This is a genomic window from Pedobacter gandavensis (assembly GCF_032678745.1).
In the GTDB taxonomy this organism is placed as follows: domain Bacteria; phylum Bacteroidota; class Bacteroidia; order Sphingobacteriales; family Sphingobacteriaceae; genus Pedobacter; species Pedobacter gandavensis_C.
The window spans coordinates 57,672-115,342 of sequence record NZ_JAVTST010000001.1; the positions used below are offsets into that span (position 1 = coordinate 57,672).

The 57,671-nt window shown below is 39.8% G+C and carries 45 protein-coding genes and 1 riboswitch (1 of these 46 only partly in view); of the genes, 21 read left to right on the forward strand and 24 right to left on the reverse strand.

The window, feature by feature from the left end; translation table 11 throughout:
• Positions 1–151: 151 nt before the first annotated feature.
• The 3 genes from R2S10_RS00270 (at position 152) to R2S10_RS00280 (ending at position 5,301) form a co-directional block, all read left to right on the forward strand.
• Positions 152–811 carry a flavin reductase family protein gene (locus R2S10_RS00270; protein WP_316838413.1) on the forward strand — a complete coding sequence of 220 codons (660 nt, stop codon included), beginning with the start codon at positions 152–154 and terminating at the stop codon, positions 809–811.
• A 22-nt stretch (positions 812–833) separates the two neighbouring features.
• Entirely contained in the window at positions 834–3,236 is a 2,403-nt protein-coding gene (locus tag R2S10_RS00275) for a TonB-dependent receptor (RefSeq protein WP_316838414.1), read from the forward strand.
• 295 nt (positions 3,237–3,531) lie between these two features.
• Entirely contained in the window at positions 3,532–5,301 is a 1,770-nt protein-coding gene (locus R2S10_RS00280) for an ATP-binding protein (protein ID WP_316838415.1), read from the forward strand.
• Between the two features lie 155 nt (positions 5,302–5,456).
• Here the strand turns inward: R2S10_RS00280 and R2S10_RS00285 are convergent, their stop codons facing one another.
• From R2S10_RS00285 to R2S10_RS00340, 12 genes are all read right to left on the reverse strand, one after another.
• Positions 5,457–5,912: a hypothetical protein gene (locus tag R2S10_RS00285; protein WP_316838416.1), complete on the reverse strand. Its 456-nt coding sequence runs from the start codon at positions 5,910–5,912 to the stop codon at positions 5,457–5,459.
• Between the two features lie 13 nt (positions 5,913–5,925).
• Positions 5,926–7,284 carry a RagB/SusD family nutrient uptake outer membrane protein gene (locus R2S10_RS00290; RefSeq protein WP_316838417.1) on the reverse strand — a complete coding sequence of 453 codons (1,359 nt, stop codon included), beginning with the start codon at positions 7,282–7,284 and terminating at the stop codon, positions 5,926–5,928.
• Positions 7,285–7,365: 81 nt separating this feature from the next.
• Positions 7,366–10,698 (reverse strand): TonB-dependent receptor, encoded by a 3,333-nt coding sequence (locus R2S10_RS00295; RefSeq protein WP_316838418.1) that lies wholly within the window; start codon positions 10,696–10,698, stop codon positions 7,366–7,368.
• 226 nt (positions 10,699–10,924) lie between these two features.
• On the reverse strand, positions 10,925–12,115 hold the full coding sequence (locus R2S10_RS00300) for a FecR family protein (RefSeq protein ID WP_316838419.1): 1,191 nt from the start codon (positions 12,113–12,115) through the stop codon (positions 10,925–10,927).
• Between the two features lie 89 nt (positions 12,116–12,204).
• A complete protein-coding gene (locus R2S10_RS00305) occupies positions 12,205–12,807 on the reverse strand; it encodes an RNA polymerase sigma-70 factor (protein ID WP_316838420.1) in 603 nt (200 codons plus the stop codon).
• A gap of 224 nt (positions 12,808–13,031) precedes the next feature.
• Positions 13,032–13,700 carry a flavodoxin reductase gene (locus tag R2S10_RS00310; protein WP_316838421.1) on the reverse strand — a complete coding sequence of 223 codons (669 nt, stop codon included), beginning with the start codon at positions 13,698–13,700 and terminating at the stop codon, positions 13,032–13,034.
• A 99-nt stretch (positions 13,701–13,799) separates the two neighbouring features.
• Positions 13,800–15,002: a BamA/TamA family outer membrane protein gene (locus R2S10_RS00315; protein WP_316838422.1), complete on the reverse strand. Its 1,203-nt coding sequence runs from the start codon at positions 15,000–15,002 to the stop codon at positions 13,800–13,802.
• Between the two features lie 111 nt (positions 15,003–15,113).
• On the reverse strand, positions 15,114–15,749 hold the full coding sequence (locus R2S10_RS00320; RefSeq protein WP_316838423.1) for an MgtC/SapB family protein: 636 nt from the start codon (positions 15,747–15,749) through the stop codon (positions 15,114–15,116).
• Positions 15,750–16,028: 279 nt separating this feature from the next.
• Positions 16,029–17,060 (reverse strand): BtrH N-terminal domain-containing protein, encoded by a 1,032-nt coding sequence (locus tag R2S10_RS00325; protein WP_316838424.1) that lies wholly within the window; start codon positions 17,058–17,060, stop codon positions 16,029–16,031.
• A 536-nt stretch (positions 17,061–17,596) separates the two neighbouring features.
• Entirely contained in the window at positions 17,597–17,908 is a 312-nt protein-coding gene (locus R2S10_RS00330; protein WP_316838425.1) for an MgtC/SapB family protein, read from the reverse strand.
• A 139-nt stretch (positions 17,909–18,047) separates the two neighbouring features.
• Positions 18,048–18,365 carry a hypothetical protein gene (locus R2S10_RS00335; protein WP_316838426.1) on the reverse strand — a complete coding sequence of 106 codons (318 nt, stop codon included), beginning with the start codon at positions 18,363–18,365 and terminating at the stop codon, positions 18,048–18,050.
• Positions 18,366–18,694: 329 nt separating this feature from the next.
• A complete protein-coding gene (locus R2S10_RS00340) occupies positions 18,695–19,423 on the reverse strand; it encodes a hypothetical protein (RefSeq protein WP_316838427.1) in 729 nt (242 codons plus the stop codon).
• Between the two features lie 361 nt (positions 19,424–19,784).
• On the opposite strand from R2S10_RS00340, the gene R2S10_RS00345 reads away from it, so the two are divergent.
• The gene (locus R2S10_RS00345) at positions 19,785–20,417 is read left to right on the forward strand and encodes a hypothetical protein (protein WP_316838428.1); all 633 of its coding nucleotides are present in this window, start codon (positions 19,785–19,787) and stop codon (positions 20,415–20,417) included.
• 176 nt (positions 20,418–20,593) lie between these two features.
• Here the strand turns inward: R2S10_RS00345 and R2S10_RS00350 are convergent, their stop codons facing one another.
• The 5 genes from R2S10_RS00350 to R2S10_RS00370 form a co-directional block, all read right to left on the reverse strand.
• Positions 20,594–21,865 carry an ice-binding family protein gene (locus R2S10_RS00350; RefSeq protein ID WP_316838429.1) on the reverse strand — a complete coding sequence of 424 codons (1,272 nt, stop codon included), beginning with the start codon at positions 21,863–21,865 and terminating at the stop codon, positions 20,594–20,596.
• Between the two features lie 344 nt (positions 21,866–22,209).
• Complete coding sequence (locus tag R2S10_RS00355; protein ID WP_316838430.1) at positions 22,210–23,646, reverse strand: hypothetical protein; 1,437 nt, start codon at positions 23,644–23,646, stop codon at positions 22,210–22,212.
• An 11-nt stretch (positions 23,647–23,657) separates the two neighbouring features.
• Positions 23,658–24,965: a branched-chain amino acid transport system II carrier protein gene (gene brnQ, locus R2S10_RS00360; protein ID WP_316838431.1), complete on the reverse strand. Its 1,308-nt coding sequence runs from the start codon at positions 24,963–24,965 to the stop codon at positions 23,658–23,660.
• 47 nt (positions 24,966–25,012) lie between these two features.
• A complete protein-coding gene (locus tag R2S10_RS00365) occupies positions 25,013–26,227 on the reverse strand; it encodes an FAD-dependent monooxygenase (protein ID WP_316838432.1) in 1,215 nt (404 codons plus the stop codon).
• Between the two features lie 17 nt (positions 26,228–26,244).
• A complete protein-coding gene (locus R2S10_RS00370; RefSeq protein WP_316838433.1) occupies positions 26,245–26,913 on the reverse strand; it encodes a MarR family winged helix-turn-helix transcriptional regulator in 669 nt (222 codons plus the stop codon).
• A gap of 117 nt (positions 26,914–27,030) precedes the next feature.
• Here R2S10_RS00370 and R2S10_RS00375 point away from each other — a divergent pair, with 117 nt between their 5' ends.
• The 6 genes from R2S10_RS00375 to R2S10_RS00400 all read left to right on the forward strand — a co-directional run bounded on the left by R2S10_RS00375 (position 27,031) and on the right by R2S10_RS00400 (position 38,319).
• Positions 27,031–27,699 (forward strand): RNA polymerase sigma factor, encoded by a 669-nt coding sequence (locus R2S10_RS00375; RefSeq protein WP_316838434.1) that lies wholly within the window; start codon positions 27,031–27,033, stop codon positions 27,697–27,699.
• A gap of 59 nt (positions 27,700–27,758) precedes the next feature.
• On the forward strand, positions 27,759–28,949 hold the full coding sequence (locus R2S10_RS00380; RefSeq protein ID WP_316838435.1) for a FecR family protein: 1,191 nt from the start codon (positions 27,759–27,761) through the stop codon (positions 28,947–28,949).
• Positions 28,950–29,219: 270 nt separating this feature from the next.
• Positions 29,220–32,798, forward strand: a complete 3,579-nt coding sequence (locus R2S10_RS00385; RefSeq protein WP_316838436.1) for a SusC/RagA family TonB-linked outer membrane protein — start codon at positions 29,220–29,222, stop codon at positions 32,796–32,798.
• An 8-nt stretch (positions 32,799–32,806) separates the two neighbouring features.
• Positions 32,807–34,147 carry a RagB/SusD family nutrient uptake outer membrane protein gene (locus R2S10_RS00390; RefSeq protein ID WP_316838437.1) on the forward strand — a complete coding sequence of 447 codons (1,341 nt, stop codon included), beginning with the start codon at positions 32,807–32,809 and terminating at the stop codon, positions 34,145–34,147.
• Between the two features lie 4 nt (positions 34,148–34,151).
• A complete protein-coding gene (locus R2S10_RS00395) occupies positions 34,152–35,366 on the forward strand; it encodes a TlpA disulfide reductase family protein (protein ID WP_316838438.1) in 1,215 nt (404 codons plus the stop codon).
• A gap of 28 nt (positions 35,367–35,394) precedes the next feature.
• The gene (locus R2S10_RS00400) at positions 35,395–38,319 is read left to right on the forward strand and encodes a M16 family metallopeptidase (protein ID WP_316838439.1); all 2,925 of its coding nucleotides are present in this window, start codon (positions 35,395–35,397) and stop codon (positions 38,317–38,319) included.
• 35 nt (positions 38,320–38,354) lie between these two features.
• Here R2S10_RS00400 and R2S10_RS00405 read toward each other — a convergent pair whose 3' ends face one another.
• The 5 genes from R2S10_RS00405 to R2S10_RS00425 all read right to left on the reverse strand — a co-directional run bounded on the left by R2S10_RS00405 (position 38,355) and on the right by R2S10_RS00425 (position 42,091).
• Positions 38,355–39,734, reverse strand: coding sequence for an arginine decarboxylase (locus R2S10_RS00405; RefSeq protein ID WP_316838440.1), 1,380 nt, complete (start codon positions 39,732–39,734; stop codon positions 38,355–38,357).
• 84 nt (positions 39,735–39,818) lie between these two features.
• Complete coding sequence (locus R2S10_RS00410; RefSeq protein ID WP_316838441.1) at positions 39,819–40,280, reverse strand: VOC family protein; 462 nt, start codon at positions 40,278–40,280, stop codon at positions 39,819–39,821.
• Positions 40,281–40,297: 17 nt separating this feature from the next.
• The gene (locus R2S10_RS00415; protein WP_316838442.1) at positions 40,298–40,711 is read right to left on the reverse strand and encodes a VOC family protein; all 414 of its coding nucleotides are present in this window, start codon (positions 40,709–40,711) and stop codon (positions 40,298–40,300) included.
• Between the two features lie 91 nt (positions 40,712–40,802).
• Positions 40,803–41,384 (reverse strand): DUF4136 domain-containing protein, encoded by a 582-nt coding sequence (locus tag R2S10_RS00420; protein ID WP_316838443.1) that lies wholly within the window; start codon positions 41,382–41,384, stop codon positions 40,803–40,805.
• Positions 41,385–41,539: 155 nt separating this feature from the next.
• A complete protein-coding gene (locus R2S10_RS00425; protein WP_316838444.1) occupies positions 41,540–42,091 on the reverse strand; it encodes a dihydrofolate reductase family protein in 552 nt (183 codons plus the stop codon).
• A 97-nt stretch (positions 42,092–42,188) separates the two neighbouring features.
• On the opposite strand from R2S10_RS00425, the gene R2S10_RS00430 reads away from it, so the two are divergent.
• From R2S10_RS00430 to R2S10_RS00475, 10 genes are all read left to right on the forward strand, one after another.
• Positions 42,189–42,347, forward strand: coding sequence for a hypothetical protein (locus tag R2S10_RS00430; RefSeq protein ID WP_316838445.1), 159 nt, complete (start codon positions 42,189–42,191; stop codon positions 42,345–42,347).
• A 17-nt stretch (positions 42,348–42,364) separates the two neighbouring features.
• Positions 42,365–42,784 carry a hypothetical protein gene (locus tag R2S10_RS00435; RefSeq protein ID WP_316838446.1) on the forward strand — a complete coding sequence of 140 codons (420 nt, stop codon included), beginning with the start codon at positions 42,365–42,367 and terminating at the stop codon, positions 42,782–42,784.
• 29 nt (positions 42,785–42,813) lie between these two features.
• Positions 42,814–43,557 carry a PRC-barrel domain-containing protein gene (locus R2S10_RS00440; protein ID WP_316838447.1) on the forward strand — a complete coding sequence of 248 codons (744 nt, stop codon included), beginning with the start codon at positions 42,814–42,816 and terminating at the stop codon, positions 43,555–43,557.
• Between the two features lie 105 nt (positions 43,558–43,662).
• The gene (locus R2S10_RS00445) at positions 43,663–44,886 is read left to right on the forward strand and encodes a VCBS repeat-containing protein (RefSeq protein ID WP_316838448.1); all 1,224 of its coding nucleotides are present in this window, start codon (positions 43,663–43,665) and stop codon (positions 44,884–44,886) included.
• Between the two features lie 390 nt (positions 44,887–45,276).
• On the forward strand, positions 45,277–45,507 hold the full coding sequence (locus R2S10_RS00450) for a hypothetical protein (protein ID WP_316838449.1): 231 nt from the start codon (positions 45,277–45,279) through the stop codon (positions 45,505–45,507).
• A 74-nt stretch (positions 45,508–45,581) separates the two neighbouring features.
• A riboswitch (cobalamin riboswitch) is annotated at positions 45,582–45,785 on the forward strand.
• Positions 45,786–45,897: 112 nt separating this feature from the next.
• Positions 45,898–47,961, forward strand: coding sequence for a TonB-dependent receptor (locus R2S10_RS00455; protein WP_316838450.1), 2,064 nt, complete (start codon positions 45,898–45,900; stop codon positions 47,959–47,961).
• Positions 47,958–49,103: a DUF5074 domain-containing protein gene (locus R2S10_RS00460; RefSeq protein ID WP_316838451.1), complete on the forward strand. Its 1,146-nt coding sequence runs from the start codon at positions 47,958–47,960 to the stop codon at positions 49,101–49,103. Before R2S10_RS00455 ends, R2S10_RS00460 begins: the two co-directional genes overlap by 4 nt.
• A 12-nt stretch (positions 49,104–49,115) precedes the next feature.
• Positions 49,116–50,399, forward strand: a complete 1,284-nt coding sequence (locus tag R2S10_RS00465) for a hypothetical protein (protein WP_316838452.1) — start codon at positions 49,116–49,118, stop codon at positions 50,397–50,399.
• Positions 50,400–50,430: 31 nt separating this feature from the next.
• Complete coding sequence (locus R2S10_RS00470; protein ID WP_316838453.1) at positions 50,431–51,651, forward strand: hypothetical protein; 1,221 nt, start codon at positions 50,431–50,433, stop codon at positions 51,649–51,651.
• Positions 51,652–51,660: 9 nt separating this feature from the next.
• On the forward strand, positions 51,661–52,863 hold the full coding sequence (locus R2S10_RS00475) for a hypothetical protein (protein ID WP_316838454.1): 1,203 nt from the start codon (positions 51,661–51,663) through the stop codon (positions 52,861–52,863).
• A 128-nt stretch (positions 52,864–52,991) separates the two neighbouring features.
• Here the strand turns inward: R2S10_RS00475 and R2S10_RS00480 are convergent, their stop codons facing one another.
• Entirely contained in the window at positions 52,992–55,673 is a 2,682-nt protein-coding gene (locus R2S10_RS00480) for a glycoside hydrolase family 78 protein (RefSeq protein ID WP_316838455.1), read from the reverse strand.
• Between the two features lie 242 nt (positions 55,674–55,915).
• On the reverse strand, positions 55,916–56,341 hold the full coding sequence (locus R2S10_RS00485) for a DUF2846 domain-containing protein (RefSeq protein ID WP_316838456.1): 426 nt from the start codon (positions 56,339–56,341) through the stop codon (positions 55,916–55,918).
• Positions 56,342–56,473: 132 nt separating this feature from the next.
• Between R2S10_RS00485 and R2S10_RS00490 the strand changes: the two genes are divergently transcribed.
• Positions 56,474–57,671, forward strand: partial view of a hypothetical protein gene (locus R2S10_RS00490; RefSeq protein WP_316838457.1) — the 5' portion only. 677 nt of this gene lie beyond the right edge of the window; the window shows 1,198 of its 1,875 coding nt (coding positions 1–1,198); it begins with the start codon at positions 56,474–56,476; the stop codon falls past the right edge of the window.

Consider the following 57,671-nt stretch of genomic DNA (forward strand, 5'->3'; position numbering starts at 1 on the left):
ACGACTGCTTTGATATTTGAATTCTTTTTGTGATACCAAGTATTGATAGACTTGAGTGCAAAAACATGATTATTGGTCGCTTAATCGAGTTGGCTGACTGTAAAGGTCACTGCTATATGAGCTGAGATGGTCAAATTAAAGTTAAATTAAGATGGTAGCAATAAAAAGAAGTCAAATTTCTGAAATGGAGAAACACTATAGGATCAGCCTGATCAATAGTTTAGTGGGCTATAAATCGCTCAATTTATTGGGTACCATCAGTAGTGATGGCGTTACCAATCTGAGCTTAATCAGTTCGGCTTTTCACATTGGTGCGAATCCACCTCTTTTGGGTATAGTGATTAGACCGGAACGTGAACATAATGATACTTTAAGTAATATTAAATCTACGGGTCATTATACCTTAAATAACGTATTGCCTCAGTGGTATAAGCAGGCGCATCAAACCAGTGCAAGTTATCCTTCTGGTGTATCGGAGTTTGATCGCTGCGGGTTTAAAAAGCACTATGTAAGTGGTTTTAAAGCGCCTTTTGTAGCTGAGTCTACTGTCCGGATTGGCCTGGAACTTGCAGAAATCATTGACATTGAAATAAATGGTACAACGATTCTGATCGGTGAAATTGTTCAAATATTAGCTGATAATAACCTGATTGAAGAAAATGGCAATGTGGACCATATTAAGGCCGGAACAATGACCGTTTGCGGTTTGGATAGTTACTTCCTTCCACAGATGGTTGGCAGATTAGCCTATGCGAAACCAGGAATTGAACCTCAAGAATTAACGACTAAAAACTGTGAAACTAACCATTAAATCTCTCCTCATAATAGCCATTTTGTTTACTTTTAACCCGGTGTTTTCCCAGCAAAAGGGACTGATTACAGGTGTTGTACAAAATATAAATACGGGTAAAGTGCTTTCAGGAGTCACCATTACTATTGATGGAATATCAATTTCAACCCTAAGCGATACTTCTGGTCGTTTCCGTATGGATGTTCCTGTAGGAACTTATAAAATTTCTGCCAGTCTTGTTGGCTATTTAACGCAGCTGAAGTACAACATTGTGCTGGGCAGTGGCAATCCGCAATTGGTCAATTTTGAGCTTCAGCCTCAATCGAATAATTTAAATGAAGTTAACATCAGTTTTAGTAAAGGAAAGTCGGCGGTTGCCACTGATATGGTTACCCCTCTATCTGTGCAGCAATTGACAGCAGAAGAAATAAAAAGTAGTCCAGGGGGTAATTTTGATGTGTCTAAAGTGGTTCAGACACTTCCAGGAGTGGGCATCAGCAATGGCGTTGGTGAGCGGAATGATATTATAGTAAGGGGTGGAGCTCCAAACGAAAATGTCTATTATCTGGATGGTATAGAAATTCCGGTATTGAATCATTTTCAAACCCAGGGGAGTTCCGGAGGTGCTCAGGGTATACTCAATGTTTCTTTTATTGAGAGTTTAAAATTGAGCTCCTCAGCTTTTGATTCCAGATACGATAATCCTTTGGCATCGACTTTCGTGATCAGGCAACGAGAAGGGAATTCAGAGAGACTGGCTGGTAATGCCAGGATTAGTTTTACCGAAACGGCATTAACCTTAGAAGGACCGTTGTCGAGGAACACTACATTTCTGGCCTCTGCACGTAAATCTTACCTCAGTTTTTTATTTAAATTGATTGATTTGCCCATCAGGCCAGATTTTGATGATTTTCAATATAAGGTCACTCATAAATTTAATGCTAAAACCAAGCTTACGGCTATAGGTCTGGGGGCTATAGACCGTTTTAGTTTTGCCCCAACTAAAAAGTCCACCCTGGAAAATACCTATGTGCTGCGTTCTACACCCTATATCAACCAATGGAATTATACTGCAGGTTTTAACCTTAACCATCAGATTGAAAATGGCTATTTGAATTTTACGCTCAGCCGAAATGTATTTGACAACCGTCTGGATAAATTCGAGGATGAACTAAAAGAGGAAAGTAAAAGGAGTCTGAAAGTTCAATCTCGGGAAACCGAAAGTAAGTTTAGATTCGACATCAATAAATTCTTAGCTGGCTGGAAACTGTCTGCCGGATTGATGGCTCAACTGGTGGCCTACAAAGCAGATTTGTTTAATAAAATATCCAATGAAATCACCAATGCAGAGGGGGCAGTAGTTGTGCCGGAAAAGGTGGTCAGGTTCAATAATGACATTGAATTTTGGAAATATGGTGCGTTTTTTCAGGCTTCAAAAAACCTTTTTAATGAAAAGTTATTGTTTTCCGCAGGTATCCGTACTGACCTGAATAGTTTTACTGATAAGGGGAATGACCCCTTAAAAACACTTTCTCCGAGGTTGTCTTTAGCCTATCACCTCAGTTCAAAATGGGATGTAAGTGCTTCTGTAGGAACTTATTTCAAAATTCCCACTTATACCATGCTAGGTTATCTGGATAATAATGGCCTAGCCCTGAATAAAAATATGGATTACATCCAATCGACTCATTATGTGTTTGGAACCCAGTTTTTACCTAGAAATGATTTGAGGTTTACATTCGAGACTTTTTATAAGCGGTACCGCAATTATCCGGTGTCTGTAGCCAATGGCACTTCCCTTGCTAACCAAGGGGCAGAATATGCTTCTGTTGGCAGTGAGCAGGTACTCAGTATAGGAGATGGTGAAACTTATGGTATGGAACTGTTTGTGCAACAGAAGTTGGTTCGTAATTTTTTTTATGTGGCGAGTTACTCCTATGTGGTCAGTAAATTTTCTGGACTGAATCAGCAACTCATTTCCTCTTCATGGGATAACAGGCATTTACTTTCACTGACATTGGGCTATAAACTAAAACGTAACTGGGATCTGGGTTTGAAATACCGTTATGCGGGAGGCTCACCCTATACACCATTTGACTTGCAGGCATCCCAGCAAAACTATTTAACACTGGGCACAGGAATAGCAGATTACAGTCGGTTAAATACGGAAAGGTTGTCATCATTCAGTCAACTGGATTTTCGGGTTGATAAGCGTCTGAATTTTAGAAAAATAGCTTTGAGTTTTTATATAGATATACAAAATATCCTTAAAAATGAAAATGATAGTTTTCCAAAATATACGTTTAAAAGAACAGCAGACAATAGTGGTTTTTTAACTACTGATGGGCAGCCTATACAAACCAATGGTTCAAACGGGATCCCTTTTATCTTAAATACCAAATCGGGAAATCTGATACCTTCATTTGGCTGTATATTTGAGTTTTAAGCTCATTGCTCCTGTTTTTTTTCTTGACTCTTGTTTGCACCAATTGTGCCAGCTTTTTAATTTTTGAGAAAAAGCCGAAAATTTGAACTTAAATTCTCATTATTAATGCCCTGTCGTTCTGGGAGGGCCTAAATATATTTTTCGATGATTTTTAATAAAATTGCTTCTTTAGGATGGTATGTGGTTTGTATAGAGCTATGTAGAAAAGAAGGGGAGATACTGCTGTTGAGGTATGCTGACAGGTTTTCACTATGCCTGTTTTTTGAATAAATATCAATGATTTGTGGGAACCAATATGAGAAAATTTTTTGATGAATTTAAAGCAATCCGCAACAACGAAGTGGGCCTGCTCAACCGCGGAAGAATTGCCATTCTTGTCCAATTGCTGATTGCTTTTTCCCTGCAAAGCATCGTATTACTGATCATATATTGCTTTCATGAGCCCAATATCCTGGGATATAGAATCGGTTTATTATTGCTGCTTTTGATTCTGGGTTTGATCATGATTTTTAGGGGGGTATCCTGGAAAAAGGTGGGGCATTATTTTATATTTTGCCTGACTTGTTTTATTTGGTCAAACATGGTATTACTACAGGATGGAATAAATATAGTGACGGTGCAGTATGTATTGATCATTATATCAGGCGGCTATTATATCCTTGGATTTCGATGGGGACTGATTTACTCTCTAGTCAATTCCTTGTCTGTAGTGACCTTATTTTTTATTAAACACTTTACCCAAATAGACCTATGGATTGGCAACCTTTCCATAAATTTTTATGAATATAGTTTCGCTTTAGTGTTTAACTTTTTACTGCTGATTTTTATTCACTATTACTTTTTCCGGGCATTTAAGAAAACCAGCCGTAAAGAGCGGATACTAACTGCTCATCTTAAGAAATCGCTGCTTTCGGCTGAAAAAATGGCTGCAGCGAAAACTAATTTCCTGGCTACTATGTCTCATGAACTTCGTACTCCTTTAAATGCAGTGATCGGGATGACGAATATTTTATTAGAAGACCATCCAAGTGCTCGCCAAAAGGAAAATCTGGAGATCTTAAGTTTTTCAGCAGAAAATCTAATGTCGACTATTAATGATATCCTAAGTTTTAATCGTTTGGATGCTGGAATGGAACAGTTGGAAAATACAAGTTTTAGTCTGGATCGTTTACTTAGCAATGTGCATGGGGCACTAAAGCTGCGGATTTTGAATAATGATTTAGCGTTTGAACTGGAAATGGATGATCGGATTAAGGGGAAACTGGTAATGGGAGATCAGATCAGGCTGACCCAAATACTTTTTAACCTTGTGGGGAATGCCATTAAATTTACAGCTTCAGGATTTGTTAAAATGAGGGCGATTGTGGTTACGGCTGATTCAGCATTGCTAAGCATTCGATTTGAAATTGAAGATTCTGGGATCGGAATTCCTAAACTGCAGCAAGCTCGTGTTTTTGAGCCTTATTTTCGCGCTGATCATCACAGTCCCGATCATTATCAGGGAACTGGTCTTGGTTTAAGTATTGCCCGCAGACTAGTGGATCTTCATGGGGGTGTTTTGAACTTTAAATCTGAACATGGGCTAGGGACGTGCTTCAGTTTTGAATTGACCTTTCCTGAGCTCATTCATGAGGTTGTTAAAGACGATGTGCTGTCTGAGCAATTTAATACTAAAATTGGTCATCTGCGGATTTTGATTGCGGAGGATAATCCTGTAAATGTGATGGTGCTGCAGAAAACTTTGAGGAGATGGGGACTGGTTGCCGATGTGGCAGAAAATGGACAGCTCGCAGTGGATGCCGTTTTAGCAAAAACCTATGATTTAGTATTTATGGACATTAATATGCCTGTGATGAGTGGTTTTGAAGCCAGTAAACAGATCCGTGAGTTGGATGATCCAAATAAAAACAAAGTCTATATCATTGCGTTGACCGCTTCCATAGGAATGTCCTTAGAGGAACATCCCGAGCTCCGCTATCTTGATGATTTTTTACTGAAACCATTCTCTGTTGAACAGCTCAAAATTAAGCTGGAGCAGAGTGCCAGGATGGAGTACAGTAATTAATTCGCTGATCAAAAAACAAAAAATAGAAGCTGCCCCGGTAAGAGCAGCTGCATCACATAGCCAGTACTTTTATCATTTATTGGAAATTGTGATTGATCGTGAAAAAAAAAGAGGTTGAAAATCAATTCAACCTCTTTTTTTTAGTTATAACCTAGTTAGAAGGTGATCGTGAGTGTATATTTCTTATAGTTTACACTTGCGGGCACCTCCGTATTTCCGGTTAAATTGAGAACGAGCTTTTTCTGGCTTGCGGTCAAATTATTGGGAATACTGCCTGGTATCAGATTTACCCTAATATAACCAAAGCTACTGTTGGCAGGTAAAATAAACTTTCCCAGATTAGGAATATTATAATGTGTTCCAGCAATTGCTGTGCTAATCGGATCTACAGTATAACTTAATTCCAGATCAGCAGAGCGTTGAGGACCCACCAGCTGAACCTTAACGCTATCATAACCTGCAATGGTTACGGTTCCCTGTGATTTACTTTTTATGGCGGGCGAAAATTCCACAACCGTTGGGCCTTTATAAGTTTGACGTTCTTTTTTACAGGCCGTAAACATCAGCGAGACTAAGCCTATGACAAATGTGTATTTTAAAATATTTTTCATTTCTTTTTCTAATTTAGTAACCTGGGTTTTGGATCAGGTTCTGGTTTATATCTAATTGACCTTGTGGGATAAAAGACAGGATACGTACGTCTGTTGCAAAAAGGAGTGTTCCATTGTCTTTTACAATATTAGCACCACGTCTAACCAAATCAAACCAACGATCGCCTTCGTAAGCCAGCTCAATTCTTCTTTCATTTAGAATTACATTTAAAAGTGCAGGGCCTGTTGCAGTTGTTGGAAGGAGACCAGCTCTGACGCGAATCTTATTCACATCATCCTGTGCTTTTCCATCCTGTCCTAAACGTGAATATGCTTCTGCTCTGGTTAAGTACATTTCAGATACACGAATCATTCTAATGTTATCCAATCCATATGCACCACCGGATCCAGGATATTTCTGAACCCAGAATACTGATTCTCCCGATTTAGTTACTGGCACTAGAACGGCTGTTTTCCTGAGGTCACCTGCTTCATACGCATTTAAAAGACTGTTAGAAGGAACCACATCACCATAACCACTTGAACTGGTTGATGAATTTCCAAGACGCTGGTAAATACTTTGCAAACTGTTCGATCCTAGACTTTCTGAAACATCAAAGTTGAGTTCGAAAATCGATTCCGGGCTATTCTTTTGATTGAAAATAGAAGAATAACCTGCAACTGTTGCCGTAGAAACAAAAGTTCCCACATTAGCATTGATTGCTTCTGTCGTATTATTTATTGCAGTTTGCCATTCCTCATTATATAAAGCTACTCTGGATCTCAACGCTTGAGCTGCAGCTTTTCCAATAATTGTTTTAGCTGTTAAATCACCTGGATTAGTCAAAATAGCAATAGCTTCGTCAAGATCTTTCTCAATCTGAGTATAAACTTCGGAAACCTTATTTCTTGATGGATAAGTTACCTCAGTTACACTAGAAACACCTTTCAACATGATAGGCACAGCCAGGTCAAAGGTGCCGGGATTATGTTTAGGATTATATCCATATTCATTAACCAAGGTAAAATACAATAAAGCTCTGATAAATAAGGCCTGACCTTTAATCATCGCTTTCTGGGCTGGTGTACCATCACTAGTTAGGTCTACATTATCTAATATCAGATTACATTTATTAATGATAGGATAGAATGTATTATATTCTACAAAATGTGTACGTAAAGTATTGTTATAATCACCAATAAAACGGTTGGAGTTGGTGAGTGTAATTCTGCAATTATCTGACAGGACTTCGGACTTGATGATAATATCCCTTCCGAAATTTCCAGAAGCCTGTAAATTACTGTATACATTTGTTAATAAGCCCTGTATGCCCGTTATTGTACTCAGCGCCCCTTCGACAGAGATCGACTGTTTAGGCTCTGTATCCAACATTTTTTTACAGGATGAGCACGTCAGTACAACTCCTGTAACTAATAATAATATATAATTTTTCATTTTAGTTTTTATTTGAAATTAAAGACCTAATTGCACACCAAATGTGTAGTTCTTGTATTGTGGAACAATGCCTGAAGAGCTACCCTGAACTTCTGGGTCAATGCCTGTAAACTTAGTTAAAGTAACCAGGTTATAGGCTTGTGCATAGATCTGAAGGGATCTGATGCTTGTACCTAGCCATGACGCAGGAAGCCTATAAGAAAGGTTAACATTCTTTAACCTGACATAAGAACCATCTTCAATAAACCTGCTTGTAGCGCCATAAGGAGAAAGATAAGTGATTCCTCCAGATTGTGCTGCTGCTGGTACACCTGTATTGTAGTAAGGTCTTGGGGTATCAGTGATGTCACCTGGTCTTTGCCATCTGCGCAATTCACTTCTATCCTGGTTCCTGTCTATCGTACTACCCATACGTCGGTTAAACTGGCCATCTACGTTATTGATTTTACTGCCATATTGATATTGAATAAAGGTAGTAAGGGTAAACGCTTTATACTTGAACGTATTGGTTAGTCCTCCATATCCTTTAGGTAATTGACTACCTACAATTTTTCGGTCAGCCGCAGTAGGACTATAAGTGATGTTTCCATTGATATCATAATACATTGGATTACCATCAGCAGGGTTTACACCTGCATATTCGACTACAAAATACGATAACAATGGTTTTCCTACAAAATAAGTAAAGTTTAATTGCTGGAGACCATCATTAAGCTCCAAAAGTTTACTTCTAATGAAGGTCGCGTTTAACGTTGTTGACCATTCGAAATCTTTGGTTTTTAAATTAACCGTATTTAATTCAATTTCAATACCTTCGTTTTTCAATTTTCCTATATTCGTATTTATGCCTGCATAGCCGCTGGTAATAGGTAAGTTTCTTGCCAATAACAAATCAGTTGTTTTTTTACGAAAAGCACCTACACCTCCTGACAATCTTCCTTTAAAGAAAGAGAAATCAACACCTACATCGGTAGTTGCTGCCTGCTCCCATGACAAATCATTATTACCCAGGGAAGGGTTGATTCCAGGCTGGCCATTATAAGAGCCTAAACCCTGGTATAGCGATCTGGAAGCAAAATTTCCAATAGAAGAGTTTCCAAGAATACCATAACTACCTCTCAGTTTCAATTCATCGATCCAAGTCACCTGAGAAAGAAAATCTTCTTTGGATAATCTCCATCCCAATGATGCTGCAGGGAAGGTACCATATCGTTTATTTGACCCGAATCTTGATGATCCATCACGTCGTACGGTTGCTGATGCTAGATATTTTTCATTAAATGAATAATCTACCCTCGCAAAATATCCGGCAAGTTTGTAGGCTGTATAAAATGAGTTCGCGACTGTTTTTACAGCTGATGATTGAAGTGTTTTGAATTGATAGCTTGGGAAACCTGTTCCACTTGCATTATTTCCGTCATTAACCTCTTGTTTATAACTAAATCCAGCAACCGCATTCAAATTATGTTTCTGGTTAAAAACATGGGAATAATTAAGGGTTTGATCGGTATTGAAGTCAGCAAAAGTAGTATTTGCTACACTGGCACTTCCGTTAACAGATGCCCCATCAGGTGTTCTTGGATCAGTATAACTATTTTCTGCGATATAACTGTAATTCTCTGAGAAAGAAGAACGGAATTTCAAATCCTTAAGAATCTGATAGTTTAATACGATATTACCTACAACAGCTTTAGTATTGGCCCTTTGAATATTATAATCCGTGGTCTGTACTACGTTATTAGGATATGCTCCATATAATAGGGTATTGTAAGTTCCATCAGGGTTATAGATTGGATTGATTGGAGGCATCAGTATTGCTGTCCGGTTCGGACTTGAAAATGCTGTACCACCTGAGGTACCATTTTGAGTAAATGAGCTCAAATTCAAACTGGTTTCAAAGGAGAATTTCTTGCTAATTTTGTGATCAAGATTTACTCTGGCTGTTGCCCTATTAAAATCCTGTCCGATTTCCTGACCGATTTGTTTGTTGTAAGCTCCCGAAACAAAGAATTTAGTGGTTTCATTTCCACCAGTTGCATTCAAAATATAGTTCTGTGTAATACCTGTACGAAATACTGCATCCTGCCAGTCGTAGGTAGGAGCTGTAGCTGGATCACCAAATGAAGCCAGTAGCTTTGCTGCATCTGCTGCTGTTGGAACTGTAAGGCTTCCATAGCGGTTAATTATGGCTTCTTTAGATAATTGAATAAACTCTGCTGAATTTAATATTGGTGCTTTTTTGATGATGTTAGAAAAGCCAATTGAAGGGTTAAAGTTAACTTGAGTTTTTCCGGTTTTTCCTCTTTTTGTGGTGATGACCACAACACCGTTGGCGGCTTGAGCTCCATAGATAGAAGCTGATGCAGCATCTTTTAGAATACTGATAGTTTCAATATCATCTGGATTGATACCTGCCAAAGCATTTGAAGAGGCAAACTGTCTGGAATTATCTCCTGAAATTACCTGAACCCCATCCACAATATATAAAGGCTGAGTTCCGGCAGTGATAGAGCTTATTCCACGGACATTTACGGATACAGCCGCTCCAGGTAAACCACTTGAAGAAGTCACCTGAACACCTGCAGCACGACCAGCCAAAGCATTGTCAAAACTTTGTATAGGTATGGTTGAGATATCTTTTCCAGAAATCTGGGAACTGGCTCCTGTTAAGTCCTTTTTAGCCTGTTTAATACCAAAGCCTGAAATGACTACATCATCCAAATTACCTTCAATAGGACTAAGCTTAATTGTCCGCATATCCGTAGCCACCTGAACTTCCTTGTTTGCATAGCCCAGATAACTAATCACCAATACGGCATTTTCATCCACATTCTTCAAGTGAAATTCACCTTTTACATCTGAAATGGCCTTTTTTCCAGTGCCTTTCACCGTAATTGTAGCTCCCGGTAATGGGAGCCCTCGCTCATCCACCACTATACCACGTACATCGATATTAGCCCAGCGATCAGCAAGAAGATCCAAAATAGAAGGCTTTTTTTTCGTTATGATCACGGTATTACTCTCGATCTGAAAGTTCAATGATTGAAGGTTAAATATCCTATCCAGTATTTCTTCAAGTTCGACACCATTCACATGGATAGTTACCGGGTTGGCAGTTTTTAGTAAACGCTCTGTGATGATAAAATTATATCCTGTTTGCTTCTTAATGTCGCCCAGAATAGTTCTTAAGGGGGCATTTGATTTGGATATACTGACTTTTTGAGAAAAGCCCGCTGCACTGACCTGCATAAAGGTAGTGATTAAGATAACAACGCTTAGACGCATGATAAGGCCTAGATTTTGGGCGCGCCATTTAGGCACACCAAGTTTTCTTGTATAATTTTTATACATTTGCTTAATTCGGTTGATGCGGTATGCCTTTACTTTCCAGGGACCAGGCTACCGCGATTAATTAATAAATTTTTATTGAGTATGCCGGATATAGGACCAGGGTATTAATTTAGTTCTGGTCCTTGCTTTCAGGGCATAGCCTTGTCTTCGAATAGCGCTAGGGGGGGAGAGTTCTCTTCATGGGTTAGTTGGTTTAGGTTGTGTTAAATTTTAGGTGATTTTATGGTTAGGTAGAAACATATATTTTTCGTCCCTCAATCTTGAAATTGACTCCTCCTGTTGACTCGAGCAACTCCAGCACTTTGGAGACATTGTCAAATCGGGATACCCCGCCGACAAACCTTTCTGTAGGTCTCTCTCCGATGTAAACGACTTCTACATTATACCAACGCTCTACCATGCGCATGATGTTCTCAATAGATTCATTTTCAAACATGAATTCATTGTTTTTCCATGCTTTGGCAAGATCGGTATCCACTTTAGTCACTTTAATACCCTCCTCAGTCAGAATAGATTGTTGACCGGGTTTGAGCATTAAGGATTGATTCCCAGATGTTTTGGAAACCTTAACGGAGCCCTCCATCAATGTGGTCGTCAGTGCAGGCTCATTTCGATAAGCGTTGATGTTGAAATGTGTACCCAGCACCTCTACCTGTTGCCCAAGACTTTCCACCACAAAGGGATGTGCTTTATCTTTGGCAATCTCAAAATAACCCTCTCCCAATAGTTGAACACGCCTAATTTTAGACTCGGAAAAACTGGAAGGATAAGTTAAGGAAGAGGCCGCATTTAAATAGACCTTGGAACGATCTGGCAAATTCAGGATATAGGTTTGGCCAACCGCAGTGCTTAAGGTATTCATTTTCCCTGTTGAGCTGCCGATTGTTCCTGAAATGGTGTATTCTAGTTGTCCATCTTTGGTCTTACTAATACTGATTCCTGCCTCTTCGGCCAGCTTGCCATCTTTCTCTTCGCCAAGCACAATCGTTTTCCCATTGGACAAGGTCAAAGTAGCGCCAATTTTCCCCGGTGGGATGTCATTGGCCAAGAAATTTTTCTTCGTTGTGCCTCCCTCAAAATAACCTGAGGTATAAATCCAAACGCTAAATACAAGGGCAATAGTTGCTGCTGCGGCCAGCTGGTAATGAATCCGTTGTAAGAATTTAAATGCGGTTTTTTTCGGGGCCTTAGCAGTTCCCAATCGCTGCTGTACCTTGGTCCATATCGCGGCCTCATTTACAGAGCGGAAAATTTGTAAGTCGGCAGAGAGCTGTTCTTCAGTAAAGCCCTCCATGAATTTCCTATTTTCAGCTGAAGCTGCTATCCAGTTGTCCAGTTCGGCTTGTTCTTCCGGATCAAGGTTGCCACGAAGGTAGCCGGTGATCAATTTGGTAACATGGAACTGGTCTTTTAACATAAGGAAATAGGTTTTCGATCGTACTTTTATCTTCTTTTGTTATTAAGACGTACGACCAAGCCAAACAACCCAAAAAAACTTATTTATTTTTAATTTCTGTCCAGTATCAGCGTCAAAGCCAATAGCATTGCGCCTGAAAGGCCTTTTTTGAGCATCCCAATTTTCAACAATTCTGTTGCCCGGGATTTGTAATTACGAACAGTTTGTATGTTCAGGCCAAGCTCGGTTGCGATCTCGTCTGTTTTTTTATGATCAAAGTAAATCATCCTGAATACCTCACGGTAATTATCTGGCAGCAGTTCGATTTCACGATTCAGCTCCTGTAATACTTCCGTTTTAATGATTTGGTACAACACCGTTTCTTCAGCTTGTAGAAGCTGATCAAAATAATTCTGTTGGGCATTAGACCTCACTTTGATGTGGCGGAGGTAATCCAGACAAGCATTACGGCATGCAACGTATAAAAAAGCCTTAATATTTTCCTCTCCTTCAAATTCCAGGCGACGTTGCCACAACTTGAAAAAGCAGTCGGCCACAATGTCCTCCGCTTCCTGGGCATCCTGTACGAATCGCAGGGAAAAGTAGGCTAAAGACTGATGATAGCGTTTGAAAAAGTAGGCAAAAGCGGGATCTGTTCCCTTACGGAACTCACTCATCCAATAAACCTTATCCTGTATTTCCGCTATCGGCATTAATGACTGTTTTTATCTACCTCTTATCACAAATATTAGGATTTTTTCGCAATAAGCGTAAATGAATTCCCCTTTATTTCGTTATTGATCAAAGAATTGTTCAGGGTTTTATTTTGCAGCTAATGGTAACAGCAAATATGGAAAATGAAATGAGAAGCCACTGGGTTGAAAATCAAGGCTTCTGAAAAGTAAGTTGCATTCCTGGTAAAGAAATATGGGCTTTTTTATGCTTCAAATATAACCGTTTCTGAAGAGGCACCAAGGTCAAGCAGGAGTGTATTAATGTTTTTCACAAATTCATCTGGCCCGCATACATAAAAATTTTGTCCAAAGTCAGCAATGTTTTCTATAAGGAAGTTGCGGTCAATTCGTCGAGGGATGTATCCCAGGACATGCTCTCTGGTGAATACTTTTACAAAATCATGCTTGAGCATCTTTTGGAGTTCCTCTTCCATGATGACATCGGCTGAAGTTTTATTCGAATATATTAATCTGTTTCCATCCAGATGCCTATGCTTGTTCAAACTTCTGAAGATGGAGATGAATGGGGTAATGCCGGCTCCACCGGCAATGAAAGTGCCTGGACCTTTGTATTGTATAACGCCAAAAACATCGTGAAGAATTAATTCAGCGCCTTTATTGATTTGACCTAACTTATTGGTTAGGCCATCATGATCTCTGTATATCTTAATCATAAATTCAAGATAGTGCTGTTCGGGTAAACAGGTAAATGTAAATGGTCGAAGTTGATCATTCCATTCCGGAAGGTTTATGGAGATCTCTGTCGCCTGACCTGGAACAAAGTTAAATGCTTCAGGTTTCTCGACCACAAAACGTTTTACATCATGAGTGATAAAATAAGCTTCTAATACCTTAACAATATGCATATTCATTTAATAAACGATTTTATCAGGTAATTGTTTTCACAATCAGATCGCTTAATGCCAAATGCATACCAACATTTAATTCAAGGAAGATCGTAATTACCCGGTTTAAAATGCCTCTCCAAGGTTAAACGAGAAACTTTTGTAGCCTTTACTCATCCCATAGTCGATGCCAATATTGGTATTGGATCCTTTATTAAATTTCAGGCGGAGTCCGGTTCCTGCAGCTGGTTTCCAGGTAGAAAATAAGCCTTGAGCTTCTCCGCTAACACTATTGACATTGGCAAACACCACAAATCCAACAAGGCCATTGCTGGTAATGTCACGCCTGTATTCACTTTCCAGATAAAAAAGGCTTTTTCCTCTATAGCGGTTCTGGTCTATTCCTCTTGCCGAACGGTTGTAGGGATCCCAGCCTGTACTTGGTAAATCAAGGTATGGGGTTTTGGAATCTAATGCAGTCCATAAATAGGACCATAATGCAAGGGTGTTTTGCTGATTGGGTTTGTCCTTGTTCATGGAAATATATTTCCTGACATCCAGATATAAAGATCTCCAGGTATTGTTGCTGCCCAAATAGGTAGGATTGATCCGGTACACCAGGTTTGCGTACATACCGGGCATCGGGTTTATGGCATTGCTGCGCGTATCATAAACCATATTTAAACTCAGGCCTGAGGAAACTGAATTGCTGCCTGTACCATATTTATAACCGGTATAGTTGGCCAGATTTATCTGCCCATCTTCAGGCTTAATGTTAAAACGATAATCCAGATTGTAACCAAGCCCGAAGTAAAAGTAGGGGCGGATACGTTTCAATACATTCTGGTGAAAGCGGATGTATTTGTAGTCTAGCAGGACTTTTTCCTGTTCAGTGCGTTTGGTACCCAAGCCCCAGGTATATTGAGGATAAACTAAAAAACGGGTATCTCCCTGTATCAGCCAGGTATTATCAGGAAGCCAGATGTTATTGCGGATGGGAAGACCAAAGCGACTGCCAAAGTTCCAGTAAGGCGTAAAAGTTGCGGTGGATAGATTGGTGGTGGTCTTTGAGCCAAGATACATAGCGGCAGTAGTGCTGGTGATCAAAGCTCTGCCAGATCCCCCTGGCACTGATGCGCCAACAGGCAATATTGAAAAGTAAATGTGCTTTCCTTTTTTTTCCTTTATTTTTCCGGGTTTAATGTGAAAAAGAGATTTGGCCACATCAATCAAGTCTGTTTGTTTTGCAGTATCGAGAACCTGGTTGTTTTGCGGAAGTACATTTCCAGCATTTTGAGCATGGAGTCCAAAGGGGAGCAGCATTATCATCAAGCAAATCTTGATATAAGGTTTTAAAGGGGTCATAAGAAATAAATATTATTCAGGGATTTCGGAGCTTTGTAATTTAGCTCCGCATCAAGATCGGTAGACAAAGATAGCTTAAGAAAAGCTTATAATTTCTGGTATAGTGGCAAGGGTTTCATTCATTTCTACCAAATACTTTTTTTTGCCGGAAACTTTGAATACTGCCATGAGATGATCATTTTCTTTTGATACTTCCACACGTTCCAAAGAAAGGTTTTTGCTGCTTAAGATCTTTTCAAGATGGTCAATTTGATTAAAGTCTGGGCTCCGGAACGTTACGTTTAACATGAGTTCCTTTTGAAGTTGAGCAATCATTCGTTCCACTTTGGTGACCATCAAGAGTACAGCTAGTGTGATGATCGTAAGACATAAGGCTAGTGCATGGTAACCAATACCAGCTGTCATTCCGATTGCTGCTGAAGTCCAGATGACTGCGGCTGTTGTAATTCCCCTTACAGAAATTTTGTCCTTAAATATTACACCAGCTCCAATAAAGCCTATTCCTGTGATGATATTTGCCGAAATCCGGTCATCTGCTCCAGCTCCGTGCCTGGAAACAATGGTGAAAATTGTAGAGCCAAGGGAAATGAGGATTATGGTGCGAAAACCTGCAGATTTATTTTTATACTCTCGCTCAAAACCTATTGCACCACCGCATATAATGGAAACCATCATAGCCACCATATCCTCTAATTCTACTGTAAAATCCATAAATAAACTTTAATAATTGCTATTCTCTAACTGTAATTGGGATGATTTGTTTTAAAATAGATAGAATTTATGTGGTTGATCCCGAAGTCTATAATTGGTAGCGACCTACATTTGACCAGGATGAATTTGAGATGAGGGTCTTTTAAAAATGACTATGATACTAGTAAAGCGGCTAACATCCTGGAAAAGCGCTATATCAGTTGCTAGCATTTTATGACTCAACAATCACAGGAATCAGATTTTTACCGTTTTGGTAATCAGATTTCTAAATAAAGGAAATCATATTCTCCCCAGTAGTTCCATTGCCTGTTTTTCTTTGCTAGAGATTGATTTTAAAATGTCTGAGGCTTGCAGGATATATTTAAAATCTTTCGTGTGGCTAACTTTCTCAAATAATTGAACGACAGAAGTCCAAAGTTCTGCAATTTCTACGAAGGCTTCCTGTCCACATTTTATTTCATCGATTTGAAGCAAGTCGTAGCTTTCTTTTAAAAAGTCCCGATATAAGTTTCTAAATAATGCTCCACCTGTCCCTGCTTTTTCCATAAGCGCCGCAGTTGTTTTGAAGTCGTTTTCAAGGTCCTTACTGGTATTAAACCACTTGATGATTTCGGAACTTGTTTTGTAAATCCCCTTATAACCAATATTCGTAATAGGTGGATTTAGATATTCAGTTGCGTTATTTTTTATAGCTGTCGGTATTGCTTTTTTCAGGTCAAACTTTTTATCTGAAAGTTTTAGTGTATAAAACAGGTTTTTAGAAGCCATTGGACCTTTTTCGGCTCTTGCCATAGCCAAACTTTTCAAAGTTGTTTTTACTTGCCTACCCTGTTGTTTCGTATCTACTAAAAAAGCGTTATCGTTGTCGTAACCATAAATTGCGGCATAATGTCCTGCAAAATGAAATGGTCTTGAAAAGTATTCAAGGTGAAAACAGTCTAATTTTAAACCAACAATTTGTCCGCTGTTAATGAGCGTTTTTACATTTTCCCAAGCCTTTTCTGTTGATGACGTTTCCTTTACTGTCAACTCAAGATTTAAATTTCTTGCAATATTTTGAGTTAAAACGTCCGGTTTTATCCGTCCGCCAATAAAAGGAAAATTCATTGATTTCATATTCCAAAAGATAAAACCAAGCCCTTCCCCTAAACCAAAGAGCATTGGCTCGGAAAGTTCAATATTTAGTTGTCGCAACAAAGTTCCTGTTGCTGTCGTTTCACAATGTTGTCCGTCAAACGGTTTTAAATTCTCAATTATCATTTTGCTTTCTTCAATTTTCAACCCGGAATTCTTCAATGAATTCTTGTTCATTTACATCCCACATGGAAAACAGATATATTGAGTAAAAGTTATCTTCCATGGATAAATGTAACGATTCCTGTTGCAATATCATGATTGCCTCTGAATATTCGGATTTAGCCATTTTCTACCATTTCTCAAAGGAGTTTTTTGTTGCATTAATCATGGCATCCCCCACAGCTACTTTTTACACTTGGCAGAAGAATCTGCGGCAAAGGATGGGTTCTGATGTAGACAATTTAGCAAATCATTTATTGCAGCTATAGCCCAGAATCGTTTTTGGAGCCGGAAAAATCAAGAAAGATTCTGCATAAATAAAGGCTGGTGCTTGTAGAATTGTTTATCAATCCCAGGTTCCGGGAAGGCTATTCTTACGATTACACCACCGGCGAATTGGCCAATCACCAGCAGGCTCACACGAGATTTCGGTCAGCTTTATTCTGAACAGCAAAAGAGGGAGAGTATTGAGTCCACGTTATTTTTAAGCTGAAACGCAGGTGAAAAGATAGAAGATGCTGCCGAACAGTTGGTAATCCAATGAGTTGTTTTTAGAGTTCGAAAAGTGCATGGTAACCAATACCAGCTGTTATTCCGATCGCTGCTGAAGTCGTGATGACTGCGGCTGTTGTAATTCCCCTTACAGAAATTTTGTCTTTAAATATTACACCAGCTCCAATAAAGCCTATTCCAGTGATGATCTTTGCCGAAATCCGGTCATCTGCTCCAGCTCCGTACCTGGAAACTATGGTGAAAATTGTAGAGCCTAGAGAAATGAGAATTATGGTGCGAAAACCTGCAGATTTATTTTTATACGCTCGCTCAAAACCTATTGCACTACCGCATATAAAGGAAACCATCATAGCCAACTTCGATGAGTGGTAATTGAGAAAGCTTTTAATTTTAGAACAAATCACTAATTCCTTGATGATTAAATTTTAGAGCGTATGTTCAAAATCATTTACGAGGATTTTAAACATACACTTGGAAGCTTAATAATTTCTATTTTTTAGGTATATCAATATCAACAGTGGTTGTCGTATCTCTTTCGATAATTTGAACTTGCAGATATTTGTCTTCTCTTTCGTATTCTGCTACGTAAGGAACTACTGAAGCCATTTGATCACCTTCGGTGGGTTCTGGGCTGACCTGAAGTAATAATATCCTTTCATTTAAACTGGTAGAATCAGCAAGACTTAATGAGTAGTTTATTCTCTCAGGTCCCGCAGGAGTTTGTCCAGAGACCGTTAGAACAAATCCATTCTTTCCATTAGTTAATTGTGTAGTCCATTCTCCATGTTTTGGTGTAATTGAGTTCATAATTATTTACGGTTTTATGTGAAAAGTAATAGGTGAAATTAAATCCCGACCAATAGTTTTAATAAACATTATTACCTGTAATATAAACATATTATTTGTATCGTCCAATAATTCAACTAAATACGATGCATTTGGGAATGCTAATACAGGGTTTATGTAGCTGTTTTTAAGGAAGCTTATCAGAGAAGACAGGCTAAGACACAGGAAGGAATTAGCAAGGACATCCCAACACTATGCCAATAGTATGGCAACTATATACCAAACCCTTACTAAATAGCCGCTATATTCAGTGATATTGGGTTATAGATTGTATGTTCATCTTTTCTATCTTAATTAGGTGCTGTACCATTTTTATACAGCCTCACATCTCTCCATTGTACAATAGCTTTACCGGTTTTCATGGTGCCATAGCATCCGTATTTCATATAATTCGTGGCATTTTCACCATCAACCTTTTCAAACTTTTTGACCCCATCTATATAAACGATCATTTTACTGCCAGCATCCTCCTGTAAGTGAATTACATTGACATGAACTTCTTTGTTGTAAACTCCGGTCGCTAACACAAAGCTGTTAGATATTTTCAGTGTTCCCCCATTCTCTGAAAATCCGCGAATCATCAGTTGAGTTGCATTTTCTGATGTACTTCCAAAAATCTGCACCAGGCTTTCATCATTAAGTGTAGCATCGAACTTCAGATAGCCCGAAAACTGTCTGCTTCCTGTGCTATAATTATCCTCTATCCTAATTTCTGAGCGATTCGATTTGGTCGTTAAAATCTGAAATGTTTCTGTTAAGGTGCTGCTATCATAACTGTAATCCGAGCAGATCACTGGCGAACATGCTGATTTGTACGATGCCCAGGCAAAGGTTTTTAAACCGATGTCGTCATCTAAATGAATCTTTTTAACTGGGGTGTACAGTGTCCAATCGCTACCCAAAAAATCGGTAGCTTCATTTACTTCAACAATTGCATCTATCACATTTTTCTTTCTACAGGAAGTGTTAAAGGAGAGCGATAGCAGTAGGAGATAAATTAAATAATTTGGTTTCATCATTCTATAAAATGTATAATTAATTGTTTGTTAGTTGTTTAATTAAGGATGAAGTTATAGTTGCTGATGAATAAAAAAATCTGTGCGATTAGCAATGTGCTGAACCAGATTGGCAACAGCTTATTGCTTTAATATTCAAAGATTCATTTTAAGGCATCTATAATGCCCTTTTAGGTGAGCTTCTACTGTAAATTCTTTTCAGGATCGGACACACTAAATCAAGGGTATGAAAACAAGAGAATAGGTAAAATACTAGTTTCTAGGAATTCTGTGTTTTCACCAAAAATATATAATTTGTGTGTTTATTAATTTACTTTATATTTTTATGAAAAATATTTTATATTGTAAAAATAATTAAAGATTTATGAGAATATCTAAAAATGATGCTTTTGATTTGAACCTCTGCATTAGAGGGATGGGGGTTTTAGTGACCGTGATGCATTCGGATATTTATGAGTTTATTTATCACTTTACGTTCAAGAAATCCATGAAAATGTATGCCAAAGATTTCAAAGATCCATGGGAACAACCCATAGAGCATAATAGTTTCTTTCATAAAATTGATGACCCTTTAGTTCAGAATTGTCTTGAGACAATGAAAAAACTTTTGATGTATAAACTTGAAATGATCTTAAGATTTGGGATAGATGAAGAGGAGGATATGGAAGACGAAATCATTTTTTCGCAAGCAGGTCGATACAAGCCATTTTGCTTGCTTTTTAAGCATTCTAAAAGTTATAATAAATTAATCCCATATTATGATCGCACCTTAACGAGTATTATAGATAGCTTATTTTTATACGCTTGTGCTTTAACTGCTCAGTGTTACAAAATTCCACGTATATTGAAATCCCAGTTAAATTTGTCGGATTCTGATAATTTCAGACTTTTGAACAGAGATGATCACAATGTGGAATTACTCCTAGACTTAATTGTAGCGTTAAAACAGGATCTTGAGGTGTTTAAGGGGGTTAGCTTCAAGAGAGTCAAGGTTTAGACGTCAGATAAATAGATGATATGGGGGAGATTTACTAACCACTGTGATGGTGATGGTAAACTGTATTGAAAAAAACAATTAAAGCAAGCCTGCTAAATTAATAGCGGCTTGCTTTAATTATTTTAAAACTAATTTTTTGAAATTATATCAATGATAACCCTTCTGCTTTAAAAGGACTAAGGTTGAATAACTGTGCTGGCGTTTAAAGTAACGGCAGTTTGTGCCAGTAACCTGCCCGTAACTTTTGCTCCAGTATTTAAAGAGATCAGTGTTTTGCTCAGAATGATCCCACTAAAATCAGTATTAGTTCCAAGTGTAGCTTGTCCACTAACCACCCAGAATATATTCTTGGCCTGGGCTCCACCTAACAAAGTGATCTTAGCACTATTATTTACAGTAAGGTCTTGCGCAATCTGGAATACCCAGGTATCATTAGGCCCGCCTGTTAAAGTTACGCCTGCATTTGATATCAATACACCGGTAGACCATTTGTAAAGCCCTGGAGTTAATATCCTGCCACTAATATCTCCGGCATATAAGTTTAGGATAGGCGCTGGGTTAATTAAACCATTAGCGGTTGTAAATGCGGTTTCCATATTACTGACCGCTGTTGTCATATTAGCAGGAGTTGGGACGGCATAATCAGATGCATATACCTTGCCGGTTACAATTGGCGTATGAGATGATTGACCATTGGTATCCATAATTAACCCAAAGCCTGTAATTGCCGTTGCAGAGGCCGGGCTCACACCTATATTACCCGTAACTGAGGTAGTACCAGTAGTAGATATACCTGATTTTGTCAATATTGCAAAATCGGCTGCAGTCCCAAGGTTTATAACACTTGAGCCATTCGGGATGCTGGCCTTGTAATTCGCAACCAGGTTCCTGTTTGCAGTAATGGTGAACTGGTAAGTTGAACTTGCAGATACCATGTTACCATTTTCTGTCCAGTTTACAAAAGAAAATCCTGCATTGGCAGCCGCAACTACTGTAACAGAAGAACCAACGAGATAAGCGCCAGAACCAGTGGTTGTACCCCCTGCAGCAGTACTGGATGATAAGTTGACCGCAAAGTTACCCGGAGGGACCGCCATAAAGTTTGCAACTAATTTCCTGTTCTTTGTAATGGTAAACTGGTAATCCGAACTAGTAGAAATGACTTCGCCATTCTCTGTCCAGCTGGAAAAGGTATACCCTGTATTAGGTACTGCGGTAATGGCAAGGGATGAGTTCAGTTCAAATGCACCCGCTCCTGTAAGCACACCACCAATAGCAGGACTGGCCGTTAGGCTCAGTGTAGGGATTGTTGAATCATCTTTTTTACAGGCAGCAATAAAAGTGAAAAGCATTAAAGCGCCCAAAAATAACATTTGATAGATTTTTGACTGGCCTGGGAGTTTGCGCAGGGAATTGCTCCCCTGGATTTGTGTGGAATTGTTTTTCATGTGTGTTCGATAAGCTTGGATAAGAATCTTCCAACTGTAAGTACCGCCGCACTTGCAAAGGCAGTGCCTGTAATTTTTTTGAAATAGCTAATCCCGGGTACTTTCACTAAATCCGCTGACAATAAGAAATAACGTTACGCCGCTAGTGTGCTTTTCCAATTATGATTCTTTTGGAGACATTAAGTTGGCTAATGCTATAAATTATCAATTATTTATAAATTTGAATAAGTCAAATGTAAAATAATTTGATGATCTGTTTATAGGACAGTTGTGTTAAGGCGGCTTGGATTGTACTTAACATTACCAGTAATTAAAATTGACCTGGAGTCTTACCCAACACTTTCTTATTTTCTTTTGTGCGGAATATTTGTAATGAGTTTTTCAAATGCGATGAAATCCCGATTCAATTTGGCAAGTAATTGCTGCTTTACCGAGGGCTCCTTGATAAAAGAATAGTTGATACTATTGTAGATGATTTTTTTAATATCGTCATAACTGAACTCCGGATATCTACTCGCCAATAATACATATTGTTCAGTCAGGTTTGTTCTCAATACACCAGCATCGTCTGAACTAATGACTATGGGTACATTAAACTCTTTATAAAGCGTGATCGGGTGAAGGCCATTTTTCACTTTTAAGATGAATTCATTGCTGAACAGGTTTGTTTCTATCGCGATTCCCTTTTCTTTCATATAGTTCAAAAGGGCATAGCTATTTGCCTCATAAGGGATGTCTACACCATGTCCAATGCGGTTTGCACCTGCATCACGAACGGCCGAATTAATGTGCCAGGTTAATTCTTCGGGTTTAACCAAGCCAAGGGTCAGTTCCCCTGCATGCATTGAAAATTTTACTGTTGGATATTTGTTTTTACAGTACTTGAACATTTGCATATGCAACCAGTAATCACGCATAGCGATCTCATTGTCTTCAGGGGAAAGAATGTTGACACCAACAATAAGCGGGTTTTTACTGGCTGCATCAAAAGCCAATATCAGACGTTTGAAAACCTCAGATGCTTCAAAAGTTCTGACGGTATAGGTCTGATATCGCATGATAAACGAATCATCATCGATATGTATGGAATGATGTAATCTGTTAACGATGTTTTCGCTGAAATGATCAGAACAGGAAACAATATTTTTCTCCATTAATTTGGAAAAAAGTGTGTCAAGTAGTTGCTGACTATTCCTTTCATCTTTCTGCTGAAGTATCCTCTGAAATTTTGGATCGAACTGCGAACTCAGCTCATCTATGCGGTCACACTTAATGGAGGCCAGCATGGTTTCAATATAACTGACATTTTCCTTGATGGCACGATGTTTTAATTCCAGCAGTCCAGAATCAATATTTTCTTTACTCGCAACGTCAAAATCTGAAAATGTTCCAAAGAATTTCTTGTCAGAAGGAATACTGATATGGTCATAGTCTTTGATAGACCATTTCTGTAGAATCTTGAACTGATATTCAGCCAATTGTCCCTCTTTTTTTAAGGAACTGAATTTAGTCCATTCTTTATCATTTGAGGGCTTATTCTTAGATACTTCAAGGGTTTCCCTGTGTACAAAATAATCGTTTTTAACAACATAATCAATGAAAGTCTCCGCATAAACAGAGCCGCTGTAATGATGGTGTAAATCACCTCCTTTTGGCATCTGAGAAAAGAATGCCCTGAGCTTAGCGGGATTATTCCTGATTTCGTCCAGATAGTTGCTGACAGATTGGGCAGGAGCCTGAAATAAAAAAAGAACAAATAATAAAGTCAGGTATTTTCTCATTAAATTTTTTATTAGCAGATAATTTGTTGTTGTTGCTTTCCAGAGCCGGCAATTGCCCAGGTTCCAAAAAAGCAAATAGCAGAAGGGATCACCCAACCTAATTCATATTCAAAGAGTGGGATGTAATTTAATACCTCAAGAATATTTTCGCTAAGGAGCGAGAAGTGCTTCAGTAAATAAAAAATAGCAATGACCGTTGAAGCAAGTAAAGCATAAATATATGGTGTTCGGTTTTTGACAATGGAGCCAAAGAAAACAGAATAAAGTACTAAGGTTATGGTAATTGGATAAACGAAACTTAAAATCGGATAGGCGAAAGTGATGATATTATCTACTCCGGTAATCGAAAGTACACAAGAGGCGGCACAACAAAGGGTCACCAGTAGTTTATAACCTAGTTTTCCATTGCTAAGTGAGGAAAAGAATGTTCCAAAAGCCGTAACCAGGGCAATGGAAGTGGTCAAACAGGCAAGCGCAATAGATATCGCAATTCCAATGTTTCCATATGGTCCTAAAATGGAATTGGAGATTTGCATGAGCAGCTCAGAACGCTTGATTGAAGTGCCTGATATTCCTGATGTGGCACCCAGGTAAATGAGTCCTCCGTAAATAATAAATAAGAAGGAGGATGACAATGCCCCAGCAGTAATCACCACCTGCATTTTTGAACGGGCATTCTGATAGCCTTTTACTTTGGCTGCAGTAATAATAATCCCGGCGAAGATCACGGAGGCCAGGACATCTAGGGTTTGATACCCATCAATAAAGCCTAATGTAAACGATTGACCACTACTTAGTGCGGAATCCTTATAACTGTCCGTTGGTGAAAGTATACCTGTCAGTATTAATATAATCAACAAAACGATGAGCAAGGGGGTGAGTATATTGCCGATGATATCTACTACACGGGAAGGTCGGATGGTTAAAAGCCAGGTCACTACAAAAAAGATGACGGAAGTAAGGATCGGCCCAGATGCTGGAAAGGATGGTAAAACACCTACTTCATAAGTCGTGGCTGCGGTGCGCGGAATGGCAATTAAGGGACCGATGCAGAGCATGATGATGGTTCCTAAAATTGGTGACAAGAGCGGGTGAATCTTCGCTGCCAGGTCTTCAAATTTGTCGCCTGCATTAACCACTGAAAGGATTCCCAGGAAGGGCAATAGAATACCGGTCAGTCCGAATGCCAGTATGGTGACCCATACATGATCTCCGATCTGTATCCCAATATAAGGAGGAAGTAACAAATTTCCTGCTCCGAAGAACATAGCGAAAAGGGCAAAGCCTATGGTGAGGATATCTCCTGTCTTTTTATTCAAGTTCTTGTTTTTTACTGAAGCTGCTATCTAAAAAGTCCGCAAAGTAGCTAATTTTTTGGTTTTTTTTCAAAGTCAGGCAGTTCAATTCCATCCCCAGGGGATGCTTTTTCTTTACCGCTAAAAAGCTTAGTGATTTTTTTAACTGCATTGCTGGCTATAATCCCCGCTACCGTATTCAGCACTGATACACCAAACTTTGTTTTCGGATGCGCAAGCCAGGGAACTCCCGGAGGTAGGTTTTGAATTTTTTCTACAAATGGACGCATGCGTTTTTCATAAGCTTTAAATGCATCTTCATGCTGATCATTCCTGGAGAGTTCGCCTGCGAGCAGGTAAGCGCCAACAATGGCCAGGGTGGTGCCCATGCCGGTAAGCGGAGTAGGGCAGTAGGCTGCATCTCCAATCATGCCAGCACGTCCATTGAACCATTTTGGGGCATGTATTTGGCTGATGCCATCGAAGTATACATCTTCATTTTTATCAATTTCCTCCATCAAACGCTCTGCTTCCCATCCGGCTCCTGATAGTTTTCTTTTGAGGATTTCCTTCTGTTCGCTGCTGGCTAGGTTTTGATAACCTTTGTCTTCAGAAAGAAAACTAAATGAGGCTCGGCTGGTACCATGATTATCCGGTCGGATCAAGATCACTCTGGACCCAGCTGCGGTGTACCAGCGTGCCCATTTGGTATCAGTTGCTGCCTTTGGAATGGTATACCAGGCATTGTATAATCCGGTAAACTTAACTTTTGGTGCATCACCAAACAGGATTTGCCTTGTAGTGGACCGTACACCATCGGCAGCAATCAGAAGGTCAAAGACTTGTGTGTCACCATCGCTAAAGGTGATATTTACCTTGTCTTTTTGCTGATCTATCTCTGTGATGTGTTTTCCAAACACATATTTTACTTGATCTTTTGTGTGTTTGTAGAGTATATTGACCAAATCGCCTCTAAGGATCTCTGCCTCACTGGTAAAGTTATTTGTTCCTTCTCTGGGAAAGGCAGCCTCCACCTCATTTTTCTTATTGACAAACTGGAGTCCGATTTCTCCTGTATTTGCTGCAAGGATTTCTTCTTCGATGCCCATCATCTTAGCTATCGTTCTACCGGCATTTCTTACATCCAGGTTTTGTCCACCTAGCCTCAATGCTTTTGAACGTTCTACGACAGTCACATTGAACCCGTATTTTGCCAGCCAGAAAGCTAGTGTTGGACCTGCAATGCTGGCTCCGGAAATCAGGACGTTTTGATTAGCAATTTTCATGTTCTTTAATGATTTTGTTATACACCCTTTAGTCTTTCGTTAAGTTCTTCTAAGCTTAAATTCCGATAATTTAGAAAGATCTCGTTGTGGTGCTGATCCAGCTTTCTCAATAGAAAGGACAAGGAGGTGGTTTCAGCCTGACTAAGATTTCCTACGACTACGCTTCCTACTAAACCCATTCTTGGCAATAAATCCGCTATTTCTTTTTTCCCCTTTGCTGTAATGGCAACCAGCACACTTCTTTTGTCGGTAGGGTGAGCAAATTCTTCAATCATCTCTTGTTTAAGGAGACGTTTGATCACCTCCATGCCGGAGGTTTTTTCCATGATTAACTTATGAATCAACTCAGTTTTACTCAGGGACTGGTAAGTCATCAATACGATCAAAAAAGAAAACTCGTCCAGCGTATGAATGTTTCCTTCCTTCAGCGCCTTTTTGAAATACATAGCGGCATAACGGTAAATGAAAACAAGCATGGTGGCTATTTGCGTATTGTCGTCCTGATTATCCCGGACCCATAGCTCCTGATCACCTGCCAGGTTTCTATGCTCAGAGAGTTGAGCGCCTTGGTTCGCATTCAAATATCCAAGAAAGTCTGCCATTGTATAATCTTTTTCAGCTTGATGCTGGTTGTCAAATGCGAACAGTTGTTCGACCAGTTCATGTAGAATTTCTTTCTTACCCATTATTTGTAGAATGTTTTCGTATCAAAAGTAAGAAATAAAATTCTAAAACATTGTATTTGTAGTTTTATTAGAATGTTAACGTATTAATTATCTTATTCAAGGAGAAAAACTTTAATCATGCGGGCTCCTGAAATTGGAATGTTTTATGTGCCATCCAAAAAGAATTTCATAAGTTTAGGGCTTAATAAAAAAGCATTGTCACTGAATTCTGTTCCTACTGAAATCTTTTTACTCCGCAGGGTAGCTGCTGGAGATGAAGATGCTTTCTCGAAGTTATTTGATGATTACCAGCAGCAGGTTTCGGGATTTGTATTTTCTATTATCGGTTCCAAAGAACTTACTCAGGAGATCGTACAGGATATTTTCATCAAGGTCTGGCAAAAAAGGGGGGAGCTGTTAGAGATACAGAAATTTGATGCTTACCTCTTTGTTTTGAGTAAAAATTATACCCTAAACTGCATTAGAAAGATTCAGCGAGAGGAGAAAAAAGCAACAGCGTATAATAGCTTACAACCTGATGTGGAACAGCCGCAGAGTGATATTGACAATGATGATTACCTGGAGTTGATTGAAAAAGCCACTTCAACGCTGCCCCCACAACAGCAACGCGTGTTCCGACTTCGAATGGAGGGACTTAAAAACCATGAAATTGCGGCTCAACTGATGATTAGTCCAGATTCGGTGAAAAAGTACCAGCAACTGGCTTTAAAGAGCGTTGCTACCTTTGTGAAATTGCATCTTTCCTACCTCGCATTGTGGGTGATGATGGGTTTAATGCAAAAATAATTTTCTGACATCCACTTTTCCATAGTTTCGGTGTCTTTATGTTTAGATACCGAGAAATAATGAATTTACGAATCGTTTATTTAAGGGCGCGGCAACGTGCTCATACACTTAGCGAGCTACAAAAAAGAGAATTGTTAACCTTGTTGGCAGATCCAGCTAATGCATCAGATTTTGAGGAGTTAACAGCAGAAATTTGGGGAAATCCCGAATCGGCAGTTCCTGTTTTTAAACCTGAAGAAAGTAGGGCAATACTAAAAAATATACTTGCGGCAGGCAGGATCTCTCCTGAAGAGGAACAAAAAACGGTCAGATTGAAATCTAATTCCCTGCCATTATGGATTAAGATTAGTGCTGCGGCAGTCTTGATCAGTTTGTCGACCGTACTGTTCTTTTATATCAATCCTTTAAATAATTCCAGAAAAACAGAATTGGTAGCATTAGTTACTCCGGGAACTGATAAGGCTTTTCTGACGATGGCGAATGGGACGAAGTTTAGTTTGGCGGATATTGAGCGGGGAGATGAGGCAAAGTATCGTTCCAATGGTATTTCTAAAACCAAAGATGGCTTTTTGAAATACGCACCTGTTGCACAGCAAGTCAATTCCAATGTAAAAGCTCTGAATGTACTGGTGACCCCTAAAGGTGGTCAGTATAAAATCATGTTGCCAGATGGCACAAAGGTCTGGATGAATGCAGCAAGTACCCTTAGATTTCCTTTGGCATTTGATGGCGGAGTCCGCATGGTAGAAATAGAAGGGGAAGCTTATTTTGAAGTGGCGAAAGATAAAAGTAAAGCTTTTAAGGTACGCAGTTCCGATCAGCTGGTTGAAGTATACGGTACCCACTTTAACATCAATAGCTATCCGGAGGAGGCCAGGATAGTAACGACCTTGCTGGAAGGATCTGTTGCTGTGAGTGATTTAAAGTCAGGAAAGCAGTTGATGCTTAAACCCGGACAACAGGCAGTGTTGGCCAATGGTCTTTCTGTGTCTGCCGGTCAGATGGAAGAAGCAGTGGCCTGGAAGGAGGGTTATTTCCTGTTTGAACATGAAGAACTTGGCAGTATTATGCGAAAAGTATCACGCTGGTATAATATTGAAACCCAATTTAAAAATGAGGAGCTGAAACACGTACGTTTTGGAGGAACTGTAGACCGCTTTCAGAACCTGGGCGATGTATTGAGAATGCTGGAGCTGACAGGAAATGTGAAATTTAAAATCGAAGGAAGAACCGTTATAGCTTATAAATAATAATTAACCAAACCAAACACAAGATGACAAAAGAAATTAGCGAATCTGGGCCTTAAAAGGTAGGGGTTGAACAGCTAGATAGAAACAGAGGCGCTTCCGACGCCCCTGTTCTGATGCTTGTTTAGCCTGATGGCTACGCGCCGGTAAAAATTACTTCAGAATTTTTCACGATAAACAAGATTATAAATGTATAAAATTTATACTAGAATCATACTGCCCTATGCGCCGGTTTTCCGGCGCCTATTTGATGCAGATAAAACACAAATAATTATGCGATTGAAACTGATCAGCGTAATTCTATTGGCAACTTTTATGCAGGTTAGTGCCAATGGTTTTGCGCAAAGGGTCTCATTGAAAAAGAACAACATCACACTGGAACAGCTGTTTACAGAAATTAGAAAACAGACGGGTTATAATGTGCTATGGTCTGTAGAACAGGTAGATGAGCATTGGAAAATGAATGCCAATTTCAACGATGCACCAATAGCAGAAGTGCTGGAAAAATCACTTTTAAGTTATGGGCTGACCTACGTATTGGAAAATAAAACCATAGTGATTAAGTCAAAAACTGGGTTGAAACCGGCTGCAGAAATACTTGCTGTGCTTTTGGATATTAATGGTAAGGTAACTGACGAATCTGGTAATCCATTACCTGGTGCAGTAATCCGTGTTAAGAATAGCAAGATTGGATCGAGCACTGGTAATGACGGATTGTTTACGCTCAAAGGTGTTCCGGAAAATTCAATAATCAGCATTTCCTATATCGGTTATCAAAGTCAGGAAGTAAAACTGGAGCGTTCAAAGTACATTCAGATTTCGCTAAAACCGAGCATGGTGAATCTGGAGCAGGTACAGGTAGTAAGTAACGGTTATCAGACCATTAAACGCCAGCAGCTAACAGGTGCTTTTGCTACTTTATCTGGAGATGACTATAAGCAGAGTATCCCGGTAAACAGCAATGTACTGGAGAATATGGAAGGTAAATTGGCTGGATTGGTGATGAATGTAAATGCCTCAGGTAGTCAGGACAGCAGTCCGATTAGCATTCGCGGGGTATCGACTTTTAATGCGGTAAAATCTCCTTTAATTGTATTGAATGGCTTTCCGACTGAAATCAGTCTGGAGTCTATCAATCCTTACGATGTAGTTTCGGTAACCGTATTAAAAGACGCTGCTGCTGCGGCTATTTATGGGGTGCGTGCTTCGAATGGGGTAATTATTATCATGACCAAGAAGGGAACAGAAGGTGCCCCAAAGTTTCAGCTCAATACCACCGTATCATTTAAACCAAAGCCTAATTTCGATAAGCTGGATTTACTTTCTGGTCGCGGCTTTGTTGACCTGGAAGGCAGTTTGGCAAAGAACAACATTGTCAATAACTTCATGACCAAGGAAAATTTTGACTTCGAAGGTGGGACTTATACGCCTGTTTATGGCGCTGTTGATGATTTATTGAACGGTGTAATTACGCAGGAACAAGCAGATGCCATCTTTAATCAGTATGCTGCATACGACAATACCAAAGATTACCAACGTCTGTTTCAGCAAAACCGTTATTTAAGGGCATTGGATTTAAATGCCAGTGGAGGAACAAAAAATTCAACCTATTTCTTCGGTGTAAATAGAGTGGATAATGACCAGCTGGTTAAAGGTTCTAAGTTTAATAAAACCAGCTTAACCTATCGTGGATCGATGGATTTTCTAAAGGTGCTGAGCCTTGATGTTCAGGGGGTTTACACGAATACGAACGACCGCAGTCCTACGGCTCCAGATTACATGGCCATCAAACCATATGAAGGGTTTTTAGATGCAAACGGAGCTGCAGTTGCTACTTTTCTGAGACCTTACAGCAACAGTCCTTATTTTGGATATGATGGTATTTATGGAAGTATAAATGCGGAGAAGAACCAGCAGAACATTGAAATGGGGCTTTACGACGGTAATTATTATCCTTATAATGATTTTCTAGATTATAGCAATGTAACTAAAGGCAACAATTTCCGTTTTCAGGGAAACCTTAAGGCTAAAATTACCAATGATTTGAATTTGGAAGTAGGTGCTGCATTTGAAAAAGGATTGAGCACCAATAATTTTACTTCTGCAGAATCTGCTTACGAAAATAGAATGCGCTTAAACTACTTTGCAAGGGCAGGTGTAAACGGACCGGAGTTTAGAATTCCTAAAGGAGGATCAAATCAGATCAACAACTATACGACTGAAGCTTACACGATCAGGGCACAAGCAACTTACAGCAAGTTATTCAATGATAAACATGATTTATCGATTCTGGCAGGTGCAGAACAGCGAAAAATGATTTACCATACGGATCGTAACACCTTGTTTGGCTATGATGCACGGTCCCTAACTTCTAAACCTTTTGATGCAGCACTGCTTGGAAACTATAATTTCGCACCAGATTACATGTATGAGCTGGTTCCGCTTTCGGGTTATCTGGTAGATTACTCTTCTTACAGCGACTTTTTCAATCAAACTTATCGTGACGATCGTTTTGTCTCTGCTTATGCAAATGCTGCATATACCTATGACAGCAAATATAGTTTTACAGGAAGTTTAAGAATTGATCAATCTAATTTATTTGGTTCGGATCCGAAGTTCAGATACACGCCGTTATGGTCGTTAGGAGCTGCCTGGAATATTAAAGGCGAAGAGTTCCTGAAAAATGTTTCCTGGTTAGATGAGCTTAAATTAAGAGTGGCCACGGGTTATAATGGTAACATTATTAAATTGAGTGGACCTTATAACATTCTGAACAACAGAATAAATAGTCAGGCGAAACCAGAACCTATTCTAGGTTACTATGTGCAGACACCGGCAAACAGTGGTTTGAGATGGGAAAAGACAATCAATTACAACTTCGGACTTGATTTTGGTGTAGGTACGAACCGCATTTCCGGAAGTGTGGATTACTATATCAAACATGCTAAAGACGTGTTTTCTTACCTTGCTACTGATGCCACAAAGGGTTTCTCAAACCAATTGGTGAACAATGCGGAGATTATGAACAAAGGATTGGAGCTGAACCTGAGAAGTGTGAACATACTCAATGACAATTTTTCCTGGAGAACTCAGCTTACAGCTTCTTTCAACAAAAATGAAGTACTGAAGTATAGAGTGAACACCTCCCCAACGACATTTAATCAGGTAAACGGCGGGCAGAGTGTAGAGGGGTATCCTCTGAACGCCATCTTTACCTATAATTATAAGGGACTGAATGAGCTGGGCCAGCCAATGGTTGATGATGGAAATGGGAACAATGTGATCCTGAGAAATAATTTTGGTGATGTGGTGGATATTCCTTTGTCCGCTCTTCATTATGCAGGAACAACTGATCCTAAGTATGTATTGGGTTTAACCAATCAATTTACGGTAGGGAATTTTGATCTTTCGATGTTATTCATGTATTATGGAGGGCATGTGGCAAGGATTGCTCCACCAAACTATAATGCTTTCCGACCAATCAATGGCGCACAGAATTTCTGGAAACAAGCAGGGGATGAGTTAACGACACGTATGCCAGGTATTCCTGTTTACGGTTCTGAAAACTATTTTGATTATGCGGCCATTAATGGCTATACCTATGCTACGGAGTTTGTGAAAAAGATGGATTTCATCGCACTGCGTAATGTGACTTTAACCTATAAAGTGAGCCCTGCCTTTTCTAAAAAACTGGGTTTAGATCAGACCAAACTTTCTATTCAAGTTCAGAACCCTGTGAAATATGTATTTAGCGGAAATGATGTTGATCCGGAAACCATCGACTTCAGAAGTGGTGTGCGGAATTTTGGTGTCGTACCTGCTTATACTTTTTCTTTAACCACTAATTTTTAATGATCGCTATGAAGAAGATATATACTTTAGTACTCTTTTGTACTGTGATGATCAGTGTTTCCTGCAGCAAGTTTCTTGATGTAAAGCCTATTGGAATCATCATTCCTGAAAAAACGAATGATTATGAGTTACTGCTGGATGATATTAATATTACCCGCTCATTTTATTCGAGTACTATTTTCACCTATGATGACATCAGCAATGTGACTTTTACGCCGCAGACGGAAACCTCCATTGATGCCAACCTTTATTTTTGGAAGACCTATTTAGATGTAAACTCGCAAAGCAGGCCAGCAGCCTGGGCGGATTACTATAACAACATCAGTAATTTAAATGTGATTTTGGAAGGCGTGCTCAATGCTACCGATGGGACTCCGCAGAAACGTCAACAGATTTATGCGGAGGCATTGGTGGCGCGGACTTTCCCATATTTTCATTTGTTGAGCCTTTTTGCGCCAGCTTATGATCCCGCTTCTGCAACAACTGATCTGGGATTGCCATTTGTAGTGTCTACAGATCAGAACGCCGCTTTACCAGAGCGCCTGACGTTAAAGGCGCATTATGATCAGTTAATTGCAGACATTCTGAAAGCAATTCCTGATTTGCCTGCTCAGAATATCAATAAAACCAGGATTACTAAAAATGTAGCCTATGGAATGTTGTCGCGTATTTACATGAGCATGCGCGATTATCCGAATGCCTTAAAGTATGCGGAACTGGTAATTGGAAGTGGAAATGCGGTATTGCTGAATTATAATGATTACGCTTCTTCTAATGCACTTCCACCAACCAATGTGAGTCCGGAGGAGTTGTTTTTGCGCTATTCTACGAATTCCAGATACAGGTTTTCAAACGAGTTGCTTGCTAAATTCGACCAAAGTACGGATTTGCGTATGAAACTATTCACAGCTACAGATGCTGGTGTAGTGAGTTTCCAGAATGCCAATTATAATCCAAATCGTGGCATTACCTATGCGGAAATTTATTTGAATAAAGCTGAATGTCTGGCCAGAAGCGGAGCTATTGATCCAGCACTGGATGTCCTGAACAATACCATTCGGGTAAACCGCATTGCGGCCGAGGCTTATGAGCCAGTGGAAGCTAACAGTCAGGAAGAGGCATTGAATCTAATTTTATTGGAACGTCGCAGAGAACTGGCTTTTAAAGGCTTAAGGTGGAGTGATATGAAGCGCCTTGACAAGGAAAACAGAATGCAGCCAGTGGTTCGTTATGCGCCAAATGGAAGTACTGTATTTGAAACCTTAGCACCTGGCAGCCTGAAATATACCTTTCAGATTCCTTTACAAACCCAATTGTTTAATCCAAACATGAAACTAAATAAAAGATAATCAGATGAAAATAATAATCATATATAGTTTGTGTCTGCTGCCAGTAATCAGTGTAGCGCAGACTCCATTTACATTAACAGGAAAAATCGGCAATTATTCATCACCTGCTAAAGTATTTGTCAGCTATGCCGGAGGACCTGCAGGAAACCAGTTGGTAAGAGATTCTGCAGTATTAAAAAATGGCGTATTTATCATCAAAGGTCCTGCGATTAAGGAACCTAAAACTATAGAGCTGCAGTTCAGTCCTAAAGGTCACAGCAGGAGTAAGTTGATTATGGATTCTTACAAAACCTATAACAACCTGGATCATATTGATCAATTCAGAATGCTGGTGCAATCCGGAAAAAATGAAATCAGTTCAAAAGACTCCTTAAAGAACAGTGTAATTGCTGGAAGTCAGATTGAATTACAGCGCAGGAAATTTGAGTCTTTTATTCAACCGGTTTCTGCACCAATGATCCTGGAGGAGCGCAACTGGGTTGCTATGAGTAAATTGAAAGCTCAAGGCAAGGCGATCGATGAGCAAGCTTATATGGCTTCGCTGGAAAAAAGGGTGGTGCTGGAGCGTGCTTATAAATTAAAATTAGCGGATTTTGTTGCTGCTAATCCTGATGATTATTTCAGTGCGGTTGCGTTGACCAAGATGTTGTCTGCGGGTACACAAGTGAGTGCTGTAGATAAGCAAAAAATTGATGATTTGCTGGTGGTGAAGGAACTGGTAAAAGTTTTAACGCCAAAAGTAAAGCAGTATCAGGTATTTGCTGCTGTTCAATATTATATTGGGGAATTGGATAATAAACCGGTAGATGTTGCTTTTAAAGACTTCAAGCAATTCACACCAGATGGGAAAGCGGTGAGCTTAAGCGATTTTAAGGGCAAGTACCTGTTTGTAGATTTCTGGGCATCATGGTGTGGTCCATGTCGTGGGGAGAATCCGAATGTACTGCGTGCTTACAACAACTATAAACAAGATGGACTGGAGATTTTAGGTGTTTCTTTTGATGATAAAAAAGAGGCCTGGCTTAAAGCAATAGAAGAGGATAAAATGCCATGGACACAGATTTCTGTCCTTAAAGGTTTCCAGAATGATGCCGCTGAGTTATACCATATTCAGGGCATTCCTGCCAGTATACTGATCAATCCGGAAGGGAAGATTATTGCCTATGATCTTCGTGCTGAGGACTTAGAAAGAAAACTGCAGGAAATATTTAAACACTAGTACCCTATAGGTAAACCTAATTATTTATATGAACAAACAATTATTTAAAATTAGCCTGATTTTCGGGCTGATTTTTTTTACGGCTTTATTGGCCCTTGCGCAAAACAAAAAATATGTATGGAAAACAGGCACATCGGCCGGCTATACTTATAAATACATTACAAATGATCCTGCAAAAGCTAGATTTTATACTTTAAAAAACGGGCTTACTGTCATCCTGAGTGAGAACAAAAAAGAACCAAGGATTACCTCCAAAATCGTAGTGCGGGCGGGGAGTAATACAGATCCGAAAGAACATACAGGTTTAGCGCATTATCTGGAGCACCTGTTGTTTAAAGGAACAGACAAGTATGGTTCTCTGGACTGGGCAAAAGAGCAACCACTTGTTCAGGAAATCGAAGACCGCTACGAAGAATACAACAAAACAACAGATGTGGCTACGAGAAAGGCCATGTATAAAGGAATCGATTCGGTATCGGTATTGGCCTCAAAATATGCCATTGCCAATGAGTACGATAAGTTGATGGGCGCAATGGGCGGTCAGGGGACGAATGCACATACCTGGGTAGAGGAAACGGTTTATGAAGAAGACATTCCTGCAAGTGCTGTAGATCAGTTTCTGACTGTTCAGGCAGAGCGTTTCCGCAATCCGGTGTTCAGGTTATTTCATACCGAGCTGGAAGCCGTTTATGAGGAGAAGAATGAATCTTTAGATAACGATGGATGGAAAATCCAGCAGACCATGCACAGTTCTTTGTTTCCTACCCATAATTACGGTCAGCAGAGTACCATAGGTACGATTGCACACTTGAAGAATCCTTCTTTGAAAGCGATTAGAAAGTATTACAACGATTATTATGTGCCAAATAACATGGCAGTGATTATGGTTGGTGATTTCAAATCCGATGAGATGGTCAAGAAGATAGATCAACATATGGGCTATATGAAAGCGGCGCCTGTGAAAGCATATCTACCAGTAGCGGAAAAGCCATTGGCTGGACCAATAGTAGAGGATATCTATGGCCCGACGTCTGAAAGCCTGGCCATCGGTTATCGTATTGCTGCCAATGGAACAAAGGAAGCCCTGATGGCTGATCTTGTAGCTGAAATTTTATCAAATGGAAAGGCTGGTCTATTGGACTTAAACCTGTCGCAACCACAGAAGGTGTTACAAGTAGGGGCTTATACCAGACAATATAAGGACTATGGTATATTTTCAATTTATGCAGCACCAAAGGAAGGTCAGACTTTAAAAGAGGTAAAGGATTTGGTATTGCAGCAGATTGAGCTGTTGAAAACTGGAAACTTTAGTGAGGACCTGCTGAAGGCAATCGTGGCCAATCAAAAGCTCAGTGCTTTAAACAACATTGAAGACAATGCCTCAAGGGGAGAAGATTTAATGAGTGATTATATTAAATCAAACACTAAAAACTGGGGGAAAGAAGTTTCCAGGATTGATGATATCGCAAAGATGAGCAAGGCTGAAATCGTTGCTTTTGCAAAAGCATTTTTTGCGGACAATTATGTGGTATTAAACAAGTATCAGGGAGAGGGGCCTCAAATTGAAAAAGTAGAGAAACCACCAATTACTGCCGTGGAAACAAATGCGGGTTCTCAATCGGATTTCCTGAAGATGGTAGCTAAGATTCCAACCGAGCGAATCGCTCCAAAATGGCTTGATTTTCAGAAAGACATTCAGCATGGGAAGTTTGGTGAAGCGGAAATTTTCGCGGTAAAAAACACAGACAATCAGTTGTTTCGACAGTATTTTCAATTTGAAATGGGGAAATGGAATAGTAAATTATTGCCGCTGGCAGCTGCTTACCTCAGCTTTTTGAGTCATGATAAAAAGTTCTATGAACTGGCTTGTAAATTTTTTCTGAACGTGGATAATCAGGTCACTACAGTGGGCCTGACTGGATTACAGGAAAACTACGGTAAGGCGATGCAATTGCTGAAGGAAGTATTATTGAATGGTCAGGTAGACCAGGCTGCTTTTACAGCGATGAAAGAAAACCTGCTGAAAAATCGTCAGAACAACAAGTTGAATAAGGGGAGTATGATGCAGGCCATGTTGAGTTATGCGGCTTATGGCAAGAACAATCCTTATAATTTTACGCTGACGGATGCTGAAATTAACAATTTAAAACCTGAAGAATTGATAGCTGTACTTCGCGATCTTTTTTCTTACAAGTACAACGTAATTTATTATGGTCCGGCTGGATTGCCTGAGTATAAAGTAATGCTTGAAAAAAATCATCAACTGCCTACACAGTTTAGGGCTTACCCTGAGGCTATCGCCTTTAAAAAGGTGGCGCAAAATGAAAACAAGGTGCTATTTACAGATTACAATATGGTACAAGCTGATGTAAGCTGGTATCGCAATGCAAATCAGTATGCCCCTGCACAGGAAGTAACTGCCGATTTGTTTAATAATTATTTTGGTTTTGGGATGGGTTCTGTTGTTTTTCAGACCTTACGCGAATCAAAAGCTTTGGCTTACAGTACGAGCGCAGTATATGGAAAACCAAGAAAAAAAGAAGACCAGTTTTATGTGACTGCGTTTATTGGCTGTCAGGCAGATAAGGTGGACGATGCCATTAAAGGCATGAATACTTTATTGAACGACTTACCTCATAATGAAAAAGCATTCCAGTCTGCAAAAATGAGTCTTTCCACTCAGCTGGAAACAGAGCGAATCATGGAAGATCGAATTATATTCAGTTATATCGATGCAAAGCGTAAAGGGCTGGATTATGATTTAAGGAAAGATGCTTATGCAGCGATTCCTAAGATTTCCTTCCAGGACATTCAAAAACTTCATCATGATTATTTTGCAAATCAAGCTTATACTTATTGTATAGTGGGGGCGCAAAAAAATCTACCACTTTCTCAACTGTCCAATTATGGCAAAGTTGAACAATTATCCTTAGAAACTCTTTTTGGGTATTAAATTTAGATCAGGGCCGGTAAATACCGGCTCTGATTCTATTGATAACCTAGTAGGTTTAACAGCCGCTCGCTGCTCTGTTTTTCAGAAAAGACAGCATACTCCAGGTCACCGTAGGGGTCAGTATCTATAGTAATATGTTTAGGTGATGGAATCAGACAATGATTTACGCCTCCAAAGCCACTTAATGCTTCCTGATAGGCACCTGTATGAAGGAAAGCAATATATTGTTCTGCTTCCGTATCAGGCAACATAATAAACTCATTTTCCGGACAGTTAGGGTAATAGTCTGCACTATCGCAGGTAAGTCCGCCAAGAATAAATGGTTTAAGATCTTTATTCAAGTTGTTGATCGGCAAAACCGGATACTCCTGACGAATGGCCCAGGTATCGGGAAGATGAGTAATAAAGGATCCGTCAATGATAGCCCAGTTCATCTCATCAGCTATTTTCTTTTCATGGACCCGGAAAATAGTGGCAGTGGCTTCCGCAACTGTGTATTTTCCAAATTCAGTGATGATGTTGGGCTCCATCACACCTTCTTCCTGACAAATGCTTTGAACCGTTGAAATGATGCGGTTAACTAAAAATTGAATGTCAAAGTCGGAATTGATACGACTTCGAAATGGCATTCCACCGCCAATATCCAAGGTCTTTAGATCCGGATTCTGTCTTTTTAATTGACTATAAAACCTTACAATCTCTTCCAGCACCAGCCAGTAGTCCTCACTATTGTCCATTCCTCTTTCATTAAAGAAATGTAAGGTGTTGAGTTCCAATTTTTCATTTTTACTGATCTCATGCTGATAAAAACTGAGAATGTCATCTGGAGATAAACCAAATCTGGATTTTCGATCATATCCGGCTATAAAGCTTAAATTTAACCTGACGCCTATTTTAATACAGGATAAACTCTTTAATTCATGGATATAATACAGGAGTTCAGTTTTACTATCTATGATGGGCATAACCGAGCAGTATCCCTGTTGAATCATGGAAGTGATTCCTGCCTGATATTCAGGCGTCTTATATCCATTGCAAATAATTGGTGTTCCAGGTTTGATGTTCCCCGCTTTAATCAATGATCTGATCAGCGCGATATCATAAGCAGAGGAAATTTCAATACCGATATTGGATTGAATCGCCTTCTTTAGCACATGCTCGAAATGAGAGCTTTTGGTGCAGTAGTAATAGCTGTAGTTACCCTGATAATTTGTTCTTTCCATTGCCTTTTGAAAATACATTTTCATCATTTCAATTTGCCTAGAAATGGCTGGAAGAAAGGTAAATCGCAAAGGGCTTCCGTGATCTTTAGCTAGTTTTAGTAGATCTATGTCTCTATAAAATAATTTATCATCTTTTATATCGAATTCATCAGGCAGTTCAGTCTCCTGATGTATCAATAGTTTTTCATTCATTCAAAAATCCTCGCTTTATAAGAATGCGAAGGTATTTCTATTTTAACCTTAAATTCAGGTATAAAATCCAGAATAAATAGTACTTTATCCTTGTCGCGGATGACCGATTTGCTCTGCCAGACCGATCAGAATCCCTTCTGCACCACGAATGTAGCAGAGCCGATACGAGTTCTGATACTGAACCACTTCTCCTACGAGCTGGCCGCCATGTTTGCTGAGTCTGGATACCATCTCGTCAATGTCTTCAACGGTAAACATGGCACGTAAATAACCGAGGCTGTTCACTGGGGCTGTTCGGTGGTCTGAAATAGGAGCAGGGCTGAGAAATTGCGAAAGTTCCAGACGACTGTGGCCATCAGGGGTAACCATCATGGCAATTTCTACGCTTTGATCGCCCAATCCGGTAACACGACCGGCCCATTCCCCCTCAATGGTAGCCCGCCCTTCGAGCTTTAGGCCTAGCTCCAGAAAAAAAGGGATGGCATTATCGAGCGACGCTACAACGATGCCGATATTGTCCATCCTGATTAGTTTGTTTTCCGCCATAATATTTCTCCTTAATTTTAAGATTGCGGCTCCGGCGCGCCATTAGGGTCCATCCAAACATATTCCCAATGGTGACCATCGAGGTCTTCAAAGCTGTGTTGGTACATAAAACCATAGTCGCTGGCAGGATTAGGTATTGTGGCACCTGCAGCTACTGCTTTGTTCACCATCTCGTCGACACCCTCTTTACTATCTACAGATAGACAAATAGAACACTCAACCGCTTTGTGGGCATCTATGATTTCTTTTTTAGTAAAAGTCTGAAAGAAAGGTTGGGTCAGCAGCATAATGTAAATGGTATCGCTGATGATCATACAGGTTGCTTTCTCGTCGGTGAATTTCGGATTAAAAGTATAACCAAGTTTTGTGAAAAATGCTATAGATCTGTTGAGGTCTTTAACAGATAGGTTTACAAAAATTTGAGTTGCCATTTTTTAGCGGATTAGTTTATTCAAATTTACAGGAATGCCAAATACATCTAGATGTGTAAACATGACAAGTTAAGGGGGGAAATGCGACAGGTTACATCAGCTTTTTGAATATATTGCTGACTACCTCCGGCAATTCATTAATGGCCTTCTCAGGATTATCAACCACTCCTTCAGCCCAACCTCTCCAGACCACCTTAGAAGATCTGCGATCGATAAGATCTATAACAATGCTTCCTTCTTTTACGGTCATTCTTCTTTCAGTACTGCCAACATATATTGGAAAAGGATTGTAAAAGTTATAATAATAAGCCGACCGGCCTCTATAATAACCCATTCTAGGACCCATGTTCCATGGAGAGTAGTAATAGACTGGTTCGTTATATATTCGGGTTTCCCGGTTTACAAAAGCGGTGTAACGAACCAATAGGTCCGGTTTTCCATTGTCAAGTGTCAAGCCCCTTTTGTTGAGTTCCTGACTGGCGGTTTCTACAATCCGATCGGTAGCAATGTCGTTATTATAGATATTTGAACTCTTAGACTGGCCTTCAGGAATCCAGGCATAAGTTTTATAATTTGTACTCAGCGGTTTATTACTCACTGCATAGTAATTGTAAGGCGAACAGGCTGTTAGCATGGCTAACAAGGCCAGTACTACAAATAGTTGCTTTTTCATTTTGATGTGTATTTAAATAAAGTAGAAAAATACCCATGCCTTTTTATTTTTATGTTAATTTACGAAATTTTTGGGGCTGTGGATGGAGCTGAAAGAAGGAATTACATATCAATGACCATCGGGAAAAATGAAGTAATCATCTGATCAGCCATTGATCATTGCTTCGAATAATGAAGCGCTACACATCCAGATTTAAGTGTCTTTGAGTCCAGTAGTTTTAAGTTTAGCGAAGCTTGAAGATTTGTTTCCTCAAACAACCTTCTTCCTGTCCCCACAATGATAGGATGAACAACAAAATAAAATTCATCTACCAGACCCATTGCGATCAATTGAGCAGGCAGGCTTACACCACCAATTGAAATGTTTTTGCCTGCTGCCTGTTTCAGTTTTAATACTTCCTCGGCGAGGTTCGCAGAAATAAGTCTAGAATTTCCTTCCACCTTAGTTAATGATCTGGAAAAAACCACTTTATCAATGGCGTCGAATGTTTGCGCAAATTCATTTTCTGACTTCGTCCCTGACTGGTTTTTTGCGATTTCAGGCCAATATGGAACCATCAATTGATAGGTCTTACGTCCATAGACGATCAGGTCAACATCTTTCATCAGATCCCTAAAATAATCCTGGATCTCTTCGCTGCCATTAAATTTGGTATGGTCGCAGCAACCATCTGTAGTCAGATTGATACCATAGATGACATTTCTCATGGATTAATAATTTGCTTTAATTAGAACCAATCCATTTGCGGATTGTTTTCTTATTAACGTTTTTAGGGAAAGGAATCAGCTATAAAAGGAGGATCCTATGGGAATTAACGAGATTATTGGAGTATTGGCAATTATTTTTGTCTTGCTGTTGGTGATTTTTCTAGTCCGCAGAAACAGGAAAGATCAGGAAGAATTTGAGCGACAAATGAACGAGTCTGAAATTAAGCCGGAAAAGCATAAAGGAGATCATGTGTAAACTTTAAGACTACTATCATGGAATTTGTAGGAATTATGTTTGCCCTATTTTTTGCCATTATATTAACTGCTTTTTTTAGTCTGGTTTTTAAAAATACCGGACCTTGGGCCGGATTTTGGACTTTCTTTGTGTTGTTGTTCTTTGTGTCGCTTGCTACTGGCGAATGGGCCGCTCAGCGCGGGCCTACTGCATGGGGATATTATTGGGCTCCAGGCTTTATTGCGGCTTTCTTAGTTGGATTGTTGCTCGCCTCGGTTTCCCCCAACTCAGATGCCAAGCGAACAAGTAAACTAAAAAACAGGCCAGAACATAGCGCTAACGAAGAACTTCGGGACTTTGAGGTTGCTGTAGTTACAGTTGTACTGGGCTTTTTTTTCTGGAGCTTGCTTGTTGTGTTGGCTTTGCTCGCTATTGCCGGTATCGTGATTAAGATGTAAAGATCATTTAACTGTTAAACCTTTGTATTATGCAACACAGCATTAAAAGTCTGATTGGTTTCAAATTAGGGGCAATCGACGGAGAAATAGGAAAAGTGGAGGAGTTTTACTTTGATGACGAAAGCTGGACGATTCGTTATCTGGTGGTAAAGACTGGTGGTTGGTTATCAGATCGTAAAGTGCTGATTTCACCTGTGGCATTAATGGAGCCGGATTGGGAAAATCAATCTTTTCCGGTTAAACTTACCAAGGAACAGATTAAACACAGCCCGGATATAGATACACATATGCCAGTCTCCCGTCAGCAAGAAATGGCCTTATATAAATATTATGAATGGCCATATGGCGATCCAATAGGCGCAGGATTTTACGGTCATATGGGGATGATGGGTATGGTGGAATCCAGGGTGTCTTTTGAGCAGGCCATTACGGCAATGCGGAACGATAAGGAACCCGGAGACCCGCATTTGCGCAGTACCTCGGAATTGAAGGGTTATCGCATTCATGCCATAGATGGTGAAATAGGTCATGTTACTGATTTTACCGTAGATGAGCATTGGAGAATTCGTTTTTTGGTCTTGGACACCGGGAATTGGTTTCATGGAAAAAAGGTGCTGATTTCAACGGAATGGATAACGGCAGTTAGTTGGGCACATTCCAGGGTTGATGTAGGGATTTCATTGGAGGCCGTAAAAGGCAGCCCTGAATATGATGCTGATCAGCCTATAAGAGAAAGCGATGAAACAGATCTAAACCGTCACTATGGTAAGTAGAAAAATGATCAATATGTTTTGTAAATTGCTGTTAAGCTGGATATGAAAAATCAGCGCCATGGCAAGAACATGTAGTTAATAAATGTTTCAAAACTATATCATCTCATGATTATGAAGTTATCTCCATATGGAAAATCTTATCTGATTACCACCCTGCTAATTTTTACTTTTATTCACAATTCCTGCTCACAGAGTATGGAAACTAGATATTTTAAAGACGTGACCACTAGTCATTTGCCAATAGATCCGGAAGCACATACCTTGGATGTAGCATTGGCAGATGTGAACGGTGATGGACACTTAGACGCTATACTGGCTGTAGAAAACTTACCTAATCGGTTATACCTCAATGATGGCAGCGGAAAATTCAACTGGAAGAAAGGTGTCTTTGCAGAAGAATCACACGATACAGAACATGTACGTATTGGAGATTTTGATAAAGATGGAAACTTAGACGTCATTTTTGTAGCAGAAGATGACAGGAGCCATGAGTTTTATTTAGGAAATGGGGACGGAACATTTAGAAATGTAAGCGAGCGATTACCAGCAAGGAGTGAGGCGAATGGATTAGATATTGGAGATGTAAACGGAGATGGTTTGCTAGATGTTATTGTTGGAAATACCGGCCCCACACCACAAAGCTTCTTGTGGCTCAATGACCCTGAAAAGCCTGGATACTTCATCGATTACACGAAAGAAGGGCTGCCCAAACTCCGTTGGGAAACACAATCAGCAAAGTTAGCTGATTTAAACAATGATGGAATCCTGGATTTAATTGCTGGAAATGAAGTTCCCCCTAATCGATTGTTCTTTAATGATGGAAAAGGACATTTTACCGAACAGCCGGAAAGGCTGGAACTGAAAGTGCCACTACACACCAGGGAAGTTTTAACCTTTGATGCAAATGGAGACAAGCATCCAGATATCCTGTTTCTTAACTTAACAAGTAATGGCGGAGCTTTTGAGAAAGATCCTACTGCACGTTTACTGATAAACGATGGCAAGGGGAATTTTAAAGATGAAACAGCTAAAAGAATCCCTAAACAGGATTATTCCACTTACGCTGGCGCAGTTATAGACTTTAACCGTGATGGACAGCCAGACCTAATCTTAAGTGCAATTAAAACGCCTCCTTTTCAGGCGATGCAAGTTCAGGCATTACAGAACGATGGAAAAGGGAATTTTAAGCAGGTGACTAGCGAAGTGATTCCGGAATCTACTGTGGGAAGGAGCTGGGGAATAGCCCTTGGCGATGTAAACGGTGATGGCAAAGTAGATCTTTTTATTGGCCAATGGGGAACACAGGCGAGGTTGCTTCTAGGAAAATAGAGAACTAATTCCGTATCTGTTTTCTCTCTTCTTCCCAATCTTTATTATCTTCTTCGTGATAATTTCTTCCTAATGTACCGTAATTGACCCCTATACTTTTAAAGTAACTATTAAGCAGTTCATATTTTTGGTTAACTAAGCGTTTTTTTCATCTATCCTTGATTGAAATTTCAATTAAATATACGTTTTCCTGATCTGAACTATCCTAGCTGAGGACTAGATTATTAGTGAATAATGATGCAAAAGATTCGTTATTCGGATCAGCTGCTTGATGAATTGCTAAAGTGAATTCAATAGAAAATATACTCCGAAAATAGAATTGGGCAATTTTTCTTAGTGTATATTTGAGCCAACACAATAAAAGCACATTTCTAACGCTATAATTGCAATATGAATTTACCAATGCGCATCACATTTGATGAAAGAGACTATACCTACGTTGTTTTGACGAAGGGAATAACGAAAGAAACTACTACAATCCAGATTAACCTGAATGATAAAGAGTATCAGCTGGCTTGCAATGTAAAAGGGGATTGGGATGTGGTTGATGCAACTATTAACGATTACCCAGGACTACTTAAAGCGATAGGAAGAAACATCAAACTTCGCTATAGATTATAAAAAAACAATATCAAAGCCTTGTGTTTGCGCACATGACAAATAACAAATTGTTTTTTTTATAAAAATAGATTATATCTTTATGAAAAATTTTTGGTCTGTTTTTCTAAATTTTGAGGAAAAATAGTTAAAAGGGAATCAGGTGTAAATCCTGAACAGGCCCGCTACTGTAAGTTCTATTAAGTCTTTAAACGGTATGATACCACTGTTTCGATAAGAAATGGGAAGGTTGTTTAAAGATGGAACAAGTCAGGATACCTGCCAAAATTAAATGGTTAAAGACTTTCGAGGAATAAAGTTGAACAACAAGAAAATTGCCTGATTATTCTATAATTGGGGTTCTTCGCGTTTTTTATTATTACATCTCAGGAAGTCTTTGCAATTAATTTTGTGATGTATAATAAGAAAAAAACGCTTTTACTACTCTTCCTAACATTTGTCCCATTTTGGCTTTGCGCTCAGAAAACTACTGATTCTACAGCTGCTGATACTGTAAAAGTATTAAAGGGTGTCACGATAAAAGCAAAGCCCTTCCAGGAAGTCATTCCTGTCCAGAGTCTTTCCGGAAAACAACTCGAAAACTTATCAAGCCATACGGTTGCCGATGCACTTCGGTATTTTGCCGGCATCCAGATTAAGGATTATGGTGGGCTTGGTGGACTGAAAACAGTCGACGTCCGCAACATGGGAACGCACCATGTGGGCGTTTTTTATGATGGGATCCAGTTGGGCAATGCACAGAATGGTGTGACCGATTTAGGTAAATACTCGCTGGATGATATGGAATCCCTGACGCTATATAACGGTCAGAAAAGCGAAATATTCCAGTCAGCCAAGGACTTTGCTTCGGCTTCTGCCATTTACATGAGAACGAAACGCCCGGTTTTTGAGGGGAGTAAAAAATCAAATTTATTATTGCGCTATAAGACCATGTCGATCAATTATCATGATCCTTCTTTCAGATGGGAACAGAAATTAACTGATCAGGTCAGCATGAGTGTCAGCTCTGAATACATCAAATCCAATGGCGAATATGAATTCAGGTATAAAAGAAATAATCAGGATGGAACGCTGGCTTATGATACTACAGCGACCCGGAAAAACAGTGATATCCAGGCATTGCGGATTGAATCCGGGCTTTATGGAAAGCTAAATAATGGTTCCTGGGATGCCAAAGTGTATTATTACGATTCCAAAAGAGGGGCACCAGGAGCGATTGTAGAAAACAAGTTTGCAGATGGATACCGGCAAAATGATCAGAATTTCTTCGCCCAGGCTTTTTTTGTGAAAGACATTAGTCCTAAATATAAATTCCAGGCAAGGGCAAAATATGCGAATGATGTGACGCACTATATTGCCAGAGATACGACCAGTATATTAGGAGAGACGGTCACCGAAGGCGCACAATCAGACGATAGGTATCACCAGCAGGAGATCTACCTGTCGGCAGTAAACATGTACAGCATATTGCCTATCTGGGATGTTTCGCTGTCCACAGACTTTCAGTACAATAAATTAGACGCCACCAGAAAAGGAATACTCACACAGTTTTCCTATCCTCAGCGCTATACAGGATTACTTTCCCTGGCTACTTCCCTTAAGCTTGGAGAATTTAAACTGCTCGGGAATATTCTGGGTACCCATGTGAAAGAGCTGGTTCGCTTTAATGCAAAAGCCCCCGATAAAACAGAATTTACACCCGCAGTCTTTATAGGCTATAAGCCATTTAAAGCGTATGATCTCAACCTACGCGCATTTGCAAAACGTATTTTCAGGATGCCGACTTTTAATGATTTGTATTATACGATGGTTGGTTCCAGCACTTTGAAACCTGAATACATGAATCAGTATGATGTCGGTTTTACCTATAATTTACCAATAGGTAAAGGCTTTCTAGACAAATTTTCTATTCAGGCGGATGCCTATTATACCCATACAAAAGATAAAATCGTAGCTGCACCTACCGGGAATTTATTCCGTTGGATGATGACAAATATGGGACAGGTGCGAGGAAAAGGACTAGAATCAGTCATCAATGTAGCCGGGCATCTGAACAAACTAAACCTTGCTGCAAATCTAGCCTATACCTATTCCATAAGCAGGGATTATACAAAATTTGCAGGTCTGGAATTGTCATCTTATGGAGATCAGATCCCTTATACACCATGGCATAGCGGATCCACAATCCTAAACGCCGGTTATGAATCATGGAATTTCAACTACAGCTTTATTTACGTAGGAAAGCGATACAATGGAAATGTAAACAACATTAAAGTGAATGAAGTGCAGCCCTGGTATACCCATGATTTATCCGTTCAGAAGCTTTTTGCGCTTCATCATTATAAAATAAAAGGAACGGTAGAGCTGAATAACCTACTCAATCAGCACTACGAGGTGATCTATAATTATCCCATGCCTGGCCGTACATTAAAATTTATAATCAGCATTGAGCTATGAGAAAAGGAACTGCAAAAATATTGTTGAGTTTATGGATAGTCATTGCTTTTATTTCCTGCAGGAAAGATGAAGTTATTTTCCTATCCTCCTATAAAAATGTTGCCCAGCCAAGGTTTGAAGGCAATATAGAAGGTTTTTACCTGCTTAATGAGGGCAATATGGGGATGAATAGGGCAAGTCTTGATCTGTTTAATTACAGGACAGGGAACTATACTACTGATATTTATTCGGAACGTAATCCTAGCGTGGTAAAGGAGCTGGGAGATGTAGGCAACGACATAAAAATATATGGTAATAAAGTTTATGCGGTAATCAACTGCTCTAATAAGGTGGAAGTTATCGATAAATGGACGGCCAAACGTATCAAAAAAATAGACATCCCTAATTGTAGATATGTAACCTTTAGCAATGGTAAAGCTTATGTCAGCTCTTATTCCGGACCGGTAGCCATAGATCCTAATGCGGAGTTAGGTTTTGTTGCAGAGATAGATACGGCCACATTAGAGATAAAGCGAAAGGTAACCGTTGGGTATCAGCCGGAGCAAATGGTGGTGCATAATGGGAAACTATATGTGGCGAATTCCGGAGGATATAGAGTGCCTAATTACGACCGGACAGTATCTGTCATAGACCTGGAAACTTTTAAGGAAATAAAAAAGATAGACGTAGGCATTAACCTCTATGGTATGCAAATAGATAGCAGGGGCGATATTTATGTCAGCTCAAGAGGCGATTATTACGGTACCCCTTCCAACCTTTTTGTAATCGATACCAAGACAGATGAGAAAAAGATGCAGTTGGACCTTCCGGTTTTAGGAATGTGCCTCGTCGATGATGCACTTTATTTCTATAGTGTAGCCTGGAGTTACCTGACCAATAGCAATAAAATCACCTATGGAATATTGGATACCAAGACCAAAAAGGTCGTTAGCGATAAAATTATTACCGATGGTACCGATAAGAAAATCATGATTCCTTATGGACTTCAGGTAAATCCCGAGACCAAAGAGATCTACATCACCGATGCCCAAAACTATGTGGTCACAGGTTATATCTATTGCTTTACGCCTGAGGGTAAATTAAAATGGAAAACCACTGCCGGGAATATTCCTGCGCATTTTGCCTTTATCTATAAAAACTAAATTATCACAACTATGTATGACAGATCGTTAAAGTATTTTCGCTCGGTATTGCTGCTGTTCTTAGCGGTTGTACTTGTTCAGTGTTCCAAGAAAAACAACACTGAGCCAGAGGGAGGGAAGATTGAAAATAATGAGTATAAAGTAAGCAGATCCTCAGTAATCGCCATCAGCGCTTATGCTGCCGGAACTGAAGACGCAACGTATTCCTGGAGTATCACCAATGCCCCATCAGAGAATTATTCTATAGCTGATGCCAATGCAAAAGAAGCCCTGTTTGCTGCAGCAGAAATTGGAACTTATGAATTGGCAGTGCTGATCAATGATAAAGGAAATGTACAAACACAAAAAGTTAAAGTGTATGTCAGCAAAGAGGCGAAAGAATACAAGACTTTTATAGATAAAGTATATGAATTTAAACCTGCCCCTGGACAATTTATCAATGATTTGCCAGCAGCAAATGATGGTGAAACCACTGATCGGATTCTGAGCAGAGCCAATACTTATCTGGCTAAGAAAAGTGGCGACCTGATCTCGCTTGGCGCATTTGGCGGCTATGTTGTTTTTGGATTTGACCACACCATTTTAAATGTAAAAGGAAAGCGGGATTTCAGAGTTTTAGGCAATGCTTTTTGGGCAGAAGCCAATCCTAACCCAGATGCAACCATGCGTGGTGGCAGTAGTGAAGCCGGGGTAATCATGGTCTCTTATGATAAAAACAAAAATGGACTGCCGGATGATGAATGGTATGAAATAGAAGGAGCAGGCCATAAGATGGAAAAAACCATCCCTAATTACGAGATTACTTATTACAGACCGGACCCGAATAAAAAGCCCGTTCCGGGTGGGGGTACAGGAACTGTCCTCTTTACAGATATAGAATATATATTATGGAAAGACAATCAGGGCAAGAGTGGCTATCTGGCGCAAAACAATGCCTACAATCACTCCTTAGACTATTGGCCAAAATGGATGAAAGATCAAGCATCTATCACTTTTAAAGGCACCAGATTGCCCGACAATGCAGTCGATGAAAGCGGAACGGGCAGTTACTTCGTACAGTACGCGTTTTTATATGGATATGCTGATAATGCGCCCAATAATGACGATGATTCTGCTATAGATATTGATTGGGCCATAGATAAAAACGGAAACAAAGTGAAGCTTCCAGGAATAAACTTCGTAAAGGTTTACAATGGGCTGAATCAACAGGCTGGATGGCTGGGCGAAACTTCTACAGAAATCATGGGAGCCACAGATTTGCACCTCTCCGGAGAAAATATCCCTACCAGGAAATAGTACGTTACCTTAAAATTGTTATCAATAAATTATGAAAAAAAACTTTACTCATTTGTTGTTACTCGCCTGCGTATTTGCAGGATGTAGTAAAAACGATGTTAAACCTGAAGAGGGTTTAAATCCAAAAGACATCACACTTCAGGAGAAATATGAGGTAAACACTTTTACCGTCCTGAACATCAGCGCTGCGGCTAATACTGCTAATCCAACTTACGAGTGGGTAATGACAAAAAATCCTGTGAACCAGGTCACAGATTCAATTGTCGGAAATACGAAAGACTTAAGATTTATCGCAGTATACCCAGGTACTTATGAATTGAGCTTAAATGTTTCATCAGCTGGTAAAAAGGGGCTTAAAAAAACGACGATAAACGTCATTAATGAGGCTAAAAACTACAACCCTTATATCACCAGTATTTATGACTTCAACCCTGCGCCAGGGATGTTCGCCAATGATTTGTATGTAGCAGGGAATTTAAAGGCAGATGTGATGCGCAAAGCATTAGGCAGGATCAATGAAACCAGTGTGGGTTATCCCTTGGATTTAGGTGGATTTGGAGGGGCTATTGTTGTCGGATTTGACCATACTGTAGTGAATATTCCAGGAGAAAAGGATTTCAGGGTTTATGGAGGTGATTTAACAGATAGAGCCAATCCACCTGCACCTGGATTGATCTATGTGGCCTATGATAAGAATAAAAATGGTAAACCGGATGAGGATGAATGGTATGAAATTGTAGGAAGTCAGCATGCAAAGGAAAATACAGTTAAGAATTTTAAGATTACCTATCATAAAAAAGCAGCAGGATTGCCGGTAGTGGTGGCTGGTCCTAATGACCCATTTACCGATCGTGAACACATGTTTTGCGAAAACAATCAAACCGAATCCTACTACATGCCTAGAGCTAAAACCAGAAAAGAGTATTACCCATTATGGGCTACTCAAAATACAGCTGTGTTTGAAGGCATGAAGTTAAATGTAAGTTTTGGACCTGCACGTGCAGGGCAGACTACCCTTTGGAACTTTGTAGCGCCGGAATGGGGATATGTAAATGCAGTAGATCCTGATATTGATGTCGATTGGGCAGTTGATAAAAACGGGAACAAGGTGAACCTTCCTGGAGTAGATTTTATAAAAGTGGTCAACTGTGTGTCTGAACCTATGGGCCTTTGTCAGCAGCAATCTTCTATGGCGACCAAATTCTCTGGGGCCGGAGACCTTCACCTATTAAAAAAGTACAACTTAAGATAAGTATAAAAGATGAAAAAATATATCAAACATATCCTGTGTATTTCGGCTTTTGGCGTACTGTATTCCTGCAGTAAAGATGCCGTAAAACCAGAACCAATTCCTGATCCGGAACAGACTATCGCTATCAAGTTAGCCGCAGATTTTTCGGTGGGCAGGTATAATGTGGTGCTGATCGATCCTGAGGTGACCATTGAAAATAGCAATGGCGTAGTTCCGCAGTATAAATGGACGGTAAAAGTAACCGGTAAGGACGGAGTTGTTAAGGATTCTGTAATCTGCGATACCAAGACTTTACAGTTCATCGCGCCAAAGGCGAATGATTATGCGGTAAATTTCACAGTTAGCTCTGGTAAAGTGACCAAGCAGGCTGCTACAAAAGTTAAGGTTTCAGAAACGAATAAAACCTACAATTTAAAGGCATTAACACTGGTAGATTATTTTCCTGCTCCCGGGATTACTAATGATGACCTTTCATTTACGGACAAATCATCGCTTTTATCAAAAATTCAATCGGATCTTACTGATGGAGCGGCGATTTTTCTCGGAACTTTTGGGGGCTATGTGGTGACTAAATTTGATCACACCGTGATCAATGCTTATGCTACACGTGATTTTATAGTTCAGATGCAGAGCAGCGAGAATATCAAGTTTTCTCCTACGAGCATATTTGTGGCTTATGATGCCAATAAAAATGGCATTGCCGATGAGAATGAATGGTATGAGATTGCTGGTAGTGAATACCATAAATCTACTACCGTCAAAAATCATGAAATGACTTATTATAAACCAGATCCGGCTAAGCCTGCTGTAGCGGGGCCAGCTGCCTGGCAGTTTGATACCACCTATCTTAAGTATACCGATAATAAAAACGGATCAGGTGCCATCACGAGGACTACAAAGTTTAGACGCTGGAATTATTACCCGCAGTGGCTTGGAGATTCGTATACCTTGAAAGGAACAAAAGTGTATATCCCAGTTAAAGATGTTAGTGATGGCGCAGGTACCAGCTTTAATGTAGGTACTTTCGAATGGGGTTATGGCGGGATCAAGGATTCGTCAATAGACATCAGCTGGGCGGTGGATGCCAACGGTAAAAAAGTACATTTACCAGGCATCGATTTCGTAAAAGTATACGTTCCTACGTTTACTGCTACAGGTGCTTCAGATCTGCTGACTGCTTACTTTGAAGAAGTAAGAGATTTAAATTTTTAGTAATAAATAGTGTGTCGTGTTTGCTGGGTCAGTCATGGCAGCAAAGCATAATTAATCATATCTGTTTTGACATAAAAGAAGGGGGAAATCATCCCCCTTCTTTTATTTTAACCTTTAGTTCATAATAGCTAAGCGATTTCAAATTGATATACCCCTGCATTAACTTTGATCATCGAAGCGATGACCTGTCCATTGCGGTATACCTTTTTACCATCAGCTACCGGGAAATTAATCACTGCATCTGAATTCGCCGGAATAGTCACCGAATAAATCACCTTATTTCCTGATCTTTTCCAGCTGGAAATGATTTTACCATAAGGGCCTTCATGTTCCGCTTTGAAATGGTCTAGCCCGGATACAAAATTTGGACGCAGCTGTACCCGCTTAAATCCAGGATACTCCTCATCAGGGTGGATACCACCTAATCCTTTAAAGAACCAGCCACCAATTTCGCCGAACATCATGTGATTTAAAGAGATGTCTCTTTCTGCTTTGATGTCCCAGTTTTCATAAAGGGTAGTGGCACCATTTACAATCCACCATCCCCAGGAAGGGTAAGTGTTCTGGGCAGCTAACTTATAAGCAGTTTCTGCTTGTCCGTTATCACTAAGCGCGTTCAATATCGCTTTGGCACCAAGTACCCCAACATCCAGGTGCATGCCATCTGCTGCAACTCTTTTGGCCAGATGCTCCGCAACCTTAGCTTTGAGCCCTTCAGGTACCAAATCCCACTGTAAGGCCATACTCAATTCCGTTTGTACTCCGGAAGCATAAGTCCCTCTTTCAGCGTTAAAATATTTGTTGTTTATAGCAGCTTTGACTTTTTCGGCGAGTTTACTGTAGTAGTCGAAATCCTTTTGTTTTTGCAGGAGTTTTGCTGCTTTTGCAAGAATAACTGCATCCACAAAGTAATAGGTAGAGGAAGTGTATTCCAGGTTGGAAGTCGACTTCACAGGTACCCAGTCTCCACGACCAAAAGTAGTGAGTCCCTGCGGACTGATTTGTGTGATGTAATCCACATACTTTTTCATGCTGTTGTAGCTATCAGCCAGAAGTTGACTATCGCCGTAAAAAAGGTAAATGTTCCATGGAATTATCGCAATGGTACTCGTCCAGTCTGTTCCATTTGCCGTTCCATATCCCCAGCCTGCGGTAGGAATAATATCAGGTAACACACCATTCGGCTTTTGCTCATCTCTGTGGTCTGCCAGCCATTTTTCATATACCGTGATCCCGTCAAAATTAAACAGTCCGGTTTCTATGGCGAAATGCCCATCACCTGTCCAGCCGTTCTTTTCTCTTTGAGGACAATCCGTAGGATAACCCATCAGGTTAGATAAATAAGAATTGTTGGTTGCCCACCATAGTCGATCTATTAATGGATTAGAAGAGCTTATACTGCCTTTTGCCGCCACATCGCTGTGCATAAAGTAACCGGTGATACTTTCTTTGCTGAGCTGAATAGGCTTACTGCTGGTCACTTCAATATATTGAAAACCTTTATAGTTGAACCGAGGCATAAATTCAACTTCTCCCTTTCCTGATAAGGTAATGATATCTGTTTGAAAAGGATCTGTTGCATCTTTGGGCCTATAATAAACATCAATATTGGAAAGGTCAACTCTGCCATTGGCATGCAGGCGTTCCCCATGTTTTAAACGGATGATGGTGCCTTCTTCCCCTTTTACCTTGATTTTGCTGACGCCAGATATGTTCTGACCAAGGTCAAAAACATAAGTCGTATCATCGAGCTTTTTCATGGATTTAACAGGGATTTCTTTCACATTACGGATCGGTTGCATCGCCTGACTGCTCAGTAGTTCTGAAGGCGCTTTCCTGATCACGACAGGTTCCCATTTACGGTCGTCAAAATTTGCGGTATTCCATCCCGGTTGTTCCAGGCGGAAATCATAATGCTCAGCAGTATAAATGTTATTCAGTACAATCGGACTGGAACTCGTTTTCCAGTCTTCGCCTGAGGTAATTACTGCCGTTGTTCCATCTGTATAAGTAACTCTGAGGTTCATACGAAAAGCAGGTCTTGCCCGCCATGCGGCCTTATCAAAATCCCATACCGCGAGTGCCTGGTGGTTGTACCAACCATTACCCAAAAGCACACCTATGGCATTACTGCCTTTTTGAATCTGGGAAGTCACATCATAGGAAACGTATAAATTTCTTTTGTCATAACGGGTAAACATTGGATCCAAACGATGGTTGCCCACCTTTTTACCGTTCAGGTATAATTCATATAATCCTGCCACAGCAATATATGCCCGGGCGGATTTAATTGGTTTGGAAGATTCAAATGCTTTTCTGAAATAGGGGGCAGGACGCTTATTAATGTCGTTCCCATCACTAATCCAGGCACCTTGCCATTGAGCCGTCATCATACCTGTTTCAAAACTGCTGATCGGACCAGAGGCTGCTGGCTTTCCATTTTTATCCCAAAGCACTACGGTCCAGAAATATTTGCTGAAAGCCTCCAGAGGCTGCCCTCCATAGTTTACTAAGCGATCGGCGGAATTTATCTTCCCGGAATCCCATGAGTTTCCTCTTCCTTTACTGACTCCTATTGAATCTTTTCCAACTATAACTCTATAAGCAGCTTGCCTGGCATCCTGACGATGATCTATCATTAACCAGGATAAACGCGGTTTGGATGCGTCAATTCCTATAGGATTGATGAGGTATTCACATTGCAGGGTAGCAGGTTTCACGATTATGGGAGCTTTGGCCATCCCGGTCGCCGACCAGGTCATGAGTAGCGGCAGGAATGGAAAGAATAAATACTTAAAATAGAGGTTCATTCGTATAAAATTAGGTGTTTGATTACAATAATAAACCCTTAAAAGGGAATTAGCAACCTGTACTGTCCTGTTAAGGACATAAATTTATGCGGTACAGGAATTAACTGGCCTGTATGGATAAAAAATCAAAACCCCTACCTGAAACATTTTTCAAGTAGGGGTTTTGGTGTATGTAGCCTTTTTTTATTCGGCTAAAGATTAATGCTGATCTAGTAGCTTAAATGAATGAGGGAATGAAAATGTTATTTTCCCTTTTTATCAGCAGGTAAACAAGCTGTTGTGGGAGCTACCTTTTTCAGTAATTCTTGTGCAGATGGCTCAACTGCTTCCACCAAATACAAATCAGGACCGTTCACTGCAACCAGGTAATTGCTTTTATCTGCAGTCACATTGATCTTGAATGGTCTTGATTTAGCATGACTACCAAGTCCGGTACCTTGTATAGATACAGTATGTTCTCCTGCAGCAATATCATGAACCGAAAAGCGCTTGTTTTTTAGGTTACAAACCAGTTTATCATCAATATACACCTTATAAGCAATAGCAGATCCTGTACTGTTGGTAGAACGGATAAAGTATACTTGCCCGGTTTCCTGAGGTTTAAAAGCACTGAATAAACACGTAATACCTATGGAAAATAAACAAAGGATAAAAATTTTGTATTTCATAAAAATGTTGAGATGGTTTATGAAGTAAAGCTATTGGTTTTTGAATTAAAACTTGTCATTTATCGTAACTTTGGAAAAAAATACTAAAAATTGCAATATTTAAAGACCAACACTCGCCGTAAGTCCAGGCCAGTGAAAAAGACGAATGGGCTAACCTGTTTTTTGTTGACCATTTGTGTGTTATTCCAACTTTCCTGTGTGGTTTCACGTAAAAACATGGTAAAAGAGCAGGACTTTACTTCCATCGTTCTGGATCTCGGAAATGTTAAGAATGATCAGGTTAGGGTAGAAGTGATCCCAACCAGCATAAAAAGTGATACCATTACTTATCATTTCGCAAGCATTATTCCAGGTACTTATGCCATCGCAGATTATGGTCGGTTTATCGAAGATATTTCTGCTTATGATAAAAATAATGAGCGTTTGCCGCTGATCCGTAAAGATTCCAATACTGTGGTCATCCATAAAGCAAAGAAGCTGACCCGATTGTCCTACCTGGTTAACGATACCTTCGATGCGGAAACCGGTGCAGATGTATTCGGATCAAAGGAAAAGGTGATCTTTTCTCCGGCAGGAACGAATATTAAAGCAGATACGCAGTTCTGGATAAATTGGGCAGGCTTTGCCGGATATTTTCAAGGAATGCAGGAAAAACCCTATCGCATTAGACTGAAGCATCCTGAGCAACTCTATGGCTCAACTGCAGCTATTGACAGCGACACTTCATCAAGCAGCGACCTTTATTCCTTTTCGCGTTTTGCTGAATTGGTAGACAACCCGGTGATGTATACTAAACCCGATACCGCTATGTTTCGCGTTAATGATATGGAGGTATTGTTAAGTGTCTATGCGCCGCATGGAAATACCAGCGCTAAACTATTAAAACCCGCATTAGAGAAAATGATGATTGCCCAGAAGAAATTTTTAGGCGCAGTCAACACCACAAAGAAATATGCTGTTTTGCTTTACCTGACTGCTTCTTCCGATGGTGATGCCAAAGGAATAGGGGCATTGGAACACAATAACTCAACCACGGCTGTTTTCAGGGAAAACATGACCAGTCAGGACCTCATCAATGTAATTGGTCATGAGTTTTTTCATACCGTTAGTCCTTTGAAAATTCATTCAGAGCAAATACGCTATTTTAACTATGAAAAGCCGGTCATGAGCCGCCATTTATGGTTTTATGAAGGTGTAACCGAATACTTTGCAAACCTCTTCCAGGTGAACCAGGGACTAATCTCCGAAGATAAATTTTATGACCTCATGACTGCCAAGATGAAGGCCGCCGAAGATTACAACGATTCTTTATCTTTTACAGAGATGAGCA

Coding starts and splice junctions, on each gene's coding strand:
- R2S10_RS00435 (WP_316838446.1), top strand. CDS start 42,365: ATGGAATTTGTAGGAATTATGTTTGCCCTATTTTTTGCCATTATATTA.
- R2S10_RS00430 (WP_316838445.1), top strand. CDS start 42,189: ATGGGAATTAACGAGATTATTGGAGTATTGGCAATTATTTTTGTCTTG.
- R2S10_RS00355 (WP_316838430.1), bottom strand. CDS start 23,646: ATGAGAAAATACCTGACTTTATTATTTGTTCTTTTTTTATTTCAGGCT.
- R2S10_RS00480 (WP_316838455.1), bottom strand. CDS start 55,673: ATGAACCTCTATTTTAAGTATTTATTCTTTCCATTCCTGCCGCTACTC.
- R2S10_RS00325 (WP_316838424.1), bottom strand. CDS start 17,060: ATGAACAAGAATTCATTGAAGAATTCCGGGTTGAAAATTGAAGAAAGC.
- R2S10_RS00485 (WP_316838456.1), bottom strand. CDS start 56,341: ATGAAATACAAAATTTTTATCCTTTGTTTATTTTCCATAGGTATTACG.
- R2S10_RS00280 (WP_316838415.1), top strand. CDS start 3,532: ATGAGAAAATTTTTTGATGAATTTAAAGCAATCCGCAACAACGAAGTG.
- R2S10_RS00420 (WP_316838443.1), bottom strand. CDS start 41,384: ATGAAAAAGCAACTATTTGTAGTACTGGCCTTGTTAGCCATGCTAACA.
- R2S10_RS00375 (WP_316838434.1), top strand. CDS start 27,031: ATGCGGGCTCCTGAAATTGGAATGTTTTATGTGCCATCCAAAAAGAAT.
- R2S10_RS00475 (WP_316838454.1), top strand. CDS start 51,661: ATGAAAAAATATATCAAACATATCCTGTGTATTTCGGCTTTTGGCGTA.
- R2S10_RS00425 (WP_316838444.1), bottom strand. CDS start 42,091: ATGAGAAATGTCATCTATGGTATCAATCTGACTACAGATGGTTGCTGC.
- R2S10_RS00340 (WP_316838427.1), bottom strand. CDS start 19,423: ATGATGAAACCAAATTATTTAATTTATCTCCTACTGCTATCGCTCTCC.
- R2S10_RS00385 (WP_316838436.1), top strand. CDS start 29,220: ATGCGATTGAAACTGATCAGCGTAATTCTATTGGCAACTTTTATGCAG.
- R2S10_RS00270 (WP_316838413.1), top strand. CDS start 152: ATGGTAGCAATAAAAAGAAGTCAAATTTCTGAAATGGAGAAACACTAT.
- R2S10_RS00330 (WP_316838425.1), bottom strand. CDS start 17,908: ATGATGGTTTCCTTTATATGCGGTAGTGCAATAGGTTTTGAGCGAGCG.
- R2S10_RS00405 (WP_316838440.1), bottom strand. CDS start 39,734: ATGAATGAAAAACTATTGATACATCAGGAGACTGAACTGCCTGATGAA.
- R2S10_RS00345 (WP_316838428.1), top strand. CDS start 19,785: ATGAGAATATCTAAAAATGATGCTTTTGATTTGAACCTCTGCATTAGA.
- R2S10_RS00300 (WP_316838419.1), bottom strand. CDS start 12,115: ATGTTAAAAGACCAGTTCCATGTTACCAAATTGATCACCGGCTACCTT.
- R2S10_RS00320 (WP_316838423.1), bottom strand. CDS start 15,749: ATGGATTTTACAGTAGAATTAGAGGATATGGTGGCTATGATGGTTTCC.
- R2S10_RS00400 (WP_316838439.1), top strand. CDS start 35,395: ATGAACAAACAATTATTTAAAATTAGCCTGATTTTCGGGCTGATTTTT.
- R2S10_RS00295 (WP_316838418.1), bottom strand. CDS start 10,698: ATGTATAAAAATTATACAAGAAAACTTGGTGTGCCTAAATGGCGCGCC.
- R2S10_RS00470 (WP_316838453.1), top strand. CDS start 50,431: ATGAAAAAAAACTTTACTCATTTGTTGTTACTCGCCTGCGTATTTGCA.
- R2S10_RS00440 (WP_316838447.1), top strand. CDS start 42,814: ATGCAACACAGCATTAAAAGTCTGATTGGTTTCAAATTAGGGGCAATC.
- R2S10_RS00350 (WP_316838429.1), bottom strand. CDS start 21,865: ATGAAAAACAATTCCACACAAATCCAGGGGAGCAATTCCCTGCGCAAA.
- R2S10_RS00365 (WP_316838432.1), bottom strand. CDS start 26,227: ATGAAAATTGCTAATCAAAACGTCCTGATTTCCGGAGCCAGCATTGCA.
- R2S10_RS00335 (WP_316838426.1), bottom strand. CDS start 18,365: ATGAACTCAATTACACCAAAACATGGAGAATGGACTACACAATTAACT.
- R2S10_RS00410 (WP_316838441.1), bottom strand. CDS start 40,280: ATGGCGGAAAACAAACTAATCAGGATGGACAATATCGGCATCGTTGTA.
- R2S10_RS00395 (WP_316838438.1), top strand. CDS start 34,152: ATGAAAATAATAATCATATATAGTTTGTGTCTGCTGCCAGTAATCAGT.
- R2S10_RS00460 (WP_316838451.1), top strand. CDS start 47,958: ATGAGAAAAGGAACTGCAAAAATATTGTTGAGTTTATGGATAGTCATT.
- R2S10_RS00310 (WP_316838421.1), bottom strand. CDS start 13,700: ATGAATATGCATATTGTTAAGGTATTAGAAGCTTATTTTATCACTCAT.
- R2S10_RS00455 (WP_316838450.1), top strand. CDS start 45,898: ATGTATAATAAGAAAAAAACGCTTTTACTACTCTTCCTAACATTTGTC.
- R2S10_RS00315 (WP_316838422.1), bottom strand. CDS start 15,002: ATGATAATGCTGCTCCCCTTTGGACTCCATGCTCAAAATGCTGGAAAT.
- R2S10_RS00305 (WP_316838420.1), bottom strand. CDS start 12,807: ATGCCGATAGCGGAAATACAGGATAAGGTTTATTGGATGAGTGAGTTC.
- R2S10_RS00380 (WP_316838435.1), top strand. CDS start 27,759: ATGAATTTACGAATCGTTTATTTAAGGGCGCGGCAACGTGCTCATACA.
- R2S10_RS00415 (WP_316838442.1), bottom strand. CDS start 40,711: ATGGCAACTCAAATTTTTGTAAACCTATCTGTTAAAGACCTCAACAGA.
- R2S10_RS00465 (WP_316838452.1), top strand. CDS start 49,116: ATGTATGACAGATCGTTAAAGTATTTTCGCTCGGTATTGCTGCTGTTC.
- R2S10_RS00390 (WP_316838437.1), top strand. CDS start 32,807: ATGAAGAAGATATATACTTTAGTACTCTTTTGTACTGTGATGATCAGT.
- R2S10_RS00290 (WP_316838417.1), bottom strand. CDS start 7,284: ATGTTGGATACAGAGCCTAAACAGTCGATCTCTGTCGAAGGGGCGCTG.
- R2S10_RS00450 (WP_316838449.1), top strand. CDS start 45,277: ATGAATTTACCAATGCGCATCACATTTGATGAAAGAGACTATACCTAC.
- R2S10_RS00370 (WP_316838433.1), bottom strand. CDS start 26,913: ATGGGTAAGAAAGAAATTCTACATGAACTGGTCGAACAACTGTTCGCA.
- R2S10_RS00445 (WP_316838448.1), top strand. CDS start 43,663: ATGATTATGAAGTTATCTCCATATGGAAAATCTTATCTGATTACCACC.
- R2S10_RS00285 (WP_316838416.1), bottom strand. CDS start 5,912: ATGAAAAATATTTTAAAATACACATTTGTCATAGGCTTAGTCTCGCTG.